The sequence below is a fragment of the Burkholderia sp. BCC1985 genome, from assembly GCF_905339915.1.
Lineage (GTDB): Bacteria > Pseudomonadota > Gammaproteobacteria > Burkholderiales > Burkholderiaceae > Burkholderia.
Window position 1 is genome coordinate 1 of record NZ_CAJPGY010000021.1, and the last position, 56,282, is coordinate 56,282.

Below are 56,282 nucleotides of genomic sequence, written 5' to 3' on the forward strand. Positions count from 1 at the left end.
TTCGACAGGTTCGTCTTCTTGTCGCCGACCGACTGGCCGTTCACGAGGATCTCGCCCTGCTGGAACGGCTCGAGGCCGTTCACGGTCTTGATCAGCGTCGACTTGCCCGAGCCGGACGGGCCACACACGACCACCACCTCACCCTTCTTGACCTCGGTCGTGCAATCGGTGAGGACCTGAAACTGGCCGTACCACTTGGAAACGTTCTTGATGGAAATCATCTTGTGACCTTTTTCTGGAGACCTTTGACGAGGGCAGACGCCACCGAGCAAACCACGAAATAGCATGCGCCCGCGAACAGGACCATCTCGACGGTCGTGCCGTCGCGATCGCCGACGTTGGCGGCCGTGCGGAAGAAGTCCGCGAGACTGATCACGTACACGAGCGACGTATCCTGGAACAGGACGATCGCCTGCGTGAGCAGCAGCGGCACCATCGCGCGGAACGCCTGCGGCAGGATCACGAGGCGCATCGCCTGCGCGTAGTTCATGCCGAGCGCGAACGCGGCGTTGACCTGCCCGCGCGGCACCGCCTGGATGCCGGCGCGGATGATCTCGGAATAATACGCGGCTTCGAACAGCGAGAACGCGACCATCGCCGACGCGAGGCGAATGTCGATCGTCGGCGACAGCCCGAGCACGCCCTGCAGCACCTGCGGCACGATCAGGAAGAACCACAGCAGCACCATCACGAGCGGGATCGAGCGGAACACCGTCACGTACGCCTTCGCGAACCACGCGAGCGGCTTCACGCCCGACAGCCGCAGCAGCGCGAGCAACGTGCCCCAGACGATGCCGACGACGATCGCGATCAGCGTGATCTTGAACGTGACGATCGCCCCCGTCCACAGCGTCGGTATCGCGCCGGGAATACTACTCCAGTCGAACTGATGCATCACTTGCCTCCGATGTAGCCGGGCAGCCGCGTGCGGCCTTCGATCCAGCGCATGAACGCCATCACGACGAGGTTGATGATCACGTACGCGAGCGTGACCGCGATGAACGACTCGTAGGTCTGCGCGGTGTAGTCGACGAGCTGGCGCGCCTGCGCGGACAGGTCGAGCAGGCCGATCGTCGACGCGACCGCCGAGTTCTTGAAGATGTTCAGGAACTCGGACGTGAGCGGCGGCACGATGATCCGGTACGCAACCGGCAGCAGCACGTAGCGGTACGTCTGCCATTGCGTGAAGCCCATTGCGAGGCCGGCCGCGCGCTGGCCCTTCGGCAGCGCGTTGATCCCCGAGCGCACCTGTTCGCACACGCGCGCGCCCGTAAACAGGCCGAGACAGATGATCGACGAGGTGAAGAACTGCGTGGTCGGCGGCAACTGCTTGATCCAGGTGCCGATCGACGCGGGCAGCAGCTCGGGCACGACGAGGTACCAGATGAAGAACTGCACGATCAGCGGGATGTTCCGGAAGATCGACACGTACACGGTGCCGATCGCGGACAGCCATTTGTTCGGCACCGTGCGCAGCACGCCGAACAGCGAGCCGACGATCAGCGCGATGACCCAGGCGACGAGCGACACCTCGATCGTCACCCAGAAGCCGGACATCAGCCATCCGAAATAAGTCGTCGGCTCGCCGGTCGAGACGGGGCTCAGGAAGACGCCCCAGTTCCAGTGGTAAGACATGGGCAAGACTCCAGCAAAAAGAAACGGAAGAAGCGTGGCCTCTTCCGTTTCAGTAGCGTCATTTCTGCGTCAACGGCCGCGTGGTCAGTCGAGCGCCTTGTCGTTCGGGTTCGCGTACAGCTTCTTCATCGAATCGGACAGCGGGAAGTTCAGGTTCAGCCCCTTCGGCGGGATCGGGTTCTCGAACCACTTCGCGTAGATCTTCGCGGCTTCGCCCGACTTCTCGACTTGCGAGATCGCGTCGTCGACGACCTTCTTGAAGTCCGCATCGCCCTTGCGCATCATGCAGCCGTACGCCTCTTCCGACTGCGGCGTGCCGACGATCACCCATTCGCCCGGCTGCTTCGCCTTCGCGCGCTCGCCCGCGAGCAGCGCGTCGTCCATCATGAACGCGACCGCGCGGCCCGACTCGAGCGTGTTGAACGAGTCGCCGTGATCCTTCGCGCTGATGATGTTCATGCCCAGCTGCTTGTCGTTGTTCATCTTGCGCAGCAGGCGCTCGGACGTCGTGCCGGCGGTGGTCACGACCGTCTTGCCCTTCAGGTCGGCGAAGTCTTTCACGCCCGAATCCTTCTTCGTCATCAGGCGCGTGCCGATCACGAAGATCGTGTCGGAGAATGCGGCCTGCTGCTGACGCTCCAGGTTGTTGGTCGTCGAGCCGCACTCGATGTCGACCGTGCCGTTCTGCACGAGCGGGATGCGGTTCTGCGACGTGACCGGGATGTTCTTGACCTGCAGGTTCGGCAGGTTCAGCTTTTTCTTCACCGCGTCCACGACCTTCAACTGGAATTCGCGCGAATAGCCGACGACCTGCTGGTTCTGGTCATAGTAGGAGAACGGAATCGACGATTCGCGGTGGCCCAGCGCGATCACGCCCGTGTCCTTGATCTTCTTCAGCGTGCCGGTCTCCTGTGCGTGCGCGCCGCTCGCGAACGCGCACAGCGCCGCGACCATCAGGACTGCCTTGTGGTATTTCATTTTGGTCATCTCCTTGGCTAAAACCCGCGCCAGTGTATCAAAGTAATATTTTTGAAAGTACTGGTTGTTAACCGCACTACGAATCGCGCTGTGCGAAGCCGTCCTCCCGGCTCCGGGCGCCCGTTTCGGCACCTGAATGCGCGCGCGGGCGATGCCGGATTCGGCATCGCCCGCGAGGGTTCATGCACGCAATCGGGTGGATTGCGTCATGCTTTGATCGTAGTCAACCGATCGGCGATCGGCAACGACCGATCAGGGGTACAGGCCGCGCATTTCGCGCGCCATCAGGATGCGCTTGCACGCGACGATGAACGCCGCCGTACGCACCGTCACCTTGTGCTCTTCCGCGACCGCCCACACGCCGGCGAACGCTTCGCGCATCACGCGCTCGAGACGGTGGTTGATCTCGTCTTCCGTCCAGAAGAAGCTCGAGAAGTCCTGCACCCACTCGAAGTACGACACGGTCACGCCGCCCGCGTTCGCGATCACGTCGGGGATCACGAGCACGCCGTTCGCGCTCAGGATGTCGTCCGCCGCCGTCGTCGTCGGGCCGTTCGCGCCTTCGACGATGATCTTCGTGCGGATCTTCGCCGCGTTCTTCTCGGTGATCTGGTTTTCCAGTGCCGCCGGGATCAGGATGTCGGTCTCGACCGTCCAGAACTCGTCGTTCGGCATCGGCTCGGCGCCTTCGAAGCCCGCGACGCCGCCCGTGCGTGCGACGTGGTCGAGCAGCTTGTTCGAATCGAGGCCGGCCGGCTGGTAGATCGTGCCCGTGTGATCCTGCACCGCGATCACCTTCGAGCCCGCTTCCTGGAACAGCTTCGCCGCGATGCCGCCGACGTTGCCGAAGCCCTGCACCGCGATGCGCGCGCCTTCGATTTCCAGGCCCTTCTTCTTCGCCGCTTCGGAGCCGACGACGAACACGCCGCGGCCCGTTGCTTCCTTGCGGCCGAGCGAACCGCCGAGCGCGATCGGCTTGCCGGTCACGACGCCGGTCGACGTCTGGCCCTGGTTCATCGAGTACGTGTCCATCATCCACGCCATCACCTGTTCGTTGGTGTTGACGTCCGGTGCCGGAATGTCGGTGTTCGGCCCGATGATGATGCCGATTTCGCTGGTGTAGCGGCGCGTCACGCGCTCGAGCTCACCGCGCGACAGCTTGCGCGGGTCGACGCGGATGCCGCCCTTCGCACCGCCGTACGGCACGTTCACGGCCGCGTTCTTCACCGACATCCATGCCGACAGCGCCATCACTTCCGACAGCGTCACGTCCTGGTGGTAGCGCACGCCGCCCTTGCCCGGGCCGCGCGACACGTTGTGCTGCACGCGATAGCCTTCGAAGTGCGCGACGGTGCCGTTGTCGAGCTCGATGGGGCAGTCGACGATCAGGATGCGCTTCGGACGCTTCAGCGTCTCGAGCCAGCGCGACAGCGAGCCGAGGTACGGCGCGACGCGATCGACCTGCTGAAGGTAGTTGCCCCACGGGCCGAGATCGTCGGCGTGAAGGTAGGACGGGATGGACTGCAGTTGCGAAGACATGGACACTCCAACGTTCAACGGATTGCGCACATTGTCGAAAAACCCGTTTTTTTTATCCAATGCCGTTTGCTTATTCGATTATGCGTTTCTTGCATGATCGTGATTTTTCGCAAATCCGTGGTCGATTTGCGCAAGAACGCACTCGATCGGCCGTGCATCGCGGGCCTAAAAAATCGTCGGTGAAAGTCGCGGGATGCCCGCCGGACGGGCGTCCGAGCGGCGTCGAAAGCGGCTCGTCAGTCGCTCGCGCCCGACCGGCCCGGTTAACCGCCGACGGTTAACCGGTGGTTTCGCGCAGTTCGTCGCGCACGACGTCCCACAGCGCGCGCACGAGTTTCTGGTGCGGATCGTCGCCCTGCAGCGCGAGCTTGTCGCAGTACAGGCGGATCTCCATCGTCAGCGTGAACGGATGGGTGCCGCCGCGCGCGGAACGGTCGAGCCGGATCAGGCGGCCGCTCGCCACCGCATCCTCGACCGCGCTGTGCGGCAGGAACGCGACGCCGTGGCCCGCGAGCGCCATCGCCTTCAGCCCCTCCGCCATGTCGGTTTCGTAAACACGATCGAGGAACAGCGACGTCGGTGCATTCGCCACGATGACTTCGGTCATCCGGCCGAGATACGCGTTCGGCGTATACGACAGGTACGGCACGCGCGCCTCGGCCGTGCCCGGCAGCGTATAGCGCGGCCGGCCCGCGCGGCCCGGCGCCGAAAACGCGCTGATCGGCTCGCTGCCGAGCACCAGCATGTCGTAGCGGGCCGGGTCGAGCGCGACCGGGTGGCTCGGGTGGTGGTAGCCCATCACGAGATCGCAGCCGCCCTCGACGAGCGACAGCACGGCATCGTGCACGTTCAGCGCGCGCAGCCGCGTGTGAACCTGCCCCATCTTCGCCTCGATCCGCTGCAGCCAGCGCGGAAAATACGTGAGCGACAGCGTGTGCGGCACCGCGAACTCGATCGTCGGCACCGGCGCGCCGACGTGGCCGCGCAGCAGCGTGCGCGCCTCGTGCGCCTGCGACAGCATCGTCAGCGCCTGCTCGTAGAAGATCTGGCCGGCCTGCGTGAGCCGCGTCGGATAGACCGAACGATCGATCAGTTCAGTCGCGAGCCACGCCTCGAGCGCCTGGATACGCCGCGAGAACGCGGGCTGCGACACGTGCCGCAGTTCGGCGGAGCGGCTAAAGCTGCGCGTTTCCGCGAGCGAGACGAAGTCTTCGAGCCATTTCAGTTCCATGCAGGCGGGCGCGGCGGGCGGCGGTCGGGAAGAAGCCTGCATTCTACCGGCGGGCGGGCCGGCCCGGCGGCGTGGCGGGCAGCCCGGCGAGCCGCCGCACACGTCGGCAGGCAAGCCGACCGACCGGCCGTCGGCGGGCCGCGCGGGCGCGTTGCCGGGGCGGTTTCGACGCGGCGCGCGCGCGATTTGTCCGCGCCGGCGCCGGCCGGACCGGTTCGGCCGGGATCGCCCCGCGGCGATGGTAAAATGCCGGATTCTTCCCCCCTCGCTCGACCCGGCCCCAAGGCCCGCCCGATCATGTCCGACACTCGTCCCGATACGCTTTTCGCCCTCACCGCGCTCTCGCCCATCGACGGCCGCTACGCCAGCAAGACCGAAGCGCTGCGCGACTGGCTCTCCGAAGCCGCCTTCATGCGCCACCGCGTCACCGTCGAGGTGCACTGGCTGATCGCGCTGTCGCGCGCCGGCTTCGCGGAAGTCCCGCGCTTCTCCGACGCGTCCGAACAATTCCTGCTGCAGCTCGCGGAGCGCTTCACCGCGCACGACGCCGCCCGCATCAAGGAAATCGAGCGCGTGACGAACCACGACGTGAAGGCCGTCGAATACTGGCTGAAGGAATCGGTCAAGGGCCAGGCCGAACTCGAGAAGGCCAGCGAATTCATCCACTTCGCGTGCACGTCCGAAGACATCAACAACACGTCGCACGGGATGATGCTCGCCGGCGCGCGCGAGCACGTGATCGTGCCGGCGCTGCGCACGGTCCACCAGCGCCTCGTCGCGCTGTCGCACGCGCTCGCCGAGCAGCCGATGCTGTCGCGCACGCACGGCCAGCCGGCCAGCCCGACGACGCTCGGCAAGGAGCTCGCGAACGTCGCCGCGCGCCTCGCACGCGCGATTACGCGCATCGAGAAGGTCGAGATCCTCGGCAAGATGAACGGCGCGGTCGGCAACTTCAACGCGCACCTGTCCGCGTATCCGGAATTCGACTGGGAAGCGTTCTCGCGCGACGTGATCGAGAACCGCCTGAAGCTCACGTTCAACCCGTACACGATCCAGATCGAACCGCACGACTACATGGCCGAGCTGTTCGACGCGGTTGCGCGCGCGAACACGATCCTGCTCGACCTCGATCGCGACGTGTGGGGCTACATCTCGGTCGGCTACTTCAAGCAGAAGACGAAGGCCGGCGAAATCGGCTCGTCGACGATGCCGCACAAGGTCAACCCGATCGACTTCGAGAACTCGGAAGGCAACCTCGGCCTCGCGAACGCGACGCTGCGCCACCTCGCCGACAAGCTGCCGGTGTCGCGCTGGCAGCGTGACCTGACCGACTCGACGGTGCTGCGCAACATGGGCGTCGCGCTCGGCTACTCGCTGCTCGCGTACGACTCGCTGATCCGCGGCCTCGACAAGCTCGAAGTCAACCCGCAGCGCCTGAACGAAGATCTCGACAACTGCTGGGAAGTGCTCGCGGAGCCGGTGCAGACGGTGATGCGCCGCTACGGCATCGAGAACCCGTACGAACAGCTGAAGGAACTGACGCGCGGCAAGGGCATCACGCGCGAAGCGCTGCAGGAATTCGTCGCCACGCTGGCGATCCCGCAGGATGCGAAGGACCGCCTGCTCGCGATGACGCCGGCGTCGTACATCGGCAAGGCCGTCGAACTCGCGAAGCGGATCGCGTAAGCGCCGCCGTCGCCGGACGGAAAAAAAGCCCGATGCGAAATTGCTCGCATCGGGCTTTTTCTTTGGCGGCTCTCGCGCGCTCGACGAAAAAAGGCGCCCCCGAGGGGCGCCTGTCTCACTGCGGCATCACGATTGCCGCGAACCGCGCTCAGTGCGCGTGGCCGATCTTCGCCATCACCTGATCGACGATCTGTTCGGGCGTCAGTTCGATGCTGACCTCGATCGCCTCGTCCGGGCCCGGCTCCTCGAGCGTATCGAGCTGGCTCTTCAGCAGCGACGGATCGAAGAAATGGCCGGTGCGGCTTTTCAGGCGCTCGTGCAACACCTCGAACGAGCCCTTCAGATACACGAACCGCACGTCGGTGTCGGTGCCGCGCAGCACGTCGCGGTACGACCGCTTCAGCGAAGAGCACGTGAACACGGCCGTCTCGCCGGCACGCTGCTTTTCCTCGATGGCCGCGCGGATCGTGCGCAGCCACGGCCAGCGGTCGTCGTCGGTCAGCGGAATGCCGTTGTGCATCTTTTCCTTGTTCGCCGCGCTGTGAAACGCGTCGCCGTCGGTATAGCTGCACGACAGGCGTTCTGCCAGCATTTCGCCGATTCGCGATTTGCCCGCGCCCGACACGCCCATTGCGATCAGAATCATTGACTACCCCTTGTTACAAAACCACGCTCAGCAGCAGCGTAAAACTCAGACCGAGCACCGAGATGATGGTTTCAAGCAGCGACCAGGTCTTGAACGTCTGACCAACCGTCATCCCGAAGTATTCCTTGATCAGCCAGAAGCCGCCGTCGTTCACGTGCGAGAAGATCAGCGAGCCCGAGCCCGTCGCGAGCACCAGCAGCTCCGGACGAACCGCCGCGCCCGACGCCGCCGCGATCGGCGCGACGATGCCGCAGGCCGTCGTCATCGCGACCGTCGCCGAACCCGTCGCGAGACGCATCAGCGCCGCGACGAACCAGCCGAGCAGCAGCGGCGACAGGTGCGCGTGCTTCGCGGTCTCGACGATCTGCTGCGAGATCCCGCTGTCGCGCAGGACGCCGCCGAAGCCGCCGCCCGCACCGACGATCAGCGTGATGCCGGCGATCGGCGCCAGGCATTCGCCGCAGAACTTCTGGATCTGGTCGCGGTTGAAACCCTGCAGCTTGCCGAACGTGAAGAAGCTCACCAGCACGGCGATCAGCAGCGCGACGTCGGAGTTGCCGGCAAAGCGCAGCAGGCTGTTCGGCAACGACTTCGGCGTGAAGATCAGGTCGGCCCAGCTGCCGACCAGCATCAGGATCACCGGCAGCAGGATCGTGAACAGCGTGATGCCGAAGCTCGGCAGTTCGCGCTGCTTGCCTTCCGTGTGCGATTCGACGAACTGCGCGGCGAGCGGATTGTTCTCCGGCAGCTTGACGAATTTCGAGATCATCAGCGCGAACAGCGGGCCCGCGACGATCGCGGTCGGCACGCCGACGATCAGGCCGAACGCGATCGTCTTGCCGATGTCGGCACCGTATTGCTGGACGGCCAGCAGCGCGGCCGGGTGCGGCGGAATCAGCCCGTGCACGACGGACAGGCCCGCGACCATCGGCAGGCCGACGACGAGCAGCGACTTGCCGGTGCGCTTCGCGACGTTGAACGCGATCGGGATCAGCAGCACGAAGCCGACTTCGAAGAACACCGGCAGGCCGACGATGATCGCGACGAACATCATCGCCCAATGGATGTTCTTCTCGCCGAACCAGTCGATCAGCGTGGTCGCGATCCGCTCCGCGCCGCCCGATTCGGCCATCATCTTGCCGAGCATCGTGCCGAGGCCGACGACCACCGCGATGTGGCCGAGCGTGTTGCCGTTGCCGGTCTCGAACGACTTGACGATCTTGTCCATCGGCATCCCGACCACGAGGCCGAGGCCGAGCGAGACGATGATGAGCACCAGGAACGGATAGATCTTGAACCGCGCGATCATCACGATCAGCGCGACGATCGCGATCACGGTATAAATGAGCAGCATGCTGCCTTGGACAGCCCCCATGTGGCACTCCTCCTAGGATTGTTCGAACCGGGCGAGTTGTTGCGAGTATGCCCGGCTATGCAGGTCTCCGAAACACGGGGGTTCCCACCCCGCGAGGACGCTGAATTTTACTTATCTTTACGGTCCGCGGATAGAACCGGTTCCATCAGCAAAAACCCTCGGTAAAACAAGCACTAAGCGCTCGCTTACCGAGGGTCAAACGTTCGTTTCGTACAAGTCTTAACGGGGCAGCTGGCTCGCGGCTTGCGCGAGGCGCGTGACTTCGGCCCAGTCCTGCGCCGCGAGCGCGGCCTTCGGCGTGAGCCACGAACCGCCGACGCACACGACGTTCGGCAGCTTCAGGAAATTCGGCGCGGTGTCGACCGTGATGCCGCCCGTCGGGCAGAACTTCAGCGCCGGGAACGGACCGTGGAACGCCTGCAGCATCGGCACGCCGCCGGCTTGCTGCGCGGGGAAGAACTTGACGATCTCATAGCCGAACTCGAGCGCCTGGATGATGTCGCTCGGCGTCATCACGCCCGGCAGCAGCGGCAGGCCGGCGTCGAGCGACGCGAGGTGCAGGTCCTTCGTCAGGCCCGGCGACACGCCGAACTTCGCACCCGCGCGCTTCGCCTGCTCGCAGTGCTCGGGCTTCGTGATCGTGCCGACGCCGACGACGATGTCGTCCGCGAGCTGGCTCGCGCGCTGGATCGCCTCCAGGCCGGCCGGCGTGCGCAGCGTGATTTCGAGCACCTTGACGCCGCCCGCGTGCAACGCGCGCGACACGTGTTCGCCCTGCTCGACCGAGTCGAATGCGAGCACCGGAATCACCGGGCCCAGCTTCACGATTTCAGCAATCGTCTTCATCTGGAACACTCCTTGAAATTCATGCAGCGACGCTGACGGCCGTTTCGCCGACCAGCGTCCCGAAAACCGATGCGCCCTGCTCGGCCGGCGCGGCCGCCGCGCGGAACACGCCGAACAGTTCGCGCCCGAAACCGACCTCGTTCTCGGCCTGGTGCAGCGGCTGCGCGACCGGGCGCGCCTGCCACTCGGCGTCGTCGACCTCGATGTCGAGAATGCCGGCTTCCGCGTCGATCACGAGCGTGTCGCCCGTCTTCACCTTGCCGAGCGGGCCGGCCAGCAGCGCTTCCGGCGACACGTGGATCACGGCCGGCACCTTGCCCGACGCGCCCGACATGCGGCCGTCGGTCACCAGCGCGACGTGGAAGCCCTGATCCTGCAGCACGCCGAGCAGCGGCGTCAAACGATGCAGCTCGGGCATCCCGTTCGCGCGCGCGCCCTGGAAGCGCACGACCGCGACGAAATCGCGCTTCAGCTCGCCGCGATCGAAGGCCTCCTGCACGGCTTCCTGCGAATCGAACACGATCGCGGGTGCCGTCACCTTGCGGTGCTCGGGCGCGACCGCCGAGATCTTGATCACGCCGCGGCCGAGCCGGCCCTGCATCAGGCGCAAGCCGCCGTCCGGCTGGAACGGGTCGCGAATGCCGCGCAGCACCTTCGTGTCGTGGCTCTCGGCCGTGCCGTCGACCCACGTCAGCTTGCCGTCGATCAGCTTCGGCTCCTTCGTGTAGTGCGACAGGCCCTTGCCCGCCACGGTCGTCACGTCTTCGTGCAGCAGCCCGCCCTCGAGCAGGTTGCGCACCAGGAACGCCACGCCGCCCGCCGCGTGGAAGTGGTTCACGTCGGCCTTGCCGTTCGGGTAGATCTTCGCGAGCAGCGGCACGACCGCCGACAGCTCGTCGAAATCGTTCCAGTCGATCAGGATGCCGGCCGCGCGCGCGATCGCGACGAGGTGCAGCGTGTGGTTGGTCGAGCCGCCCGTCGCGAGCAGCGCGACGATCCCGTTGACGATCGCCTTCTCGTCGATCACGTGGCCGATCGGGGTGTAGTGGCCGCGCTCGACCGTCAGGTCGAGCACGCGGCGCGCGGCTTCGGCGGTCAGCGCGTCGCGCAGCGGCGTGTGCGGATGGACGAACGCCGAACCCGGCAGGTGCAGGCCCATCAGCTCCATCAGCATCTGGTTGCTGTTCGCGGTGCCGTAGAACGTGCAGGTGCCGTGGCCGTGATACGCGGCCGATTCCGCTTCGAGCAGCGCGTCGCGGCCGACCTGACCGGTTGCGAACTGCTGGCGGATCTTCGCCTTGTCGTCGTTCGACAGGCCGCTCGTCATCGGGCCGGCCGGCACGAAGATGGTCGGCAGATGGCCGAACTGCAGCGCGCCGATCAGCAGGCCCGGCACGATCTTGTCGCAGATGCCGAGGCAGAGCGCCGCGTCGAACATGTTGTGGGTGAGCGCGATCGCGGTGCCCATCGCGATCGCCTCGCGCGAGAACAGCGACAGCTCCATGCCCGGGTTGCCCTGCGTGACGCCGTCGCACATCGCCGGCACGCCGCCCGCGAACTGCGCGACGCCGCCGTTCTCGCGCGCGGCGGCCTTGATGATGTCGGGGAAATCCTTGTACGGCGCGTGCGCGGACAGCATCTCGTTGTAAGAGGACACGATGCCGATGTTCGGCTCGCGGATCGCCTTGATCTGGAACTTGTCGCTGCCTTCGAGACCCGCGAAGCCGTGCGCGAGGTTCGCGCACGACAGCGCGCCGCGCGCCGGGAACTTGCCTTGCGCGCCGTCGATGCGCTGCAGATAGGCGGAACGGGTCGATTGGCTGCGGGCGATCACGCGATCGGTGACTTTCGCCAGGGTGGGGTGCAGCGACGTCATGCTGGGCGCTCCTGTATGCCGGACGGACACCGGCGGTTGGAATCGTGGGGACGGTCGAGTGCATCGAACGAACGAAGTCAGTCTAGTAGAAAAACTACAAGCGCGCAATGCGGATCGGCATACGCGCAACTCATACCGCCGCCACCAGCAAGGCTTTCCTAGTGAAAACCCTAATCAACGGCATCGTCCACTGCAGAAATTGCCGACGATGGAGCTAGCATTTTCATGTAGATTTTCTACAATTCGATTGCGATACACTCGCTCATCCGAACCCGATTTCCATCCGCCGTCCCATGCTGCCTCGCATTGAAGCGATCCGCGCCGACCTGCGCCCGTCCGAGCGCAAGCTCGCCGACTACATCCTCGCCGCGCCGCGCGAGGTGCTCGACCTCGCGATGACCGAGCTGTCGACCCGCGCGGGCGTCAGCCAGCCGACCATCGCGCGCTTCTGCCAGGCGCTCGGCTGCAGCGGCTTTCGCGAATTCAAGATCCGGCTCGCGCAGAGCGTCGCGCCGGGCGTGTCGTCCGTGTATCGCGACGTCGAGCCCGACGAGCCCGCGCCCGGCATCATCGGCAAGGTGTTCGACCGCACGATCGGCGCGCTGATCGAGGTGCGCAACAGCCTGTCGGCCGGCAGCGTCGCCGACGCGATCGCGCTACTGTCGAACGCGTCGCGCATCGAGTTCTACGGCGCCGGCGGCTCCGGCATCGCCGCGCAGGACATCCAGCACAAGTTCTTCCGGCTCGGCGTGCCGAGCGTCGCGTATTCGGACCCGCACACGTTCTCGATGTCGTCGGCGCTGCTCGGGCCGCACGATGTCGTCGTCGCGATCTCGAACACCGGCCGCACGCGCGACATCGTCGAGGCCGCGCGCTCCGCGCTCGCGTGCGGCGCGAAGGTCGTCGCGATCACGCAGAGCCATTCGCCGCTCGCGAAGCTCGCGACGGTGAGCCTCGCGTCGAACGTCGCGGAGGAAACCGACGTGTTCTCGCCGATGACGTCGCGCATGTCGCATCTCGCGATCGGGGATATCCTCGCGGTCGGCGTCGCGCTGTCGCGCGGGCCCGCATTGATGGAGCGCGTCGGCCGCGCGAAGGAAGCGATCACGCGCCGCCGGATCGACGACGGCACGAAGGATTGACCGACGCACGGCGCCCCGCCGGCGCATGAGCGATGCAGAACCAACGCACGGTCCGGCACATCAGCCGCTACCCGGCACGCACGTAAACGAAGAACGGCGCCCCGAGGGGCGCCGTTGCGCATGGGTCGGTGCAGCCAACCGGCCGCTCAGCTCAAAACGGCTTGATCACGACCAGCGCGACCGCCACGAGCATGCCGAGCACCGGCAGTTCGTTGAACACGCGATACCACTTGTCGGTGCGACGGTTCTCGCCGCGCTCGAACACCTTCAGCAGATGCCCGCAATACGCGTGGTAGATGACGAGCAGCAGCACCACCGTCACCTTCGCATGGATCCAGCCCTGCCCCTGGCCGATGCCGATCACGAGCCACAGCCACAGCCCGCATGCGAGCGCCGGCACGGCGATCATCGTCATGAAGCGGAACAGCTTGCGCGCCATCAGCAGCAGGCGCCGCACCGCGGCCGGATCGGTCTCCATGGCCAGGTTCACGTAGATGCGCGGCAGGTAGAACAGTCCCGCGAACCACGCGGCGATCAGAACGATATGGAACGTCTTGACCCAGAGCATTGCCATCGGTTGTGCGCCTCGCTTTACTGGCGGCCTTCGCCGTGCCCGAGCACGACGTACTTCAGCGACGTGAGCCCGTCCAGGCCGACGGGGCCGCGTGCGTGCAGCTTGTCGTTCGAGATGCCGATTTCCGCGCCGAGGCCGAATTCGAAGCCGTCCGCGAAGCGCGTCGACGCATTGACCATCACGCTCGCCGAATCGACTTCGCGCAGGAAGCGCATTGCGCGGTCGTGATCCTCGGTGACGATCGCATCGGTGTGGTGCGAGCCGTAGTGATTGATGTGCTCGATTGCGGCGTCGAGGCCGTCGACGACCTTGATCGCCAGCACCGGCGCGAGATATTCGGTGTGCCAGTCTTCGTCGGTCGCGTCGACGAGCGGACCGACGCCCGCCTCGGCGAGCACCGCGCGCGCGGCTGCATCGACGCGCAACTCGACCTGCTTGTCGCGATACAGCTTGCCGAGCGGCGGCAGCAGCGCGGCCGCGATGCCGCCCGACACGAGCAGCGTTTCCATCGTGTTGCAGGTGCCATAGCGGTGCGTCTTCGCGTTGTCGCACACCGTCAGTGCCTTGGCGAGATCGGCGCGATCGTCGACGTACACGTGGCAGATGCCGTCGAGGTGCTTGATCATCGGCACGCGCGCCTCGTTGATCAGCCGCTCGATCAGGCTCTTGCCGCCGCGCGGCACGATCACGTCGACATATTCGGTCATCGTGATCAGCTTGCCGACCGCCGCGCGATCGGCGGTCGCGACGACCTGCACCGCGTCCTGCGGCAGGCCGGCCGCCTCGAGCCCTTCGCCGATCAGCTTCGCGAGCGCCGCATTCGATTCGAGCGCCTCGGAGCCGCCGCGCAGGATCGTCGCGTTGCCCGACTTCAGGCACAGCGCGGCCGCGTCGATCGTCACGTTCGGACGCGACTCGTAGATGATGCCGATCACGCCGAGCGGCACGCGCATCTGGCCGACCTGGATTCCGCTCGGGCGGTACTTGAGATTGCCGATCTCGCCGATCGGATCGGCCAGCGACGCGACCTGGCGCAGGCCCTCGACCATCGTGTTCAGCGCCTTGTCCGACAGCGTCAGGCGGTCGATGAACGCCGCATCGAGCCCCTTTTCGCGGGCACGGGCGACGTCGCGCGCGTTCGCGTCCTTCAGCGCCTGCGCGTCACGCTCGATCGCGCGGGCCACGGCGTCGAGCGCCGCGTTCTTCGCCGCCGTGCTGGCGCGCGCCATCGCGCGGGAAGCGTGCCGGGCACGGCGGCCCAGGTCCGTCATGTACTGGTCGATATCCATCGTGTGACTCGAGAAGCGAGCCGCTTCGCGCGGCATGAATTCGTGGAGAAGCGTGAGGCGCGGCGGCAGGAAGGCCGCGCCGGCTATCGAAATATTGTAAGCGGGTTGCGATGCGTGCGCTGAAGGCCCGGACGGGGCTTAACGCCGCACGCGACCCGCGGTCGGCGGTCGTTCGCCGCGCGCGCCCGCCACCGTCATCGCGAGCTGGAACAGGCCGTCCCACGGATCGGGCGGCGGCTCGTCCTGCGTGCGGCGGCCCGGCGTGACGGCCGACAGCCCCTTCACCTGCCGGTCGAGCTTCGCGGCAAACGCGAGCGCCTTCTCGAGCACGGCTTCCGACACGCGGTTCAGCGCGGGGCCGATCAGCCGCTCGCGCGGCCCCCATACGCGGTTCTCGCGCAGCAGCGTGGCCAGCGGCTTGCCGGCCGTCGTGCCGCGCTTGATCCGCAGCAGCGTGCGCAGTTCCTCGACGACGGCCCACATCACGAGCACGATCGCCTCGCCCTCGCCCTTCAGCCCGTCGATCATCCGCGCGAGCCGCGCGGCGTCGCCCGCGAGCATCGCCTCGTTCAGCTTGAACACGTCGTAGCGCGCGACGTTCAACACCGCGTCGTGCACCTGCTCGAACGTCAGCACGCCCTGCGGATAGAGCAGCCCGAGCTTCTGGATTTCCTGGTGCGCGGCGAGCAGGTTGCCCTCGACGCGCTCCGCGATGAACTGCAGCGCGCGCCGGCCGTCGTCGCCGGGCGCGACGCGCTGGCCCTGCATCGACAGACGCTGGCCGATCCAGTTCGGCAGCTGCGCGCGGTCGACCGGATCGATCTTCAGCGCGACGCCGCCGTTCTGCAGCGCGGTAAACCACGCGGATTTCTGCGTGGCCGCGTCGAGGCGCGGCAACGTGACGAGCATCAGCGCATCGGGGTTCGGGGCGGCCGCGAGCGTCTTCAGCGCGTCGGCGCCTTCCTTGCCGGGCTTGCCCGACGGAATGCGCAGCTCGATCAGCTGACGCTCGCCGAACAGCGACATCGCCTGGGTCGCGCCGAGCAGCACGCTCCAGTCGAAACCGCGCTCGACCGTGTGCACCGAACGCTCGGTGAAGCCGGCCGCGCGCGCGGCCGCACGAATGCGGTCGCACGCTTCCTGCGCGAGCAGCGGCTCGTCGCCGTAGACGGTGTAGAGCCCGGCCATCCCCTTCGCGAGGTGCGGCTCCAGCGCATCAAGTCGCAATTGCATCGATACGTGCGCCGGCGATCAGAGCGGCGGCGGCGGCAGCGGTGCGCCCGGTGCAACGCCCGGCACCACGTCTTCCGGCGCCGGCGTCAGCGAGTGGACGATCGCGAGACGCCGCATCAGCTGGTCGACCGCGTCGTTCTCCATGTCGCCGTACAGGATCTCGGCTTCCTGCGCCTTCGCGTTCGTGTACTGGTCGCTGTACGTCATCGCGCGGTTCAGCGCGATCGCGCTCGGCGGGATCAGCACGGTGCCGTCCTTGCTCGTCAGCGTGTAGTTCAGCGTATAGAACAGCGCGTATTCCTGCGCCGAGCCGTACTTGTTGAGCGTCAGCGTGTTCTGCCCACGCGACTCCCACATGCGCAGCACGGCATCGGCGTCGTCCGCCGACTTGACGATCTTCGTGTCGCTGCCGGCCTCGACGAGGCGCACCAGGCGCGCCTCGACGGGCGCCGGCGCGCCGGCCACCAGCAGGCGCTTGAACGCGTAGTCCTGCTGGCCGCGCAACTGGAAACCGCATGCCGACAGCGCGAGCGCGCTGCCGACGGCGAGCATCAAAAACGATCTGCGGATCACCTTCGCTCCTTCTGTGTGCGCCCGGCGGCCAACGGCCGTCAGACGACGATGTTCACGAGGCGGCCCGGCACGACGACGATCTTCTTCGCCGGTTTGCCGTCGCTGAACTTCGCGAATGCTTCGTCGGCCACCGCCGCCGCTTCGATCGCCTCGCGGCTCGCGTCCTTCGCGACCCTCAGCGCGCCGCGCACCTTGCCGTTCACCTGCAGCACGAGTTCGATCTCGGCCTGCTCGAGCGCGGCCTCGTCGACCTTCGGCCACGGGGCGTCGAGCAGCGGGCCGAATTCGTCCGCATAGCCGAGCGCCTTCCACAGTTCGAACGTGACGTGCGGCACGACCGGGTACAGCACGCGCAGCAGCACGCCGTACGTCTCGCGCAGCACGGCGGGCGTCGCGCCCTTCGCGCCGTCGATCGCGTTCAGCATCTTCATCGCGGCCGACACGACCGTGTTGTACTGCAGACGCTGGTAGTCGAAATCGGCCTGCTTCAGCACGCTGTAGATCTCGCGGCGCAGCGCCTTGTCGGCATCGCCGAGCGCGGCCGCGTCGAAGCCCGCGCGCGCGGCGAGCGCTTCGCGGTTCGTCGCGCCGAAGCTCCACACGCGGCGCAGGAAGCGGCTCGCGCCTTCGACGCCCGCGCCCGACCATTCGAGCTGCTGCTCGGGCGGTGCGGCGAACATCGTGAACAGACGCGCGGTATCGGCGCCGTACTGGTCGATCAGGACCTGAGGATCGACGCCGTTGTTCTTCGACTTCGACATCTTCTCGATGCCGCCGAGCACGACCGGCTGGCCGTCGGCGTTCAGCGTCGCGCCGACCGGGCGGCCCTTCTCGTCGAACGCGACGGTCACGTCGGCCGGGTTGTACCAGGTCTTCTTGCCCGATGCGTCTTCGCGGTAGAACGTCTCGTTCAGCACCATGCCCTGCGTCAGCAGGTTCTTCGCCGGCTCGCCGAACTTCACGAGGCCGAGGTCGCGCATCACCTTGGTCCAGAAGCGCGAATACAGCAGGTGCAGGATCGCGTGCTCGATGCCGCCGATGTATTGATCCATCGGCATCCAGTAATCGGTGCGCGCGTCGACCATCGTCTCGGCGTCAGGCGCCGTGTAGCGCGAGAAGTACCACGACGAATCGACGAAGGTGTCCATCGTGTCGGTTTCACGCTTCGCGGCCGCGCCGCACTTCGGGCACGAACAGTTCAGGAACGCTTCCGACTTCGCGAGCGGGTTGCCCGAGCCGTCCGGCACGAGATCTTCCGGCAGCACGACCGGCAGGTCCTGCTCCGGCACCGGCACGTCGCCGCACGACGGGCAGTGGATGATCGGGATCGGCGTGCCCCAGTAGCGCTGGCGCGACACGCCCCAGTCGCGCAGGCGCCACGTGACCTGCTTGTCGCCGAAGCCGCCGGCCTTCAGGTCGGCCGCGATCGCGTCGACCGCCGCGCCGTACGCGAGGCCGTCGTACTTGCCGCTGTTGATGCAGGTCGCGACTTCCTTGTCGCCGTACCACTCCTGCCATGCGTCGAGCGAGTACGTCTGGCCTTCGGCCGCGATCACCTGCTTGATCGGCAGGTCGTATTTCTTCGCGAATGCGAAATCGCGCTCGTCGTGCGCCGGCACGCCCATCACCGCGCCTTCGCCATAGCTCATCAGCACGTAGTTGCCGATCCACACCTCGACCGGCTCGCCCGTCAGCGGGTGCTTGACCGAGAAGCCCGTCGCGACGCCCTTCTTTTCCATCGTCGCGACATCGGCCTCGGCGACGCCGCCGCGCTTGCATTCGTCGATGAACGCCTGCAGTTCCGGCTTGCCCTGCGCGAGGCGCGTGGCGAGCGGGTGCTCGGCCGCGATCGCGCAGAACGTGACGCCCATGATCGTGTCGGCACGCGTCGTGAACACGCGCAGCAGCTTCTGCTCGCCGTCGAGTTCGTACGGGAAGCCGAAGTTCACGCCGAAGCTCTTGCCGATCCAGTTCTGCTGCATGATCTTCACGCGCTCGGGCCAGCCGAGGCCGTCGAGGTCGTTCAGCAGCTCATCCGCGTACTGCGTGATCCGCAGGTAGTACATCGGGATCTCGCGCTTCTCGACAAGCGCGCCCGAACGCCAGCCGCGGCCGTCGATCACCTGCTCGTTCGCGAGCACGGTCTGGTCGACCGGGTCCCAGTTCACGGTGCCCGTCTTCTTGTACGCGATGCCCTTCTCGAGCATCTTCAGGAACAGCCACTGGTTCCACTTGTAGTAGTCGGGCTTGCACGTCGCGATCTCGCGCGACCAGTCGATCGCGAGGCCCATCGACTGCATCTGGCCCTTCATGTAGTCGATGTTGTCGTAGGTCCACTTCGCGGGCGGCACGCCGTTCGCCATCGCGGCGTTCTCGGCCGGCATCCCGAACGCATCCCAGCCCATCGGCATCAGCGTGTTGTAGCCGTTCATCCGCAGATAGCGGTACATCACGTCGTTGATCGTGTAGTTGCGCACGTGACCCATGTGCAGCTTGCCGGACGGGTACGGCAGCATCGACACGCAGTAGAACTTCGGCTTCTGCGAATCTTCCTTCGTCTTGTAGGCATCGGCTGCGCGCCAGTCGCCCTGAGCGGCGGCTTCGACGTCGGCGGGTACGTATCTCTCGTGCATGGTGTGGTTCGGACTAGGCTTTAAGCGGCGCGCCACGAGGCGGGCACGCGGAAGTGGACGAAATCGGGCAGCCCGGCGGCGGGGGCAGGCTCACGGTTCTCGTGCCTGCCTCATGATCCGGATATTCGCCGGGTAACCCGGAGGGTCTCCAGGTTACCCGGCGAAACCCTGCCAACCGGGCGAAAACGACGATTATACCGTTCGTGGCGGGCGGTACGGCCGGTCTCGCCGGCCGGCCCGCATTCTTGCCTGCGGGACGACACGGATGGCACGGATGGCGCGAGCGCCCGGTGCGTCAGCCGGTCAGCCGGTCAGCGGGTCGCGCCCGCGGCGGCCGGCGCGGCGGCGCCCGCCGGCGGCACGTCGGTCACGAAGCCGATCCGCGTGAGCCCGGCGGCCTGCGCGGCGCCCATCACCTGCGCGATCACGTCGTAGCGGGTCGCGCGCGAGGCGCGCAGCCGCAGCTCGGGCGGCGCGGCGCCCGCGGCGGCGGCCCGGAAGCGCGCCGGCAGCGCGTCGAGTGCGACGGGCGCGTCGTCCCAGTAGAGCTTGCCGGCGTCGTCGATCGACAGCGTGACCGACTGTGGCGTGTCGCGCGCGACGCCGGCCGCGACCTTCGGCAGGTCGAGCCGGATCGCGTGCGTCATCAGCGGCGCGGTGATGATGAAGATGACGAGCAGCACGAGCATCACGTCGATCAGCGGCGTCATGTTGATCTCCGCCATCGGCGCGGACGTCTTGTGGTGCTCCAGCCCGCCGAATGCCATGGTCGTTCCTCCCGGCCGCGCGTCAGGCGCCCTGCGCGCACACGAATACGTGCAGGTCGCGCGCGAAGCCGTCGAGTTCCTCGGCGAGCTGGCGCACGAGCCGCCCGAGGATGTTGTAGGCGAGCACCGCGGGGATCGCGACGACGAGCCCGAACGCGGTCATGATCAGCGCCTCGCCGACCGGCCCCGCGACGCTCTCGATCTGCGCCTGCCCGCTCGCGGCGATGCTGCCGAGCGCGTGGTAGATGCCCCATACGGTGCCGAGCAGCCCGACGAACGGCGCGGTGCTGCCGATCGACGCGAGCAGCACCTGGCCGAACTCGAGACGCCGCTGCGAGCGCAGCATCGCGTGACGCAGCGCGCGCAGCACGCGTTCGCTGCGCTCGACACGCGCGGCGAGCGCCGCCGGATCGTGTTCGTCGGCCGCATCGCGCGCGGCTTCGGCGAGCGGCACGAACACGCGCTCGCGATCGGTGCCGGCGAGCGCGGCGATGCCCGCGTCGAGCGACGGCGCGCGCCAGAACGCGGCGAGCGCGCGCGGCCCCTGCCGCTTCGCGCGGACCAGCAGCCAGGCTTTCATGAGGAGGAAGCACCAACTGGCGACGGACATCGCCAGCAGCACGTAGGCGACGGCGTGCGTGATCGCATCGCCGCTTTCGAGGTAGTGGACAACGCCGGTGGGAATCGCCATCGGAGTTTCCCCGTGAGGGTCAGCGCAGGCCGAGCACGTCCTGCATGTCGAACAGGCCGGCGCCGCGCGCCGACAGGAAGCGGACCGCACGCAGCGCGCCCTGCGCGTACGACACGCGGCTCGACGACTTGTGCGTGATCTCGATCCGTTCGCCGATCCCGGCGAACAGCACGGTGTGATCGCCGACGATGTCGCCGCCGCGCACGGCCGCGAAGCCGATCGTCGACGGGTCGCGTTCGCCCGTCACGCCCTGGCGGCCGTACACCGCGCAGTCGTCGAGCGAGCGCCCGAGCGCGCCGGCCACGGCCTCGCCCATCATCAGCGCGGTGCCCGACGGCGCGTCGACCTTGTGACGGTGGTGCGCCTCGATGATCTCGATGTCGTAGCCGTGCGAGAAATGCTTCGCCGCGAATTCGAGCAGCTTCAGCGTGACGTTCACGCCGACGCTCATGTTCGCCGCGAACACGATGCCGATCTTGCCTGCCGCGGCCTGCAGCTCGGCCTTCTGCTCGGCGGTGAAGCCGGTCGTGCCGATCACGAGCTTCACGTCGTGGCGCAGCGCGGCCGCGACGTGCGCGATCGTGCCTTCCGGCCGCGTGAAGTCGATCAGGTAGTCGGCCTGCGCGAACACGGCGTCGAGGTCGTCGGTCAGCTTGATCCCGGTTTCCTTGCCGAGAAACGCGCCCGCGTCCTGGCCGAGGAACGGCGAATCGGCGCGGTCGAGCGCGCCGACGAGCTGCGCGTCGGAATCGTTGAGAACGGCTTCGATCAGCATCCGGCCCATACGGCCCGATGCACCGGCAATCGCAATCTTCATGGCTTTCTACACGACAGGTCTAAAGGCGGGCGGCGCATGCCGCCCTGTTTCCGCACGCCGGCCGCTTACTGGGCCGGCGCGGTGAGCGGCTGGTTCTGCAGGTTGTCCGAGCCTTGCGGGCCGACCGGCGGCGACGCCTCGTTCGACGCGTTCGGCTGCGGCGGGCGATGGAACTGGAACTGCGGCTGGATCGCCGGCGCGGCGCCCGGCGGCTGGCCGCCCGGCACCGGCGCGCCGCCCGAGGCCTGCGCGGACGGCGTGAAGCGGCGGGCGGTCGTGCCCTGCCCCGACACCTGGTTGGTCGCGCGGTTCGCCGCGCGCGCCGCCTGGGCGTTCGCATCCTGGTCGACCGCCGCGCCGGAAACCGGCTCGACGGACGGGCTCGCGGCAGCGGTCGCCTGCGCGGCGCTCGCCGCAGCCGCGGCAGCGGCGGCTTCGGACGCCTTCTTCGCCGCGGCCGCGGCCTTCGCCTTCTTGCCGCCGCGATCGCCGTCGATATCGGCCAGCAGGTCGAGTTCGGACGGCAGGTTGTCGGCGCCCGTCCAGCTCGCGAGGCGATCGCCCGAGAACGTCAGCACGAGGTCGCGCTGCTGGACGACGGACGTCGAGCCGCGCTTGAAGTAAAAGAGGTAATCCCAGCGGTCGGCATGGAACATGTCCGACAGCAGCGGCGTGCCGAGCAACGCGCGCACCTGCTCGCGCGTCATTCCGGCCTGCAGCTGCGCGGCCTTCTCCTGCGACACGAAGTTGCCCTGCACGACAGTGATCCGATAGGGCGTGATGCTCTGCGCGATGCGCTGCGTCACGCTGTCGTACGACGAACAACCAGCCAGCGCGGCAACGGCGGCGGCAGCGATGATGGCACTCCGCATGCGACTCCTCTGATAGTGCGAAAGGGATTCCGGGAACATTTCCGTCACCGAGCTGGCCCGCGTCGCGGGTCGCGCGTGTTTCTGGAACGGCGAAAAGCCGGTAACATTGAAGCCCTGCATTGTACTCTAGGGATGCCTAGCCATGACCAATCCGACGGATCTCAAGAATATCGGGCTAAAGGCCACCCTACCGCGCCTCAAGATTCTCGAGATCTTCCAGCAAAGCCCGGTGCGTCACCTGACGGCCGAAGATGTCTACCGCAACCTGCTCAACGAGCAGCTCGACATCGGGCTCGCCACCGTTTACCGCGTGCTGACGCAGTTCGAGCAGGCCGGCCTGCTCACGCGCAGCAACTTCGAATCCGGCAAGGCCGTGTTCGAGCTCAATGAAGGTTCGCACCACGATCACCTCGTCTGCCTCGATTGCGGCCGCGTCGAGGAATTCTTCGATGCCGAGATCGAAGGCCGCCAGCAAGCGATCGCCAAGGAACGCGGCTTCCGGCTCCAGGAACATTCGCTCGCGATGTACGGTTCCTGCACGACCGAGAACTGCCCGCACCGCAAGCACTGATCCGCACCCTGCGCGCACGCGCGACGGCCCGGCCGGCATCCCGCCGCCCGGGCCGTGTTGTTTTCGGGATGGAAAAACGGCCCGCACGTCGCGTGCGGGCCGGGTCGGGAACGTTTTCGGTCGATCCGCGCGGCGGCGAGCCTTGCTGGCGCCGCGCGGAGCTTGCGCCGCTTGAGCCGCTTCAAACCTGATGCCTGACGCCGCCTTCGCCGCGCGTCAGGCCGTGCTCGCGCACGCCGGCTCGAACTCGAGCGCCCACGCGTCGTCGAGCGGAATCTCGTCGCAGTTCGGCTGCGGGCCGCCACGGTCGACGATCACGAAGTCGCTGACCGCGTCGAGCGCGAGCAGCGGATGGTGCCAGACGCCCTTCGCGTAGTTCACGCCCTGCCAGCCTTCGGCGAGGAACGCGCGCATCGCGTCGGGCCGGAACTCGCCGGCCGGCGCGACGACGATCGCATAGCGCGACACGGCCGCCAGCGGGATGAACGCCTGGCTGCCGTGCGGATGGCGCTCCATCAGCGTGATCGCCACCGGCAGCGCGCGCGGCTGCGCACGAAACACGCTGACGAGCGGCCGGCCGCCGTCCGCGCAGACGTCGATCGTCGCGAGATCGTGGAAGCGCTCGGTCGTGCCGCCGTTGATCGGGAAATGCCGCGCGCCTTCGAGCGCGATCACGTCGCCGAACGGCGCGAAGGCCTCGCGGGTCAGGCGCTCGACGCGCAGGATGTGTGGTCCGCTCATGCCGATGCCCTCCTTCAAGCCGGCTCGCCCCACAGACGCAGGCGCGACACGCCGCCATCCGGGAAGATGTTGAAGCGCACGTGCGTGACGGGGCCGAGCGTTGCGAGCTGGTCGAACGTATGCACGTGGTCCATCTGCAGCTTCTGCTCGCCGAGCAGTTCGGCCCAGAACATCGCCTGCGTGACGAGCGAATCGTCGGTGCCGCCGGCGACGTGCGCGGCCTGCAGCGAACAGCGGTCGGGGAAGTTGCCCTTGAAGAACGCCGTATCGACCTCGACGCGCCGGATGATGCCCGGCCGCGCCAGCGCGACGATCGCCCAGTCGTTGCCGGGCTCGCGGCGGCGCCGCGTTTCCCAGCCGTCACCCATGTTCGCGCCGCGCCCCGGCATCAGCATCTGCGAGGCCGGACCGAAGTGCTGGTTGTTCGCGGCCACCAGGTAGCCGCCGTTCTCGATCGCCGCGAGATCGACGAGTTCGCCCGCCGGCACGTGGCGCCAGTCGCGCTGCGGCTGGCCGTACACGCGCAGCCGCGCGAGCCCGCCGTCCGGATACAGGTTCACGCGCAGGTGTGTGACCGGCTGCGCATCGTCGACGCTCACGTAGTGATGCGAATTGCCCTGCAGCGTCGTCGCGGGGACGATCGTGCGCCATTCGGTGTCGTCCGGCGGCGTGTCGCCGTCCACCGCACAGGCCTCGATCGACGCGGCCGGCGGAAAGTTGCCGGTGAAGTGGCTCGTATCGAGATCGACGCCGTAGATCACGCCCGGCCGCGCGAGCCGGACCACGCAGAAGTCGTGGCCGGTGGTGCGCTTGCGGCGCGTTTCCCAGCCGTCCATCCACTTGCCGTGGTCGTCGTACTTGCCGGGAATGAACACGGCCGGCTCGGGATTCAGCATGCGCTCCTTCGGCGCGAAGAATTCGTCGCTGGCGAAGAGCGCCTGCGCGCCCAGGCGCGGGTCGGCGAGGTTCATGTAGCGCCGCGTGAAAGCCGGCGCGTTCGGGTCGAGGATGGGGGCTGCCATGTCGTCTCCATTATTTTGGCAAGGACCGGCGCATCGTCGCGCCGGCCACGGGACATTCGTTCGCGCGAAGCAGCCCGGGAGGCCGCTTCGCGCGCGGGTGCGCTCAGAGCGCGTGGGCCTGGTCGCCGGCGACCGGCGCGGCGCTGCCGGTTTCGTCGGCCACGTAGCGCAGTTCGCGGTTCAGCACGCGCTTCGCACGGGCCCGGTCGATGTCGTTCTCCCACACGGCGACGACCACCGTCGCGACGCAGTTGCCGATCAGGTTGGTCAGCGCGCGGGCAATGCCGACGAACCAGTCGACCGGCAGGATCAGCACGAGGCCGAGCACCGGAATCGCGGGAATCGCCGACAGCGTCGCCGCGAGGATCACGATCGCCGACCCGGGAATCCCGTGCGCGCCCTTCGACGTGACGAGCGACACGAGCAGCACGACGATCAGGTCGTGCGTGGACAGCGGCGTGTTGGTGGCCTGCGCGATGAACAGCACGGCGAGCGTCAGGTAGATCGAGAAGCCGTCGAGGTTGAACGAATAGCCGGTCGGGATCACGAGGCCGACCGTCGAATCCTTGATGCCCATGTATTCGAGCTTGCTCATCACCTGCGGCAGCACCGCGTCCGACGACGCCGTGCCGAGCACGATCGACAGTTCCTCGCGCAGGTAGCGGATCAGCTTGAACACCGAGAAGCCCGCGAGACGCATCACCGCGCCGAGCACGACCGTGACGAACACGAAGCAGCTCAGGTAGAACACCGCGACGAGGTAGCCGAGCTGCTTGAGCGACGCGACGCCGTACTTGCCGGTCGTGAACGCGATCGCGCCGAGCACGCCGAGCGGCGCGAGCTTGATGATGAAGCCGATGATGCGGAAGAACACGTGCGACAGTTCCTCGATCAGCGAATTGACGCGCTGCGCCTTGTCGCCGAGCAGCGACAGCGCCGAGCCGAACAGCACCGCGAACACGAGGATCTGCAGGATGTCGCCCTTCGCGAACGCGTCGATCGCGGTCTCGGGGATGATCTTCATCAGGTAGCCGGCCGTGTCCTTCAGGCTTTCGGCGTTCTTCGCGTACGTCGAGAGCGAGGCCGCGTCGAGCGAGCGCAGGTCGATGTTCATGCCGACGCCGGGGCGCGTGAGCCACGCGAGGACGAGCCCGATGCCGAGCGCAAGCGTCGTCATGATCTCGAAGTAGACGACCGCCTTCAGGCCGACCCGGCCGACCTTCTTCAGGTCGCCCGCATTGGCCATCCCGCTGACCACGACGCAGAACACGATCGGGCCGATGACCATCTTGATGAGCTTCAGGAAGCCGTCGCCGAGCGGCCGTAGCGACTCGGCGAAATGCGGGAAGAACGCGCCGAGCGCGACCCCCAGGATCAATGCGACGACTACCCGGCCAAACAGCGAATTGAGGAATTTCGACACGGCGCTCTCCCGATCCAACGGTTGCAGTTTCGTCTGTTCATACTGGTAAGACCAGTGATGTTATGGTGGATAGTAGGAAGCCGATATAGTCGAGTCAAGGACGGACAAAATAGGGATTTCCCGCCCCTGTGCCCCGCACCGTGCGGGGGCGGATCGTGGCTTTCCCGTAGGCCGGTCGTGCACCGCGCGCGTGCGGATTACAATGCCGGTCAGACCGGCCATCGTTCACATCATGAAAAACGTTCCGCACACCGTGACCGACGCCGCCATCGCGACGATCCGCGACCGGATCGAGGCAGGCGTGTATCCGGTCGGCAGCCTGCTGCCGGCCCAGCGCCAGCTCTCCGAGGAGCTGGAGATCAGCCGCGCGTCGCTGCGCGAGGCGCTGTCGACGCTCGAGGCGCTCGGGATGCTGCGCATCCGCGCCGGCAAGGGCGTGTACGTCGAAAGCGCGCAGGCGTCGGCCGCGCATCCGTGGCAATTCGCCGAGCAGTCGTCGCCGCCCGATACGTACCAGATGCGCTATGCGCTCGAAGGGTTCGCCGCGCGGATGGCCGCGCACGTCGTCAGCGACGACGACATCGCGTGGTTCGAGGACAACCTCGCCGACCTGCACGTCGCGCTGACCGACAGCGCGCTCGACGAAGCGTCGCAGCTCGACTTCGACTTCCACATGCGGATCATCCATCTCGCGGGCAACGCGGCGATCGAGTCGGTGCTGCGCAGCAGCGCCGACATCATGAAGGAAAGCCAGCGCATGCCGTTCTACCGGCGCGAGCTGCTGCTGTCGACGTGGCACGAGCACCGCGCGATCGTCGACGCGCTGATCGCCCGCGATGCGGCCGCGGCCGGCACCGCGATCGAGACGCACATCGCGAACGCCGCGCAGCGCGCGGGCATCTTCTTCCCGACGCCGGGCACCTGACGCAGCCGCCGGCCTACGGTCGCGGCCGGCGCGACAGCGGTTCGCCGGTCGTACCGGTCATCCCCCCGAAGGATCGCGATACGCGAGCGCGCGCTCGATGAACGCGCGCGCCGCGACGCTGCGGTATGCGCCCTTGCGCGTGAGCAGCGCGGCCGTGCGCGACGGCAGCGGCGGATCGAGTTCCAGCGCGCACAAGTCGCCGCGCTCGCGCGCGATCGCGTCGGGCAGCACCGTCGCGAGCCGCCCGCGGCGCACGAGTTCGAGCACCGCGCTGGTCGTATTCGTCTCGATCGCGATCCTCGGCTGCACACCCTGCTCGATGAAATACCGGTCGATGCTCGCGCGCGTCGCGAACGCGCGGCTCAGCAGCACCAGCGGCTCGCCGGCGAGTTCGGCCGGGCTCAGCGCGCGGCGGTGGCGGGCGAAGCGGTGCGCGCGGCCCGTCACCAGGGCGAGCGGTTCGTCCCACAGCGGCAGCGCGTCGATGTCGGGCGCGCGCGGCGGCATGAACGCGAAGCCCGCATCGAGACGGTCGTCGGCAAGCTGCGCCTCGATGCGCTCCTGCGACATCGCGTCGATCGTCAGCGCGACGTTCGGGAAATCCGCATGGAACGCATCGATCAGCGAGCCGCTCAGGTAGGCCGCGAAGGTCGGCATCATCGCGAGCCGCAGCGAGCCGCTGCCGAGATCGGCAACGTCGTGCAGCGCCGCGCGCGCGTGGCGCGCATAGACCTCGCCGAATTCGGTGAGCCGCACCGTGCGGCCCGAGCGGTCGAACAACGGCACGCCCAGCATGTCCTCGAGCTGGCGGACCTGCTGCGACAGCGTCGGCTGCGACACGTGCAGCGCATCGGCCGCGCGCGTGAAGCTGCGCTGCTCGGCGACGGCCAGGAAATAGCGGATGTGGCGGAGTAGCATGGCGGCCCGGGTATTGGTAGAACCAATTGATACCATAAGGATCCAGTCTTGGACGCTATGGTTCGGTTCCCGCATCATACGCACATCCGCTCCCGCGCACGCCGACTGGCCGCCGCACCGGAGCGGCCCGCCGGGCCCGCCCTCCCCGCCCGCCGCACGACGTTACGCCGCCGCCCCGACCGGGCGCCGGCCACGCGCCGCCCGGCGCGCATCGCGCGCATCGTCGATCCGCTGACGCCGGCCCCGATTTCCGCAACCCCGCGTTGCCGACGGCCCGTGCCGCCGGCCGGCACCGCTGTTTCTTTCGCGACCATGGAACCGCATCAAGACAACCATCCTCCCCTGACCCGCGCGATGACGCTGCTGTTCGCCTGCGCGTGCGGCATCGTCATCGGCAACATCTACTACGCGCAGCCGCTGCTCGCCGCGATCGCGCACAGCTTCGGCCGCCCGCCCGCCGAACTCGGCTATCTCGTCACGCTGACGCAGCTCGGCTATGCGGCGAGCCTGCTGCTGATCGTCCCGCTCGGCGACGCGGTCAACCGCCACACGCTGATCGTGCGGCTGCTCGTGCTCAACGTGATCGCGCTGGCCGCCGTCGCGTTCAGCACGAACTTCACGATGTTCGTCGTCGCGAACATCGCGCTCGGCTTCGTCACGTGCTCGACGCAGCTGCTCGTGCCGTTCGCCGCGTCGCTCGCCGACGCGCGCACGCGCGGCCGCGCGGTCGGCACCGTGATGAGCGGGCTGCTGCTCGGCATCCTGCTCGCGCGCGTCGCGGCCGGCGCGATCGCCGACGGGTTCGGCTGGCGCGCCGTGTACGGCATCGCCGCGGTGATGATCCTCGCGCTGAGCGGCGTGCTCGCGGTGAAGCTGCCGAAGGATCGCCGCCACGCGCGGCTCGACTACGCGGCGCTGATGCGCTCGCTGGTCGCGCTGCTGCGTGCGCAGCCGCTGATCGCGCTGCGCTCGGCCTACGGCGCGCTCGTGTTCGCGTGCTTCAGCCTGCTGTGGACCGGCCTCACGTTCCTGTTGAGCCAGCCGCCGTACAGCTATTCCGAAGGGCAGATCGGCCTGTTCGGGATCGTCGGCGCGGTGGGCGCGCTCGCGGCGACGTCGGCCGGCCGGCTCGTCGATCGCGGCCACGGCAACGCGGCGACCGGCCTGTTCGCGGCGGCCGTGCTCGCGTCGTTCGCGCTGATCGCGGCCGGCGCGCATTCGCTCGTCGCGCTGATCGCGGGGATCCTGCTGCTCGACGTCGGCGTGCAGGGCATGCACATCTCGAACCAGAGCGTGATCTATGCACTCGCGGGCCACGCGCGCAGCCGCGTGACGACGATCTACCTGACGAGCTACTTCGTCGGCGGCGCATTCGGATCGTTCGCGGCGAGCGTCGCGTACGGCATCGACGGCTGGCGCGGCGTGTGCATCGCGGGCACGGCGCTCGCGGGCGTGCTGATCGCCCTGTGGCTCGCGTCGCAGCGGATCGGCGCGCGGCAAGTCACGCAATGATCCGGTTTCGCTCCAGCCGATGAAAAAGGCACGCTCCGCCAATCGCGGGCGTGCCTTCTTTGCCTTTTTTGCCTTGCGCGCCGTCGCGCGCCATCAGCAGACGATCATGCCGCCGCGTCCGCGAAACGATCAGCACCTTCATCGCGCGCTGCCGGTCGCCGGCCAGCTCGAACGCGCGATTCGCGTCGCGCATCGGGAACACGCCCGTCACGGCCGGGCGCAGGTCGACACGCTCGGCATTGATCAGCTGCACCGCGAGCGCGAATTCCGCATGGAAGCGGAACGAGCCGCAGATCGACAGCTCCTTCGCGACCACGACGTTCTGCGGCAGGCTGACGTCGCCGCCGAGCCCGAGCTGCACGACGACGCCGCGCGGCCGCATCACGTCGAGACCGTCGCGCAGCGCGCGCGCATTGCCCGAACACTCGATCATCACGTCGAACGTGCCCTTGTCGGCACCGTAGCGCGCGACCCAGCCGGTGTCGGCCGCCGCGTTGATCGTATGGTCGGCGCCGAGCGCGCGGGCGACCTCGAGCGGCGCATCGACCACGTCGGTCGCGACGATCTCCGCCGCGCCGTGCACCCGCGCCGCCGCGACCGCCAGCACGCCGATCGGCCCGCACCCCGACACGAGCACGCGCCGGCCGATCAGCGGGCCCGCGCGCGACACCGCATGCAGCCCGACCGCGAACGGCTCGGCGAGCGCCGCGAGCGACAGCGGCACATGGTCCGCCACCTTCACGCACTGCGCGGCATCGCACACGAGCGCGTTGCGAAACGCGCCCTGCACGTGCGGCATGCGCATCGCGCTGCCGTAGAAGCGCATGTCGAGACACTGGTTCGGCAGCCCTTCGAGGCAATAGCGGCACGCGCCGCACGGGCGGCTCGGATTCACCGCGACGCGATCGCCGACCTTCACCGACGTCACGTCCGGTGCGACCGCCGCCACCGTGCCGGCAACTTCATGGCCGAGCACCATCGGCTGCTGCAGCCGGATCGCGCCGAAGCCGCCGTGCCGGAAGTAATGGAGATCGGAGCCGCAGATGCCGCCCATCGCGACCTCGACGCGCACCTGGCCCGGGCCGATCTCGCCCGCGTCCTGCTCTTCGAGCCGCAGGTCGTTCGGCCCGTGGATCACGAGACACATGCAACGCATACGCATGACAGCCTCCTCAGACGACCGGCGTGAGCAACGGCGCGCCGGCGAAGTGCGCGGCGAGGTTGTCGCGCACGAGCCAGCCCATCGCCTGGCGCGTCTCGACGGTGCCGCTCGCATGATGCGGCTGCAGCAGCACGTTCGGCAACGCGAGGAAACGCGGGTCGATGCGCGGCTCGTTCCAGAACACGTCGAGCGCCGCGCCGGCGATCGCGCCGCGTTCGAGCGCGTCGAGCAGCGCGGGCTCGTCGACGGTCGTGCCGCGCGACACGTTCACCAGATAGCCGCGCGGGCCGAGCGCGTCGAGCACGCCCGCGTCGACGAGGTGGCGGGTCGACGCGCCGCCCGCCAGCGTGACGATCAGCACGTCGCACCAGCCGGCCAGTTCCGCCAGCCGGCCGAAGAAGCGATGCTGGCTGTCGTCGCGCGGCGCGACGTCGAAGTAGCCGAGTTCGACGTCGAAGCCCGACAGCCGGCGCGCGAGCGTCGAACCGATCCGGCCGAAGCCGACGATGCCGACGCGCTTGCCGTACAGGCGCGTGACGAGCGGCATGTCGCCGTCGGACCATGCGCCGGAGCGGACGTACGCGTCGCCGGCGCCGATCCGGCGCAGCAGCGCGAGCGTGAGGCCGATGCCGAGATCGGCGACGTCACCGGTCAGCACGTCGGGCGTGTTGGTCACGCGGATCCCGCGCTCGCGGGCGGCCGCGAGATCGATCGCATCGGTGCCGACGCCATAGCACGCGATGATCTCGAGCTTCGGCAGCGCGGCGATCAACGCCGCGTCGGCGCCGAGGTCGCCGCGCGTCGCGATCGCGCGCACGCCGGCGCCGTGTTCGGCGAGGCATGCCGCGCGATCGGCGGCCTCCCACAACCGATGGACGTCGTAGCCGGTCGACAGCCATGCGTCGTCCCACGGCTGGTAAGGGCCCGTCATCAGCAGCTCGGGCCGCCGGTTCGATTCGTGCGCCATCTGCGCTTGCTCCTGTCGAAAAGCGTTGAAAGTCGAATGCGTGCCGGGCCGCGTCGGCCGCCCGGCCCGTTCATGCATGCCGTGCGAGCGATTCGGCGTCCGGGGCCGATTGCGCCTGCGCGGCGTCGAGCGGATCGTCGAGATCGCGGTTCAACGTCTCCGGCATCCGCGCGGTGGTGAACAGCGTGATCAGCGTCAGCAGCACCAGGTACGCGGCGATCGGTACCCATGCCTGCACGCCCGCCGCATGGTCGCCGCCGTGCCGCGCGATCACGGTCGCGATGAGCGTCGCGCCGACGAGCGGGGCAATCCCGCCCGCGAGCACGGCCGACACTTCGCGCGAGAACGACACGCCCATGTAGCGATGCCGCGCGCCGAACAGTTCGGGCAGCAGCGCGGCCTGCGCGCCGAGCATCCCCCAGTTCGCGAAGCCCTGCGCGATCGAGATCGCGATCACGCTCGCCACCACGTTCCCCTGGCTGAAGATCCACCACACCGGAAACGCGAGCGCGAGCTGCAGCCACGCGAACGTGCGGTACACGCGCACGCGGCCGTAGCGATCGCTCAACCGCCCGGCCAGCGGCACCGTGCACGCGCCGACGGTCGCCGCGCACACCAGCGCGAGCGCGCCGATCGGCCCCTTCATCCCGATCACGCCGGCGAGATAGCTGACCGCGAGCGCCTGGTAGATCGACGAGCCGCCGTTCTCGGCCATCCGCAGGCCGATGCCGATCAGCAGCGTGCGCTTCGAATGCCGGACCGCGCTCTTCAGCGGATTCGCCGACACCTGCGCGCGCTTCTCGAGCCGCACGAAGGTCGGCGACTCGTGCAGCCGCACGCGCATGTAGAGTCCGACCGCGACGATCACCGCGCTGAACAGGAACGGCACGCGCCAGCCCCAGCCGTCCGTCACGCGCTCGAGGTTCGCGAGCAGCAGGAAATAGACGGCCGCCGCGAGCAGCGTGCCGAGCTGGATCCCGAGAAACGGCAGCGACGCATAGAAGCCGCGTTTGCCGGGCGGCGCGTATTCGGTCATCAGCACGGCCGCGCCGGCCTGCTCCGCGCCGGCACCCAGGCCCTGCAGGATGCGCAGCAGCACCAGCAGCGCGGGCGCCCAGTAGCCGGCGCTCGCATAGGTCGGCAGCACGCCGATCAGCGTGCTCGCGACGCCCATCAGCAGCACCGTCGCGGTCAGCACGAACTTACGGCCGACGCGATCGCCGAGCACGCCGAACACCACGCCGCCGAGCGGGCGCACCGCGAAGCCGACGAAGTACGTGCCGAAGCTCGCGATCAACCGCATCTCGGCGGTTTGCGCGGGAAAGAACAGCGGTCCGAAGACCAGCGCCGACGCGAGCGTGTACAGCGCGAAATCGTAGTATTCGAGCGCGCTGCCGAGCGAGCAGGTCCATGCCGCGCGGTTCAGCTGCTGCGTGTCGACGCCGCGACGCTCGGCGGCATCGGCCGGCGCGTCCGTGCCGGGCATTGCATCGCGCCGCGCGGGCGGCGGGGAAGTGCGATCCATCGTTGTCTCCTGCGTTCCGTTCCGGAACCCGGCGCGAGACGCACCGGGATATCGGCCCGCTCGTGGGGCGGGCTCTTCTGGGCATTCGGATGCCGGCGCGCGCGGGCATTAGCCGGCACTAGCCGGCATTGGCCGGCGCTCACCGGCGCAACGACGCTGCGCTCACGGCGCAAGCGTCGCCGCTCAGACGGCGCTGGTCAGCCCGCCGTCGACGAACAGCGTCTGGCCGTTCACGAAATCGGATGCGGCCGACGCGAGGAAGATCGCCGCACCGCACAGCTCGTCGACCTGCCCCCAGCGGCCGGCCGGCGTGCGCTTGCACAGCCAGTCGGAGAACGCCGCGTCGTCGACCAGCGCACGATTCAGTTCGGTCTCGAAATAGCCGGGCGCGAGGCCGTTCGCCTGGATGCCGTGGCGCGCCCAGTCGGCGCACATCCCTTTCGTCAGCATCCGCACCGCGCCCTTCGTCGCCGCATACGGCGCGATCGTCGGCCGCGCGAGCTCGCTCTGCACCGAGCAGATGTTGATGATCTTGCCGCGGCCGCGCGCGATCATGTGGCGCGCCACCGCCTGCGCGACGTTGAACACGCCGTCGAGGTTCACGCGAATCAGCGCGTGCCAGTCGTCCGGGTCGAATACGTCGAGCGGCGCGCGGCGCTGGATGCCCGCGTTGTTCACGAGGATGTCGATCGCGCCGACGCGCGCCTCGAAATCGTCGATCGCCGCGCGCACCTGCGCGTGCTCGGCGACGTCGAACACCGCGTAGTCGGCCGCGAAGCCTTCCTCGCGGAAATGGCGCGCGAGCGTCGCGGCCTTCTCCTCATTGCGATCGTTGATCACGATCGCCGCACCGGCCTCCGCGAGCCCGCGGGCGAGCGTCAGGCCGATCCCGCGTCCGGACCCCGTGATCAGTGCGCGGCGGCCATCCAGGCGGAACCGGTCAAGCGCGTTGTTCATGCATGTCTCCCCGTGCCATCGAGCCGACCGCCGGTCGCGGCCGGTCTCGCGTCGAGGGTATCTTCGGCGCTCGGCCGGGCGTCGCGCCAATGGTCTTTTTTGATCCGGTTATCATGAAATCCGATCACCGTTCTCTTCACCGTTCGCTACCGCCCGCCCACCATGGAACTCAAGCAATTGCGCGCCTTCGTCACGCTCGCGGAAGAACTGCATTTCGGGCGTGCCGCGCAGCGCCTGTTCATCGTGCAGTCCGCGCTGAGCATGCAGATCAAGGCGCTCGAGGAGGATCTGGGCGCACGCCTGTTCGAGCGCGACCGTCACAAGGTCGAGCTCAGCGATACGGGGCGCGTGTTCCTGCCCGAAGCGCGGGCGACGCTGCAGCAGGCCGCGCGCGCGGAGCAGATGGCGCGGCTGTCGAGCCGCGGCGAGATCGGCACGCTGCGCATCGCGTTCGTGTCGTCGGTGCTGCCGGCGCTGCTGCCGGCCGTGCTGCGCACGATGCGCGAGCGTTATCCGCTGATCGCGCTCGAACTGAAGGATTTGCCGACGCCCGACCAGATCGCCGCGCTGCGCGACCGGCGCATCGATTTCGGGATGATCCGGCTGCCGGCCGCGTATGCGGGCATCGACACCCGCGTGGTGCTCGAGGAAGGCTTCGTGGTCGCGCTGCCGCTCGACCACCCGCTCGCCGCGCACGACACGATCTCACCGTCCGCGTTGCGCGGCCAGCCCGCGTTCGTGCTCGCGCGCCGCTACGCGCCCGGCTTTCACGACGACATGCTGCTGGCACTGAGCCGCGCGGGCACGACACTCGAGATCGCGCAGGAGTTCGGGGAATTCACGACGATGCTCGCGCTCGTCGCGGCCGGCATGGGGATCGGGCTGATCCCGGCGGAAGCCGCGAGCGCGCTGCCGCCGAACGTGCTCGCGCGGCCGCTCGACCTGGCCGGCCACCGGACCGGCATCGGCCTCGCGTGGACCGACCTCGACAGCCCGCTGAAGCGCGCGTTCGTCGACGCGCTCGAGCAGGTGACGGCGAACGCCGCGCAATAAAAAACCCGGCCGGGAAAAATTCCGGGCCGGGCTCGTTCGCCACGCAGGCCGCCGTGCGGCGGCCGCGCGACGTGCGGGATTACTTCGCGTTCGCGAATGCGACTGCCGTATCCAGCATGCGGTTCGAGAAACCCCACTCGTTGTCGTACCAGCTCGACACCTTGACGAGGCGGCCCGACACCTTGGTCAGCGTTGCGTCGAACGTCGACGAAGCCGGGTTGTGGTTGAAGTCGATCGACACCAGCGGTGCGTCGTTGTAGCCGAGGATGCCCTTCAGCGCGCCTTCCGATGCTTCCTTCATGATCGCGTTGACTTCCTCGACCGTCGTGTCGCGCTTCGCGATGAACGACAGGTCGACGATCGACACGTTGATCGTCGGGACGCGGATCGCGTAGCCGTCGAGCTTGCCGTTCAGTTCCGGCAGCACGAGGCCGACGGCCGACGCAGCGCCCGTCTTGGTCGGGATCTGGCTGTGGGTGGCCGAACGCGCGCGACGCAGGTCTTCGTGGTAGACGTCCGTCAGCACCTGGTCGTTCGTGTACGCGTGGATCGTCGTCATCAGGCCGGTTTCGAGGCCGATCTTGTCGTTCAGCGGCTTGACGAGCGGCGCGAGGCAGTTCGTCGTGCACGATGCGTTCGAGATGACGGTGTGCTCGGCCTTCAGCACGTCGTGGTTCACGCCGTAGACGATCGTCGCGTCGACGTCCTTGCCGCCCGGCGCCGAGATGATGACCTTCTTCGCGCCGCCCTTCAGGTGCGCGCTCGCCTTTTCCTTCGTCGTGAAGAAGCCCGTGCATTCCATCACGACGTCGACGCCCAGCTCGCCCCACGGCAGTTCTGCCGGGTTGCGGTTCGCCAGCACGCGGATCTTGTCGCCGTTCACGACGAGGAAGTCGCCGTCGACCGACACTTCGCCCGGGAACTTGCCGTGCGCGGTGTCGTACTGGGTCAGGTGCGCGTTGGTCTTCGCATCGCCCAGGTCGTTGATCGCGACGATCTCGAGATCGTGCTTCTTGCCGTTTTCATAGAACGCGCGCAGCGTGTTGCGGCCGATACGGCCGTAGCCGTTGATTGCGACGCGAATCGTCATGGTCTATCTCCTGATGGCTGAAAAAATTCGTTTCGTGCAGCTTCACGGTGCGACGCGCGCGAGGGGTGGCGCGCGTCGCGAATGCTTTTAGGCCAGCACGGCCTTGGCGGTCTCGACGACGTGCTCGACGGTGAAGCCGAAGTACTTGAACAGCACGCCGGCCGGCGCCGATTCGCCGAACGTGTCGATCCCGACGACGCCGCCTTCGAGGCCGACGTACTTGTGCCAGAACGCGGTCACGCCCGCTTCGATCGCGACGCGGCGCACGCCGTGCGGCAGCACGCGTTCGCGGTATTCGGCGTCCTGGCGGTCGAACACGTTGGTCGACGGCATCGACACGACGCGGGCCGCGATGCCCTGCTGCGCGAGCGGCTCGACGGCCTTCATCGCGAGTTCGACTTCCGAGCCCGTCGCGATCAGGATGATCTTGCGCGCGACGATCTCTTCGTCCCAGTCCTTCAGCACGTAACCGCCCTTCTCGATGTTGGCGATCTGCGCGTCGGTGCGCGGGTTGAACGCGAGGTTCTGGCGGCTGAAGATCAGGCTCGACGGACGGTCGGCAGCGACCGCGTGGGTCCAGGCGACGGCCGTCTCGACCGTGTCGGCCGGACGCCAGACGTCATGGTTCGGGATCAGGCGCAGGCTCGACACGTGCTCGATCGACTGGTGCGTCGGGCCGTCTTCGCCGAGGCCGATCGAGTCGTGCGTGAACACGAAGATCGACGGGACCTTCATCAGCGACGCGACGCGCAGCGCGTTGCGGCTGTAGTCAGAGAACGTCAGGAACGTGCCGCCGAACGGCTTGTGGCCGCCGTGCAGCGCGAGGCCGTTGATCGCGGCGCTCATGCCGAATTCGCGCACGCCGTAGTTGATGTGGTTGCCGAGCAGCACGCCCGCGCCTTCCGGATTCGCGCGGACCGCCTTCGATGCCTTCCAGTTGGTCAGGTTCGAGCCGGTCAGGTCGGCCGAGCCGCCGAGCAGCTCCGGCAGTGCGGCAGCGAGCCCTTCGATCGCCTGCTGCGACGCCTTGCGGGTCGCGACCGTCTCGGCGCGCTCGTTCGCACCGGCGATGATCGCCGCAGCCTTCTCGGCCCAGTCGGCCGGCAGCTTGTTGGCCATCCGGCGCTCGAATTCGGCGGCTTCTGCCGGGAACTTCGCGCGATAGGCGGCGAACGTCGCGTCCCATTCGGTCTCGGCGCGCTTGCCGGCTTCCTTCGCGTCCCACGCTGCGTAGACTTCCTGCGGAATCACGAACGGCTCCCAGGTCCAGCCGAGCGCCGCGCGCGTCTTCGCGATTTCTTCCGCGCCGAGCGCCGCGCCGTGCACGTCGTGGCCGCCCGCCTTGGTCGCCGCGCCCTTGCCGATCACCGTCTTGCAGCAGATCAGCGTCGGCTTGTCCGACAGCTTCGCCTTCGCGATCGCCGCGTCGACCGCGTCGACGTCATGGCCGTTCACGTTCGGGATCACGTTCCAGCCGTACGCTTCGAAGCGCTTCGGCGTGTCGTCGTGGAACCAGTTCACGACGTCGCCGTCGATCGAGATGCCGTTGTCGTCGTACAGCGCGATCAGCTTGTTCAGCTTCAGCGTGCCCGCGAGCGAGCAGGCTTCGTGCGAGATGCCTTCCATCAGGCAGCCGTCGCCGAGGAACACGTACGTGTGGTGATCGACGATCTTCGCGCCGTCACGGTTGAACTCGTCGGCCATCAGCGCTTCGCCGAGCGCCATGCCGACCGCGTTCGCGAGACCCTGGCCGAGCGGGCCGGTGGTCGTCTCGACGCCCGGCGTGATGCCGTATTCCGGGTGGCCCGGCGTCTTCGAGTGCAGCTGGCGGAAGTTCTTCAGCTCTTCCATCGGCAGGTCGTAGCCGGTCAGGTGCAGCAGCGAGTACAGCAGCATCGAGCCATGGCCGTTCGACAGCACGAAGCGGTCGCGGTCCGCCCAGTGCGGGTTCGTCGGGTTGTGCTTCAGGTGGCGCGACCAGAGCGCGACGCCGATTTCGGCCATGCCCATCGGCATGCCGGGGTGGCCGGAGTTCGCTTGCTGGACGGCGTCCATCGCGAGCGCACGGATCGCATTGGCCATCAGGGTGGTGGAGGCGGGAGACGAAGTCGTCATGTCGAGTCCGGAGAACGAGTCGAGGAAACGGGGGCACGGCGGCATCCGGAAGCTCGAGCGTCAATCGTTCCCGGCGCGCAGTGCGGCGCCTGACGGACGCGAAGCGGACGGAGCCTACGGACGGGCTGCAAAGCTCGTCATTTTAACAGATGGGCTGACATTTCCCTTGTCGGCGCGTAGTGTTCCGGCACGGTTTTCCGCCAAACCGCCCGCCTCCTATAATTCAGACGTCGGAACTGTCTGCCCGAGCGGCCCGCCCGTGAACACGACCCTTCTCTTCCATCCCACGCCCGACGTCGCGTACGGCTTCCCGAACGCACGCCGGCTCGCGCACGTCGCGTCGCCGCACCAGCACATCGAGGTCTGGGAAACCCCGCAGCTCGGCCGCCTGTTCACGCTGGACGGCCGGCCGATGACGTCGGTCGGCGACGAATACGTGTACCACGAGTGCATGACGCACCCGGCCGCGCTCGCGCATCCGTGCCCGAGGAAGGCGCTCGTGCTCGGCGGGGGCGACGGCGGCGCCGCGCGCCAGCTGCTCAAGCACGCGTGCATCGAGCGGATCGTCGTCGCGGAGCTCGACGACGAGGTGGTCGGCATGGCGCGCCGCTATCTCGACGACGTGCACCAGGGCGCGCTCGACGACCCGCGCGTCGCGATCGTGATCGGCGACGCCGCGCATTTCGTCGCGTCGACCGTCGAGCATTTCGATCTCGTCGTGTTCGACCTCACGCCGCCCGACTCGCCGGCAGCCGGCCTCTATACACGCGAGTTCTACGCGCGGCTCAAGCGGATCCTCACGCCGTGCGGCGCGATCTCGATGCATCTCGGCTCGCCGGTGTTCCACACGGCGCGCATCGCCGCGCTGCTCGACGATCTGCGCGCGAGCTTCGCGGTCGTCGATCCGCTGTCCGCGCACGTGCCGCTGTACGGATCCCAGTGGCTGATGGCGATCGCGAGCGACACGCTCGACGCGGCCGCGCTGTTCGCGCACGACATCGACGAACGGCTCGCCGCACGCCGCGTGCAGGGCTTGCGCTACTACGACGCGCGACTCCATGCGGCCCTCTTTGCCCTGCCGCGCGCGCTGCGCGATACACTGGGCGTTCGTCGCTGAGCTGCCGGGCGGAGCATCGCTTCGCGGGCGGGCCGCGCTTTCTGCCGCGCCCGACCCGCCACGCGCGTGCCCGGCGCGACGCAGGCGGGCCCGCCTGCGTATCCTCTGCACGGCGCGGTGCCGCCCCGGGCGCCCGCGCGCCAATATCCGTTGGACTGCAAAGCATGGGACCGGAGTCACCGCTCAAGCGCCAACCCCGTTCGACAGGAGATTTCATGACCGATCCACGTCCGGCCAACGTGCCTTGGTTGACGCCTTACCTGGCCGTGCGCAATGCGCACGCGACCATCGAGTTCTTCAAGGCCGCTTTCGGCTTCGAATTGCGCGACGTCCTCGACGAGGACGGCGCGATCATGCACGTCGAGATGACCTACCGCGGGCAGCTGATCGTGATGTTCGCGCCCGAAGGCGCCTTCGGCTCGATCGCGCTCACGCCGAAGAGTGCGCACGCAACCGCTCCGCAGTCTTTCTACCTGTATGTCGACGACGTCGACGCAACCTGGCAGCGCGCGCTCGACGCGGGCGCGCAATCGCTGACCTCGCCGCAAGATCAGTTCTGGGGCGACCGCTTCGCCCAGATCGAGGATCTCGACGGCTACCGCTGGGCGCTCGCGCGCCGCCTGGCTGCATGAACGGAGCCGCGATACGCATGAGTGAAGCCACCACCACCGCGGCCGTGCCGCGTTTCTTCGTCGAAGCGGCGCTGCGCGCCGATACGACGCTCGCGTTGCCGGCCGACGTCGCGCGGCACGCGCAAGTGCTGCGGCTGCAGCCCGGCGACGCGCTCGCACTGTTCGACGGCAGCGGCGGCCAGTACCGCGCGCGGCTCGTCGAGATCGACAAGCGCGGCGCGCTCGCGCAGCTCGAAGCGTTCGATCCGGCCGAGGCCGAGCCGCCCTATCGCGTGACGCTGGCGCAAGGCATCGCCGGCGGCGACAAGATGGACTGGGTGATCGAGAAGGCCGTCGAGCTTGGCGTCGCGGCGGTCGTGCCGCTGTCGACGGCGCGCGGCGTCGTGAAACTGTCCGGCGAGCGCGCGGACAAGCGCGTCGCGCACTGGCGCGGCGTCGTGCGCGCATCGTGCGAACAATGCGGGCGCAACCGCGTGCCCGACGTCGCGCCGGTACGCGGCTTCGGCGCGTGGCTCGATACGCTGCCGGCCGCGCCGGCCGACGGCGAGCTGCGGCTGCTGCTGTCGCCGCGCGCGAGCATCCCGTTTGCGTCGCTGCCCGACGCGCCGCCCGCGGCGGCCGTCACGCTGCTGATCGGGCCCGAAGGCGGGCTGTCGCCGGACGAGGAACACGCGGCCCGCGCGCACGGGTTCACCGCGTTGTCGCTCGGCCCGCGCGTGCTGCGCACCGAGACGGCCGGCGCGGCCGTGCTGGCGGCGCTGGCCGCGCGCTGGGGCGGATGGTGATGCGTCGGGGCGCGGCCGGCGTGGCATGCGCCCGAAATGACAGACGCCGGCCCGATGCCTGACGCACGTTCGGACCGACGCCGCGCGTGACTTCCCGGCGCCCATCGGCCGGAACGCAGACGCAAAAAAGCCCGCGCGATGCGGGCTTTTTGCCGAATCGGCCGCGCTCGGGCGGCCAGTGGATCCGCGCTTTACGCGAACGAATAGAACACGCGGAACGCGACCTTGCGCTCGGCCCAGAACTCGGCGGCTTCGCGGAACACGTCGAGCAGCGTCTCGCGCCCTTCCTTGTCGAATTTCTGCGCGATCGGCAACCCTTCGAGAACGATCACGAAACCGGGCTGCGCGCCGGCCTTCGCGACGAGGTCGGTCAGGCAGTCGTACAGCGCGTCGTAGTTCTTGCCGAAATGCTTCGGAAACAGGAACGACGTCGCGATCGTCTCCATCACTTCCTGCTTCGACTGCGCGGCACCGCAATATGCGTACAGGAAATGCTGGCCGAGCCGGCCGGCTTCGTCGGCGAGATCCTGCACGCGGAACGCGCGGATCGACTGCACGAGATTGGGTCGCACGGTCGTGAAAAGGCTCATAGGCTCCTCGTTCGATGAAAGCCCGGGCTCGGCTTCCTGTTGCTCCGCCGCGACGCCAGCCTGTGCCGCCGCGTGAAGTTGGATCACGCGCTGAAACAGGTTGCCGTCGCCGGCCGCGAACAGTTCCGCCGCCGCCGTATCGTGCGCGTAGATGGAGTCGCTCATGCCGTTCATCCCGAAGTCATTCAACAATACGTTTAAAACTGTTGTAGTGGTCGTCCGTGTAATAACAGTTGTCGATCCGGCGCAATGGCCCGCCACAGACGATCCGGCGCGCGCCGCGATTACGCGCGCGCGGCGTCGGCACCGTGTACTCGTGGTAGTAGCCGCGCTTCGCCTTCGGCAGGATCCGCTCGCGGTTGCCGAAGACGACGCCGTCCTTCTCGTACGGATAGGGGCCACCGGCGCCGATCAGGCCAAGCGTGGTCACGGCCTCGCGCGGCAGACGGGCGGTCGGGATCGTATCGACCCCGCCGACGGCCAGGTCGGCCGAAACGGCCTGCCGTGCGTAAGCGGCGGAAACCAGACTGCCCGTCGGTGTACCGACGATACCCATCGCGAACATCGCGAAGACGGACGCGAGCGCGCCGTTGCGGAGCCACTTGCGTGCCATGAACCAGGGTTCCCGCTGTTAAATCAAGTAGTTGACGACCAACCAAAGGCGTTAGCGTAGCGCTATTGTCCGCGCGAATCAATGTTCGTTTGGGAACCGAAAGGCTGGCTCCGCCCCGAATCGCGCATTTTTTACCGAAATAAGACTACATTTATCTTACGTGAGATAAAATATCCGCGGCATCTCTCGGATGGCAAGACCTGCCTCCTTGCCACGCCCGCTAACCTGGGTGGAGAGATGCCGCTGTTGCTTATGGGAAGCGCGTTTGCGCCCTGCCCGCGGCGTGCCCATTGCGGGCACGCCTCTTTTTGCTTTTGTTTACAATTTCGCCCGCCGCGCGGCAGCGGTTCGACCGACGCCGCGCGTTCATTCCGCTCAGCGTGCGGCGTTCACGTCGGCGACCAGCAGCGCCGCCATGTTGACGATGCGGCGAACGGTCGCCGATTCGGTCAGCACGTGCACCGGCTGGGCCGCGCCCAGCAGGATCGGCCCGATCGCGATGTTGTTGCCGGCCGCCGTCTTCAGCAGGTTGTACGCGATGTTCGCGGCATCGATGTTCGGCAGGATCAGCAGGTTCGCGTCGCCTTCCAGCGTCGATTCCGGCAGGATTTCCTTGCGCAGCGCCGCGTCGAGCGCGACGTCGCCGTGCATTTCGCCGTCGACCTTCAATTCCGGCGCACGTTCTTGCAGAATCGCGAGCGTATCGCGCATCTTCTGCGCCGAAGGCGCGTTGCTCGTGCCGAAGTTGGAGTGCGACAGCAGCGCGACCTTCGGTTCGATGCCAAAGCGGCGCACTTCCTCGGCAGCCATGATCGTGATCTCGGCGAGTTGCTCCGGGGTCGGATCCACGTTCACGTGCGTGTCGACCAGGAAGATCTGGCGGCCCGGCAGCACGAGGCCGTTCATCGCCGCGTACACGCTGCAGCCCGGGCGCTTGCCGATCACCTGGTCGATGAAGTGCAGGTGGCGGTGCGTGGTGCTGATCGTGCCGCAGATCATCCCGTCCGCCTCGCCCTTCTTCACCAGCATCGAGCCGATCAGCGTCGTGCGGCGGCGCATCTCGACACGGGCCAACTGCTCGCTGATGCCCTTGCGCGCCATCATCTTGTGGTACGTCTGCCAGAAATCGCGGTAGCGCTCGTCGTGCTCGGTGTTGACGACCGTGAAGTCGGTGCCCGGCGTGAGGCGCAGGCCGTAGCGCTGGATACGGTGCTCGATCACCGACGGACGGCCGATCAGGATCGGCTTCGCGAGTTTCTCGTCGACGATGATCTGGACGGCGCGCAGCACGCGCTCTTCCTCGCCTTCCGCGAACACGACGCGCTTCTTCTCCGCCGGCGCGCTGCGCGCGAGCTGGAAGATCGGCTTCATCGTCGTGCCGCTGTGATACACGAATTGCTGCAGGTGCTGCTTGTAGGCTTCCATGTCCTCGATCGGGCGCGTCGCGACGCCGCCGTCCATCGCGGCCTGCGCGACGGCCGGCGCGATCTTGACGATCAGGCGCGGATCGAACGGCTTCGGAATCAGGTATTCGGGCCCGAACGACAGGTCCTGGATCCCGTAGGCGGTCGCGACGATGTCGCTCTGCTCGTGCTGCGCGAGTTCGGCGATCGCGTTGACGACCGCGATTTCCATTTCACGCGTGATCGTCGTCGCGCCGACGTCGAGCGCGCCGCGGAAGATGAACGGGAAGCACAGGACGTTGTTGACCTGGTTCGGGTAGTCGGTGCGGCCGGTCGCGAGAATCGCGTCGGGGCGCACTTCGAGCGCCAGTTCCGGCAGGATTTCCGGCGTCGGGTTCGCGAGCGCAAGGATCAGCGGGCGCTCGGCCATGCCCTTCACCATCTCCTGCTTCAGCACGCCGGCGGCCGACAGGCCGAGGAAGATGTCCGCGCCGTCGATCACCTCGGCCAGCGTGCGGGCCTCGGTTTCGCGGGCGAAACGCTCCTTGTCCGGATCCATCAGCTCGGTGCGGCCCTTGTAGACCACGCCGGCCAGGTCGGTCACCGTGATGTTCTCGAGCGGCAGGCCGATGTCGACCAGCAGGTCCAGGCACGCCAGCGCGGCCGCGCCCGCGCCCGACGCGACGAGCTTCACCTTCTTGATGTCCTTGCCGACGACCTTCAGGCCGTTCGTGACGGCCGCGGCCACGACGATCGCGGTGCCGTGCTGGTCGTCGTGGAACACCGGGATCTTCATCCGCTTGCGCGCTTCGCGCTCGACGATGAAGCAGTCCGGCGCCTTGATGTCTTCCAGGTTGATGCCGCCGAAGGTCGGCTCCAGCGCGGCGATCACGTCGACCAGCTTGTGCGGGTCCGACTCGTTCAGCTCGATGTCGAACACGTCGATGCCGGCGAACTTCTTGAACAGTACCGCCTTGCCTTCCATCACCGGCTTCGACGCGAGCGGGCCGATGTTGCCGAGCCCCAGCACCGCCGTGCCGTTCGTGACGACGCCGACCAGGTTGCTGCGCGCGGTGAAGCGCGCGGCGTTCAGCGGGTTCTCGACGATCTCCTCGCACGCATACGCGACACCCGGCGAATACGCGAGCGCGAGGTCGCGCTGGTTGATCATCTGCTTGGTCGGTGCGATCGCGATCTTCCCCGGAGTCGGGAATTCGTGATAGTCGAGAGCGGCTTCGCGGAGCTTGGCTTTGGAGGAGGCTTGGGTCGACATGTGTCTCGTGGCGGGCGGATTAGAATGACTGTTCGACGGCATTGTAGCGCCAATCGAAGGCCGTCAGACCGGCGATTCGGGTGCGACAGCCGCGACATAAATGTACTGAACGGTGCAGGAACGGCACCGCTCGCTGCGTACAATGCCATTCCTTTCACCGCTTCCGGGTTCCTCCGCCGTGCCAGCCGCCCTGTCCGAGTTTTCGCTGATCGATCGCTTCTTCGCGCGCCGCGCGGCCCGGGGGGCGCGTGCGTCGACGCTCGGCATCGGTGACGATTGCGCGCTGATCGCGCCGCGATCCGGAAAATTGCTGGCCATTTCGACGGACATGCTGGTCGAGGGCCGCCATTTCTTCCCCGATGTCGCGCCCGACGCACTCGGCCACAAGACGCTCGCGGTCAACCTGTCGGATCTCGCGGCGATGGGCGCCGAGCCGCGCGCGTTCACGCTCGCGTGCGCGCTGCCGCGCGCCGACGCGGCGTGGCTCGAGGCGTTCAGCAACGGCCTGTTCGCGCTCGCCGAGCGGTTCGGCTGCGAGCTGATCGGCGGCGACACGACGAGCGGGCCGCTGAACCTGTGCGTGACCGTGTTCGGCGAAGTCGCGCCGGATGCGGCGCTGCGGCGCGACGCCGCGCGCGACGGCGACGACGTCTGGGTGTCCGGCACGCTCGGCGACGCGCGCGCGGGGCTCGGGCTCGCGCGCGGCGAATGGAGCGCCGGCGCGGCCGAAGCCGCCGCGTTCCGGCAAGCACTCGAGCGCCCGGAGCCGCGCATTGCGCTCGGGCTCGCGCTCGCGGGCGTCGCGCATGCGGCGCTCGACATCTCGGACGGCCTCGCCGGCGACCTGCGGCACATCCTGACCCGCTCGAACGTGCGCGCCGAGATCGACGCCGACGCGGTGCCGCGCTCGGCCGCGCTCGCGACGCTGCCGCCCGACGTGCAGCGACGCTGCACGCTGGCCGGCGGCGACGACTACGAGCTGTGCTTCACCGCGCCGGCCGCAGCCCGCGCGGCGATCGAGGCAGCGGGCGCGAGCGCCGGGGTTCCGGTCACGCGAGTCGGTACAATACATGCGTTGTCCTCGCCGTCGGAGCAGCCCGCGATCGCGTGGCGCGACGCCGCCGGCGCGCCCCTGACTCTCACGTTGCACGGTTTCGACCACTTCCATGCAGACTGACCCGACGACCGCGCAATCCGCGGCCGCGCCCGGCGCCGCCCGGAACGCGCCGCGGCGCGCCACCGCGCGCTTCATGCTGTCGCACCCGGCGCACATCGTGTCGCTCGGCTTCGGCAGCGGGCTCGCGCCGTTCATGCCCGGCACGTTCGGCACGCTGTTCGGCTGGCTCGCGTTCGTCGTGCTCAACCGCTACCTGACGGTGCCCGAATGGTGGGCGCTGATCGCGGTCGGTTTCGCGGCGGGCACGTGGGTCACCGGTTTCACCGCACGCAGGATGGGCACGAGCGATCCGGGCGCCGTCGTCTGGGACGAGATCGTCGCGATCTGGCTCGTGATGCTGTTCGTCACGCCCGCGACCTTCATCGGCCAGTTGTGGGCGTTCGTCGTGTTCCGCTGCTTCGACATGCTCAAGCCGCCGCCGATCCGCTATTTCGACCGTCGCGTGAAAGGCGGGCTCGGCATCATGGTCGACGACCTGATCGCCGCGTTCATGACGCTGCTCGTGATCGCGTTCTGGCGCTCCGTCGTCGGCTGACCGATTTCCCGACTCCCGTTTCCCGACGCGCATGCCAACCGATTCCGTCGTCCATCAGCTTGCGATCCGCGCAGGCAACAAGCTGCGTGACGAGCACCTGTCGCTCGCCACGGCCGAATCCTGCACGGGCGGCATGATCGCCGCCGCGATCACCGACATCTCCGGCAGCAGCCAGTGGTTCGAGCGCGGCTTCGTCACCTACTCGAACCAGGCCAAGATCGACATGATCGGCGTGCCGCCCGACCTGATCGAGAAACACGGCGCCGTCAGCGAGCCGGTCGCGCGCGCGATGGCCGAGGGCGCGCTGCGCAACAGCCGCGCGCAGGTCGCGCTGTCGGTCACCGGCATCGCCGGCCCGGCGGGCGGCAGCGAGAAGAAGCCGGTCGGCACCGTGTCGTTCGCATGGAGCAACCGGCTGCATACCGACGTCGAAACGCTCGTGTTCAAGGGCGATCGCGAACAGATCCGCACGCAGGCGGCCGCGCATGCGCTGCGCGGGCTGCTCAAGCTGCTCGACGAACGCGAAGGCTGATTCCCCCGCGCGACGGCAGCGGCGGCCGCCGCCCCTCGCCGCTTACTGGATCGCGTCGGGCTTCACGACGATCCAGTTCTTGTCCGCCGTGACCGGCTGGCCGAGCGCCTTCTGCTGCGCGGCCGATTCGTCCGACCATGCGCGGATCTGCGCCATCTGCTTGTCCTTCTTGTTCACCCACACGCGCACGCCGCCGCGCGCGACGTCGGTCGCGTTCAGCAGCATGTAGCCGTCGGATTTCGGCGTGTCGCCCGCGACGAGCACCGGCTTCTTCCACTGGTCGATCCAGCCGGCGATCGAGCCGAGCTTGCCTTCGTACCACGTCATCGGGTTCATCAGGAACGGCGTGATCACGAGATTGCGGTTCGCTGCCTCGTCGTACTTGCCGGCCTTGATCTGCAGCCGCGACGTGGTCAGCGCGCCCGTCGCCGGGTCGCGCAGCAGCGTCGTCACGCCGATCACGTTCTGCGGCTTCACGTTGTAGCCGTATTTCGGATCGGACAGCACGAGCCGCGCGAGCTCCTCGTGCGCGGCGGTCATCACGTACACCTCGATCCCGTTCTCGCGCAGCGCGTTGTACAGCTCCTGCATGCCGCGGAAGAAGCGCGGCGGGTTCGCGGTGCCGTCGACGACCTTGTCGCCCTGCCAGTAGCGGATCGGCACCGGCTTGCCGTCGGCAAGCATCGCGTCGACGTGGCGCTTCAGGTCGGCCAGCGACAGCCCCGCGAACGCCTGCGCGATCCACGGGTAGCAGACCAGGTCGTCGATCTCGCAGAGCCGGTAGTAGTAGCTCGTCAGCGATTCCTTGTAGTCGGCGGAATCCTTGAACGGGATCAGCTTCAGCGACGGATCGAGCGAGTCGCGCGTCAGCACGCCGCGGTTCTCGAGATACGGCAGCAGCGACTCCTCGAGGTCATAGCGATAGGTCGTGTTGTCGGCGTCGAACACCGCGTAGTCGCCGCGGTTCGCGTGCGCGGCGATCATCGCGTTCAGCGCCTTCGCGCTGTCCGCCGGCCAGTGCGACAGGTCCGCCGCGTGAGCGAACGACATGCACAACGACGCGGCAAGCGCGCTGAGAAGACGTCGGGACAGCTTGGGCATGGCGCCGCTCCTTTTATGACATTCTGGTGACGGATCGATGACAAGCGGCAGCATCGCGCGATTGTGGCGCGGGCATGCGGTGCGCAAGCGACGGGAAGTTGTTCGCGTGCGCCAGGACGGCAAACACGCGAGGCAGGCGCGCGGCCCGCGGATGCGGGTTCGGCATTGAAAGGCCGCCCGGGCGGGCGGCCTGTGGCTCAGCGATATTTCAGCGATGCGCGTTGATCGTATCGCGCGTCTTCTGCGCGGCGAGCGCCGCGGCTTCGGCGAAATCCTCGCCCTTGCTCGCGTACAGGATCGCGCGCGACGAGTTGATCATCATCCCGGTGCCGTCGGCGGTGCGGCCCGCGTTGACGGTCGCCTGCACGTCGCCGCCCTGCGCGCCGATGCCGGGGATCAGGAGCGGCATGTCGCCGACGATCCCGCGCACGATCTCGATCTCCTTCGGGAACGTCGCGCCGACCACGAGGCCGAGCTGGCCGTTCTTCGCATTCCACTTGTTCGCCGCGAGGTCGGCCACGACCTGGTACAGCGGCCGGCCACCCGTTTCGAGGAACTGCAGGTCCGACCCGCCCGGGTTCGACGTGCGGCACAGCACGATCACGCCCTTGCCTTCATGCTCGAAGTACGGCTCGACCGAGTCGTAGCCCATGTACGGGTTCACGGTGACCGCGTCCGCGCGATAGCGCTCGAACGCTTCGCGCGCGTACTGCTCGGCGGTGCTGCCGATGTCGCCGCGCTTCGCGTCGAGGATCACGGGCAGGCCCGGGTGCTGGAGGTGGATGTGCGCGATCAGCCGCTCGAGCTGGTCTTCCGCGCGATGCGCGGCGAAGTACGCGATCTGCGGCTTGAACGCGCTCGCATACTGCGCGGTCGCGTCGACGATCTGCCGGCAGAATTCGAAGATCGCGTCGGGCTGGCCGTCGAACTGCACGGGAAAACGCGACGGCTCGGGATCGAGGCCGACGCACAGCAGCGAATTCGTGCGCTGCCACGCGGCGCGCAGCGATTCGATGAAAGTAAGCGGGGAAGACATGGCGGATACTCGCGGCAAACCGTTGATAGACCGCGTATTTTACCCGCGTCGCCGGCGGCCTTCGCGCACGGCGGCGTCGACCCGTGCATCGGCCCGCTCGACGGTGAACGCGAAACGCCGCGTGAGCCGCTCGCCCGGCGCGAGCAGCGTCATCCCGTGCGCGGCCGCGCCGCCCGGCAGGTTCACCGCATTGATCGGATGATCGACCGGCTCGAAGCAGAAGAACGGCTCGCCGGGCGGCGTATAGAGCACGTACGCATCGGCGTCGGCCGCGATCGTCAGCAACAGCCCGCGGCGCGGCCAGCTCACCGTCGCGTGGCCGCCCCAGCCGGTGAACGCGTGATTGACGAGCGTCGCCGGCAACGGATACGCGACGCCGAACTGCCAGGCCGGCGGCACGCACACGTGCCGCACCGGCAGGAAATCCGCGCCCGACAGCCACAGGCCGCCCGCGGCCGCGGCCAGCTCGGTCGCGTCGTCGCGCACCAGGAACGGGTGCAAGCCGAGCCCGAACGGCAGCCGTGCGCGCCCCGCGTTCTCGATCGTCAGCGCGATCGACAGCGTCGTGTCGTCGAGCGCGAACGACTGGATCGCACGAAACGCGTACGGCGCGCCGCTCGCGCGATCGAGCGACAGCTGCAGCGTGGTGTCGGTCGCATCGTCCACCTGCCACGGCGCGAGCCAGCCGTCGCCGTGGATCGGCAGCGGCTCGTCGCGGCGGTTGCGCGGCACCGCGACGCTGCGCCCGTCGCATTCGAAGCGGCCGTTGCCGATCCGGTTCGAATACGGCAGCAGCGGATAGCACGCGAGTGCGTTCGGGTCCGTCGCCGTCTCCGGGTGTTCGCAGCGTCGGAACACCGGCACCAGCGCACCGTGGTCGCCGCGCCAGTCGAAGCGCGCGATGCCGCCGCCGAGGTGGGGCAGCACGTCGAGCCGCAGCGCCGCGTTCGACAGCGTGACGGCCGCCGCATGCGCGGCGCCGACGCCCTGCGCGAACGTGGCGGTCTGCGGGCCGGCGCTGACCGGCTGCGCGGCGGCAGCCAGGCGCGCACGGCGCGACTGGCTCGTGGACGACGACGCTGCGCGCGAAGACGTGGCGGTCATGGTGAACTCCTTTGCTTCGTCGATGAAGCGATACGGATCGTCGCGCGGTGCCGCGCGAACACGGACATCGGCAATCAGGCCCAGCCGCCGTCGACCACCACGTCCTGCGCGGTGATCATCCGGCTGTCGTCGGCCGCGAGAAACAGCGCCATCCGGGCGAGATCGTCCGGCAGCAGCTCGGCGTCGATGCACTGGCCGGCCTTGATCGCCGCCCGGCCCGCGTCGTCGAGCCACAGCCTGCGCTGCTTGTCGGTCATCACCCAGCCGGGCACCAGCGAATTCACGCGGATCCCGAACGGGCCGAGATCGCGCGCGAGCCCGCGGGTGAGGCCCTGCACGGCGGCCTTCGCCATCACGTAGACGGGATAGCCGCCGTTCTTCAGCATCCAGCTGATCGAGCCGAGATTGATGATCGCACCGCTGCCGCGCTGCTTCATGTCGTCGATCACCGCCTGCGCGGCGAAGAACTGGTGGCGCAGGTTCACCGCGATGCCCGCGTCGAACGACGCGGGCGTCACGTCGCCGATCGCGTGGCGCGTGTCGTTCGCCGCGTTGTTCACGAGCACCGCGATCGCGCCGATCCGTGCGCGGATCGCGTCGATCGTGCGGCGCAACGCGTCGACGTCGGTCAGGTCGCACGGCAGGAACAGCGGCGCGTGGCGCAGGTCCGGCGCCTGCGCGAGGCTTTCCGCGAGCGCCTGGCCCGCCTGTGCGTCGAGATCGACGAACGCCACGCGCGCACCCTGCCGCGCGAAGTGCTCGACGAACGCCGCGCCGATGCCGGTCGCGCCGCCCGTGATCAGCACCGCGCGATCCTCGAGGCTCGGGTAGCGCGCATAACGCGCGTCGCTCGCGGCGCGCGGATCCGGCGCGGAAGTTTCGATGGTCATGCGAATCGTCTCCGTGGAATCGGTCAGTCGCGTACGCCGCGGTTCTTCAGCTGGTCGAGCAGCACGGCCGCGAGCAGGATCGCGCCGCGCACCAGGTACTGGTAGAACGCGTCGATGTTCAGCAGGTTCATCACGTTCTCGACGGTGCCCATGATCAGCACGCCGATCACGACGCCCGAGATCGTCGCGCGGCCGCCCATCAGCGACACGCCGCCGAGCACGCACGCGGAGATCACGTTCAGCTCGAAGCCCTGCGCGGCGTTCGGCTGGCCCGACGTGATGCGCGATGCGAGGATCACGCCGGCGAGCGCCGTCACCGCGCCCTGGATCAGGAAGATGTACACGCGCGTGCGTTCGACGTTGATCCCCGCGAGACGCGACGCCTCGGGGTTGCCGCCGATCGCGAGCGTGTTGCGGCCGTACACGGTCTGGTTCAGCAGCACGCCGAACACGATGAAGCACAGCAGCGTGACCCAGATCGGCAGCGATACACCGAAGAGCGTGAGCCCGCCGAGCGCGATGAAGGTATCCGACGACACGCCGACCGCCTGCCCCTTCGACACGATGAAGCCGAGCCCGCGCACGATTTCCATCGTCGCGAGCGTCGTGATCAGCGCGTTGATGCGCAGGTACGCGATCACCGCGCCGTTCACGAAGCCGATCGCGGCGCCGGCCGCGACCGCCGCGACGATCGCGACGAACGTGTTGTCGGTCGCGTTCAGCACCATCGCGCACAGCACGCCCGAGAACGCGACGGTCGAGCCGATCGACAGGTCGAAGTCGCGCGACGCCAGACAGAACATCATCGTGCACGCGACCATCCCGATCTGCGAGATCGACAGCGCGAGGCCGAGCATGTTGTCGATCGAGAAGAAGTGATCGACCGTCAGCGACATCGTCAAGAACATCACCGCGAAGATCGCGATGAGGCTGTATTCGGTGAGGTGCTGCCACCACTTCTGGCGGTCGCTCTGCTGCGGTACCAGCGCGTCGGCCGACGGCTTCACGGCTGCGCTGGCGAGGTTTTCCCTGACTTGCATGGTTGTGTCTCCTGCTCCTGCATCGCGCGGCCCGCGCCGCGCGTGATCGATTCGAATGTCCTGCGTCGCCCGCGGCGACCTCACACTGCGTCAGCCGCCTCGACGACGCTCGTCTGCGGCAGCGCGAGGCTCAGCACCGCATGCTCGTTCGCCCGTTCGCGCGGCAGCTCGCCCGCGATGCGGCCTTCGCGCATCACGACGATGCGGTCGGACACGCCGAGCACTTCCGGCAGCTCCGACGACACCATCACGATCGCGCAGCCGCGCTCCGCGAGCCGGTAGATCACGTCGTAGATCTCGTGCTTCGCGCCGACGTCGATGCCGCGCGTCGGCTCGTCGAGGATCACGACCTTCAGGTCGGGCTCCGCGAGCCAGCGCGACAGGATCGCCTTCTGCTGGTTGCCGCCCGACAGGAAGCGGATCTTCTGCCGCCGGTTCGGCGTCTTGATCTTCAGCCGCTGGATGAAGCGGTCGGCCGTTTCGCTTTCGGTCTTGCGGTCGATGAACAGGCCCGCGCGCAGCGAATGACGGCGGCAGCTGATGTTGATGTTCTCCGCGACCGACGCCATCGCGATGATCCCTTCCTCCTTGCGGTCTTCCGGACACAGCACGATGCCGTGACGGATCGCGTCGCCGGTGCGCTTCACGTCGATACGCCGGCCGTCGAGCGTCAGCGTGCCCGCGCGCCGGCGGTCGGCGCCGTACACGAGCCGCATCAGTTCGCTGCGTCCCGCGCCGACGAGGCCGAAGAACCCGACGATCTCGCCCGCGCGCACCGAGAAGCTCGCGGGTTCGCGCAGCGCCGGACCATCGACGCCTTCGGCCGACAACCGCACGTCGCCGAGCGCGCGCGGCGCGTAATGGTAGATATCCGAAATTTCGCGCCCGACCATCTCGGCGACCAGCCGCTCGCGCGGCACGTCGGCGAGCGATTCGTGCGACGCGATCTTGCGCCCGTCGCGAAAGATCGTGCACGCATCGCACAGCCGGTAGATCTCGTCCATCCGGTGCGAGATGTAGATCAGCGCGCGGCCCTGCGCGCGCAGGTCGTCGACGAGCTTGAACAGCACCTCGGTCTCGCGATGCGACAGCGAGCTCGTCGGCTCGTCGAGCGCGATCACGCGCGCATTGCGCATCAGCGCCTTGCAGATCTCGACCATCTGCCGCTGCGCGATCGACAGCCGGCCGAGCTTCGCATCCGGATCGAGATCGACGCCCATCGCCGCGAGCCGCTCGCGCACGTGGCGCTTCGCCTCGCCCTTCCTCACCCAGCCGAGCGCATTCGGCAGGCGGCCGAGCAGCAGGTTCTCCGCGACCGTCAGGTCGGGCACGTACTGCAGCTCCTGGTGAATCACCGCGATGCCGGCCGCGATCGACGCGGCCGCACTCGAGAAATGCACGGGCTGGCCGTCGACCAGCACGCTGCCCGCATCGGGCTGGTATTCGCCGCCGAGAATCTTCAGCAGCGTCGACTTGCCCGCGCCGTTCTCGCCCATCAGGCCATGCACCTCGCCCGCGTGCACGTCGAACGAGATGCCGTCGAGTGCGCGCACGCCGGGAAATACCTTGCCGATATTGTCAAAACGCAGTGCCGCTGACACGTCGTCTCCCTACTTGCAGATCCATCGATCGCCGGCCGCCGCATCACCGCGGCGACCGGCGTGCCGCTTACTTCGAGGCAAGCCCCATCTCCTCGCGTACCTTCGACACGTTGTCGCGCGTCGCGAGCATGCCGGTGGTCAGCGTGAGCGGCGCCGGCGCCTTGCCCTGCGTGATCCACGTGTACATCAGCTCGGAGGTTTCCTCGCCGTGGCGCTTCGGGCTGATGATCACGGTGCCGTAGAAGCCCGTCGGCTGCGGCTTCTTGAACTCGTTCAACGCCGAATCGGAACCGCCGATGCCGATGCCGATCATGTTGTCCGCCTTGAAGCCGCGCCCTTCGGCCGCGCGCACCGCGCCGAGCACGGCCTCGTCGTTCAGGCCGTAGGCGACCCAGTGCTTGAACTGCGGGTTCTTGGTGAGCGCGATGTTCGCCGCGTTGAACGCGTTCTCGGTATCGGTCTTCGCCTGCGGCGCCGCGATCACGTTCGCCTTCGGAAAGCCCGCGGCCACCAGCGCATCGGTCGCGCCGCTCGTGCGGTCGTGCGCGGTCGGCAGCTGCTCGTAGGTGATGTCGATCGCGCCGACCTCCTTCATGTTCCAGCCGCGCTTCTTGATCTCGGCCGCGATGCCGTCGCCGACCTGCTTGCCGATGTTGTACGCGGAGATCCCCATGTGCGGCACCGCCTCGATCGGCTTGCCCGCGCCGTCGACGAGGCGGTCGTCGACCGTCATCATCTTCAGGTTGTGCGACTTCGCCTTCGCGACGATGCCCGGCCCGAGCTTCACGTCAGGCGTGCAGATGATGAAGCCCTGCGCCTTCTGCGCGGACAGGTTGTCGATCGCGCTCATCACCTTCTCGCCCGACGGCGCACCGATCTTCACGAGCGTGAAGCCCTTGTCCTTCGCCGCGATCTCGGCGAACTTCCATTCGTCCTGGAACCACGGCTCTTCCGGCTGCTTCACGAGGAAGCCGATCTTGACCGGGTCGGCCGCGTGCGCCACCGGGCTTCCCATCACCACCGCGGCCGCGGCGGCCAGCGTTACGAACGTTCTGCGTTTCATCTCCAGTGTCTCCTTGTCTTCATCGAACGGAATGCAGCCGCTTGTTGGTTTCGACGCAGCGTGCGCGCGGCCGTCGCACGTGCGGTCTGTCGAATCGTTGCGTCAATCGTGGTACAGCGCCGCGCGCCCGCCGTCGACGGTGATGCACGCGGCATTGATGAACGGCGCCTCGTCGGACGCGAGGAACACGGCCGTCATCGCGACTTCCTCCGGTTTGCCGATCCGTTTCATCGGCTGCAGCGCGAGCGTCTCGGCGCGCGCCGCGGCCGGGTCGGCCTGCGCATCCCACCAGTCGCGCGTGAGCTGCGTCTCGATGTAGCCGGGCGCGATCGCGTTCACGCGCACGTTGCGCGCCGCGTATTCGATGCCGAGCGCACGCGTGAGGCCCAGCACGCCGTGCTTCGCGACCGGGTACGGAAAGCAGCCCGGGATGATCCGGAACGCATGCGTCGACGCGATGTTGACGATGCTGCCGCGGCCGCGCTCGACCATGCCCGGCAGCGCCGCGCGGCAGCCGTGCCACACGCCGTCGAGGTCGACCGCGAAGCAGCGGCGCCAGTCGTCGTCCGTCATCGTCAGCGGATCGGCGAACACGTTGATGCCCGCGTTGTTCACCAGCACGTCGAGCGGGCCGAAAGCCGCTTCGGTCTGCGCGAGCGCGTCGCGTACCGAGTCCTGCCGCGCGACGTCCGCATGCAGCGCCAGCACGCGCGCGCCGTCGATGTCGTCGGTGATCGCCGCGGCCGTGCGCTGCGCCTGCGCGAAGTCGAGGTCGACGAGCGCGACGGCCGCGCCCTCGCGCGCGAACGCCTGCGCGATCGCGGCGCCGATCCCGCGGCCCGCGCCCGTCACCATCGCGACCTTGCCCGCGAGGCGTTCCATCATGCGGCTCCGCCGCGCGCCGCGCGCAGGCCGGCCTGGAACGCGCATGCGTTCGCCGCGGTCGTGTCCGCCGACTGACCGGGCCGGTACAGCGCCGAACCCAGGCCGAAGCCGTTGGCGCCTGCCGCGAGGAACGGCTGCATGTTGTCCGGCGTAATCCCGCCGACCGGAAGCAGCGGCACCGCGCGGTCGATCACCGCGCGCCACGCCTTCACGACGGGCACGCCGAGCTGCTCGGCCGGGAACATCTTCAGCACGTCGGCGCCGTTCGCGAGCGCGGCGAACGCCTCGGTCGGCGTCGCGACGCCCGGTGCGCTCGCGAGCCCGCGCTCGCGCGCGCGGCGGATCACCGCCGCGTCGCTGTGCGGCATCACGATCAGCGTGCCGCCCGCGTCCTGCACGCGGTCGACGAATTCGGCGCGCAGCACGGTGCCCGCGCCGACGATCATGTCGTCGGGCAGCGCGCGGCGCAGCGCCGCGATGCTGCCGAACGGATCGGGCGAGTTGAGCGGCACCTCGACGAT

52 protein-coding genes and 1 pseudogene (1 of these 53 running past the window's edge) are annotated in these 56,282 nt (G+C 68.1%); 12 read left to right on the plus strand and 41 right to left on the minus strand.

Translation table 11 applies throughout. From position 1 onward, the window contains the following. The 6 genes from U4Z31_RS21690 to U4Z31_RS21715 all read right to left on the minus strand — a co-directional run. The coding region (locus U4Z31_RS21690) for an ATP-binding cassette domain-containing protein (protein WP_148093237.1) at positions 1-221 on the minus strand (221 nt) is incomplete at its 3' end. Continuing rightward, positions 218-895, minus strand: coding sequence for a glutamate/aspartate ABC transporter permease GltK (gene gltK / locus U4Z31_RS21695; protein ID WP_044848293.1), 678 nt, complete (start codon positions 893-895; stop codon positions 218-220). The genes gltK and U4Z31_RS21690, both read right to left, overlap by 4 nt. Then, a complete protein-coding gene (locus U4Z31_RS21700; RefSeq protein WP_044848294.1) occupies positions 895-1,635 on the minus strand; it encodes an amino acid ABC transporter permease in 741 nt (246 codons plus the stop codon). Before U4Z31_RS21700 ends, gltK begins: the two co-directional genes overlap by 1 nt. Before the next feature lie 84 nt (positions 1,636-1,719). Then, entirely contained in the window at positions 1,720-2,613 is an 894-nt protein-coding gene (locus U4Z31_RS21705; protein ID WP_044848298.1) for a glutamate/aspartate ABC transporter substrate-binding protein, read from the minus strand. Positions 2,614-2,865: 252 nt separating this feature from the next. Beyond that, complete coding sequence (locus U4Z31_RS21710) at positions 2,866-4,152, minus strand: Glu/Leu/Phe/Val family dehydrogenase (RefSeq protein ID WP_044848295.1); 1,287 nt, start codon at positions 4,150-4,152, stop codon at positions 2,866-2,868. 277 nt (positions 4,153-4,429) lie between these two features. Continuing rightward, entirely contained in the window at positions 4,430-5,383 is a 954-nt protein-coding gene (locus U4Z31_RS21715; RefSeq protein ID WP_044848296.1) for a LysR substrate-binding domain-containing protein, read from the minus strand. 297 nt (positions 5,384-5,680) lie between these two features. On the opposite strand from U4Z31_RS21715, the gene purB reads away from it, so the two are divergent. Next, the gene (gene purB / locus U4Z31_RS21720) at positions 5,681-7,069 is read left to right on the plus strand and encodes an adenylosuccinate lyase (RefSeq protein WP_044844148.1); all 1,389 of its coding nucleotides are present in this window, start codon (positions 5,681-5,683) and stop codon (positions 7,067-7,069) included. A gap of 148 nt (positions 7,070-7,217) precedes the next feature. Here the strand turns inward: purB and U4Z31_RS21725 are convergent, their stop codons facing one another. From U4Z31_RS21725 to edd, 4 genes are all read right to left on the minus strand, one after another. Next, positions 7,218-7,715: a gluconokinase gene (locus U4Z31_RS21725; protein ID WP_044844149.1), complete on the minus strand. Its 498-nt coding sequence runs from the start codon at positions 7,713-7,715 to the stop codon at positions 7,218-7,220. 13 nt (positions 7,716-7,728) lie between these two features. Continuing rightward, complete coding sequence (locus U4Z31_RS21730) at positions 7,729-9,090, minus strand: GntP family permease (RefSeq protein ID WP_044844150.1); 1,362 nt, start codon at positions 9,088-9,090, stop codon at positions 7,729-7,731. A gap of 219 nt (positions 9,091-9,309) precedes the next feature. Next, positions 9,310-9,936, minus strand: a complete 627-nt coding sequence (eda, locus tag U4Z31_RS21735; RefSeq protein WP_044844151.1) for a bifunctional 4-hydroxy-2-oxoglutarate aldolase/2-dehydro-3-deoxy-phosphogluconate aldolase — start codon at positions 9,934-9,936, stop codon at positions 9,310-9,312. Between the two features lie 19 nt (positions 9,937-9,955). After that, a complete protein-coding gene (gene edd, locus U4Z31_RS21740) occupies positions 9,956-11,812 on the minus strand; it encodes a phosphogluconate dehydratase (protein WP_044844152.1) in 1,857 nt (618 codons plus the stop codon). Between the two features lie 293 nt (positions 11,813-12,105). Here edd and U4Z31_RS21745 point away from each other — a divergent pair, with 293 nt between their 5' ends. After that, positions 12,106-12,954, plus strand: a complete 849-nt coding sequence (locus U4Z31_RS21745) for a MurR/RpiR family transcriptional regulator (RefSeq protein ID WP_044844153.1) — start codon at positions 12,106-12,108, stop codon at positions 12,952-12,954. Positions 12,955-13,105: 151 nt separating this feature from the next. Here U4Z31_RS21745 and U4Z31_RS21750 read toward each other — a convergent pair whose 3' ends face one another. The 9 genes from U4Z31_RS21750 to U4Z31_RS21790 all read right to left on the minus strand — a co-directional run bounded on the left by U4Z31_RS21750 (position 13,106) and on the right by U4Z31_RS21790 (position 22,403). Further along, positions 13,106-13,528 (minus strand): CopD family protein, encoded by a 423-nt coding sequence (locus U4Z31_RS21750; protein ID WP_124488267.1) that lies wholly within the window; start codon positions 13,526-13,528, stop codon positions 13,106-13,108. Between the two features lie 17 nt (positions 13,529-13,545). Further along, the gene (locus tag U4Z31_RS21755; protein ID WP_321811364.1) at positions 13,546-14,817 is read right to left on the minus strand and encodes a glutamate-5-semialdehyde dehydrogenase; all 1,272 of its coding nucleotides are present in this window, start codon (positions 14,815-14,817) and stop codon (positions 13,546-13,548) included. 138 nt (positions 14,818-14,955) lie between these two features. Beyond that, positions 14,956-16,050 carry a DNA polymerase III subunit delta gene (gene holA / locus U4Z31_RS21760; RefSeq protein ID WP_044844156.1) on the minus strand — a complete coding sequence of 365 codons (1,095 nt, stop codon included), beginning with the start codon at positions 16,048-16,050 and terminating at the stop codon, positions 14,956-14,958. An 18-nt stretch (positions 16,051-16,068) separates the two neighbouring features. Next, positions 16,069-16,623, minus strand: a complete 555-nt coding sequence (gene lptE / locus U4Z31_RS21765) for an LPS assembly lipoprotein LptE (RefSeq protein WP_044844157.1) — start codon at positions 16,621-16,623, stop codon at positions 16,069-16,071. 38 nt (positions 16,624-16,661) lie between these two features. Continuing rightward, a complete protein-coding gene (gene leuS, locus U4Z31_RS21770) occupies positions 16,662-19,256 on the minus strand; it encodes a leucine--tRNA ligase (protein WP_321811365.1) in 2,595 nt (864 codons plus the stop codon). 311 nt (positions 19,257-19,567) lie between these two features. After that, positions 19,568-20,023: an ExbD/TolR family protein gene (locus U4Z31_RS21775; RefSeq protein WP_044844159.1), complete on the minus strand. Its 456-nt coding sequence runs from the start codon at positions 20,021-20,023 to the stop codon at positions 19,568-19,570. Between the two features lie 22 nt (positions 20,024-20,045). Next, complete coding sequence (locus U4Z31_RS21780) at positions 20,046-20,714, minus strand: MotA/TolQ/ExbB proton channel family protein (protein ID WP_321811366.1); 669 nt, start codon at positions 20,712-20,714, stop codon at positions 20,046-20,048. 19 nt (positions 20,715-20,733) lie between these two features. Then, a complete protein-coding gene (gene dapB, locus U4Z31_RS21785) occupies positions 20,734-21,531 on the minus strand; it encodes a 4-hydroxy-tetrahydrodipicolinate reductase (RefSeq protein ID WP_044844161.1) in 798 nt (265 codons plus the stop codon). Between the two features lie 65 nt (positions 21,532-21,596). Then, a complete protein-coding gene (locus U4Z31_RS21790; RefSeq protein WP_044844162.1) occupies positions 21,597-22,403 on the minus strand; it encodes an outer membrane protein assembly factor BamE in 807 nt (268 codons plus the stop codon). A 142-nt stretch (positions 22,404-22,545) separates the two neighbouring features. Here U4Z31_RS21790 and fur point away from each other — a divergent pair, with 142 nt between their 5' ends. After that, positions 22,546-22,974 carry a ferric iron uptake transcriptional regulator gene (gene fur / locus U4Z31_RS21795; protein ID WP_011350926.1) on the plus strand — a complete coding sequence of 143 codons (429 nt, stop codon included), beginning with the start codon at positions 22,546-22,548 and terminating at the stop codon, positions 22,972-22,974. A 216-nt stretch (positions 22,975-23,190) separates the two neighbouring features. Here fur and U4Z31_RS21800 read toward each other — a convergent pair whose 3' ends face one another. From U4Z31_RS21800 to U4Z31_RS21810, 3 genes are all read right to left on the minus strand, one after another. Beyond that, complete coding sequence (locus U4Z31_RS21800) at positions 23,191-23,715, minus strand: ureidoglycolate lyase (RefSeq protein ID WP_044844245.1); 525 nt, start codon at positions 23,713-23,715, stop codon at positions 23,191-23,193. Positions 23,716-23,729: 14 nt separating this feature from the next. Continuing rightward, complete coding sequence (alc, locus tag U4Z31_RS21805; RefSeq protein ID WP_124488263.1) at positions 23,730-24,737, minus strand: allantoicase; 1,008 nt, start codon at positions 24,735-24,737, stop codon at positions 23,730-23,732. A 103-nt stretch (positions 24,738-24,840) separates the two neighbouring features. After that, positions 24,841-26,160, minus strand: a complete 1,320-nt coding sequence (locus tag U4Z31_RS21810; RefSeq protein WP_044844246.1) for a C4-dicarboxylate transporter DctA — start codon at positions 26,158-26,160, stop codon at positions 24,841-24,843. Between the two features lie 202 nt (positions 26,161-26,362). Between U4Z31_RS21810 and U4Z31_RS21815 the strand changes: the two genes are divergently transcribed. Then, positions 26,363-27,085, plus strand: a complete 723-nt coding sequence (locus U4Z31_RS21815) for a FadR/GntR family transcriptional regulator (protein WP_185640885.1) — start codon at positions 26,363-26,365, stop codon at positions 27,083-27,085. A 57-nt stretch (positions 27,086-27,142) separates the two neighbouring features. On the opposite strand, the gene cynR is transcribed toward U4Z31_RS21815, so the two are convergent. Further along, a complete protein-coding gene (cynR, locus tag U4Z31_RS21820) occupies positions 27,143-28,003 on the minus strand; it encodes a transcriptional regulator CynR (protein WP_321811367.1) in 861 nt (286 codons plus the stop codon). 312 nt (positions 28,004-28,315) lie between these two features. Between cynR and U4Z31_RS21825 the strand changes: the two genes are divergently transcribed. Further along, the gene (locus tag U4Z31_RS21825) at positions 28,316-29,515 is read left to right on the plus strand and encodes an MFS transporter (RefSeq protein ID WP_321811368.1); all 1,200 of its coding nucleotides are present in this window, start codon (positions 28,316-28,318) and stop codon (positions 29,513-29,515) included. A gap of 104 nt (positions 29,516-29,619) precedes the next feature. Here the strand turns inward: U4Z31_RS21825 and U4Z31_RS21830 are convergent. The 4 genes and pseudogenes from U4Z31_RS21830 to U4Z31_RS21845 all read right to left on the minus strand — a co-directional run bounded on the left by U4Z31_RS21830 (position 29,620) and on the right by U4Z31_RS21845 (position 34,126). Continuing rightward, positions 29,620-30,677, minus strand: a pseudogene (locus U4Z31_RS21830) (L-idonate 5-dehydrogenase). Between the two features lie 10 nt (positions 30,678-30,687). Further along, positions 30,688-31,644 carry a 2-hydroxyacid dehydrogenase gene (locus U4Z31_RS21835; protein WP_321811369.1) on the minus strand — a complete coding sequence of 319 codons (957 nt, stop codon included), beginning with the start codon at positions 31,642-31,644 and terminating at the stop codon, positions 30,688-30,690. A gap of 70 nt (positions 31,645-31,714) precedes the next feature. Beyond that, the gene (locus U4Z31_RS21840) at positions 31,715-33,169 is read right to left on the minus strand and encodes an MFS transporter (protein ID WP_321811370.1); all 1,455 of its coding nucleotides are present in this window, start codon (positions 33,167-33,169) and stop codon (positions 31,715-31,717) included. Between the two features lie 183 nt (positions 33,170-33,352). After that, positions 33,353-34,126: an SDR family NAD(P)-dependent oxidoreductase gene (locus U4Z31_RS21845; RefSeq protein WP_321811371.1), complete on the minus strand. Its 774-nt coding sequence runs from the start codon at positions 34,124-34,126 to the stop codon at positions 33,353-33,355. Between the two features lie 162 nt (positions 34,127-34,288). On the opposite strand from U4Z31_RS21845, the gene U4Z31_RS21850 reads away from it, so the two are divergent. Continuing rightward, positions 34,289-35,179: a LysR family transcriptional regulator gene (locus U4Z31_RS21850; protein WP_321796780.1), complete on the plus strand. Its 891-nt coding sequence runs from the start codon at positions 34,289-34,291 to the stop codon at positions 35,177-35,179. A gap of 79 nt (positions 35,180-35,258) precedes the next feature. On the opposite strand, the gene gap is transcribed toward U4Z31_RS21850, so the two are convergent. Both gap and tkt read right to left on the minus strand, forming a co-directional pair. Then, positions 35,259-36,269, minus strand: coding sequence for a type I glyceraldehyde-3-phosphate dehydrogenase (gap, locus tag U4Z31_RS21855; RefSeq protein WP_044844172.1), 1,011 nt, complete (start codon positions 36,267-36,269; stop codon positions 35,259-35,261). 87 nt (positions 36,270-36,356) lie between these two features. Beyond that, positions 36,357-38,429 (minus strand): transketolase, encoded by a 2,073-nt coding sequence (gene tkt / locus U4Z31_RS21860; RefSeq protein WP_044844173.1) that lies wholly within the window; start codon positions 38,427-38,429, stop codon positions 36,357-36,359. A 214-nt stretch (positions 38,430-38,643) separates the two neighbouring features. Here tkt and speE point away from each other — a divergent pair, with 214 nt between their 5' ends. The 3 genes from speE (at position 38,644) to U4Z31_RS21875 (ending at position 40,918) form a co-directional block, all read left to right on the plus strand. Further along, on the plus strand, positions 38,644-39,501 hold the full coding sequence (gene speE, locus U4Z31_RS21865; protein ID WP_044844174.1) for a polyamine aminopropyltransferase: 858 nt from the start codon (positions 38,644-38,646) through the stop codon (positions 39,499-39,501). A gap of 215 nt (positions 39,502-39,716) precedes the next feature. Continuing rightward, positions 39,717-40,133, plus strand: a complete 417-nt coding sequence (locus U4Z31_RS21870; RefSeq protein WP_044844175.1) for a VOC family protein — start codon at positions 39,717-39,719, stop codon at positions 40,131-40,133. Between the two features lie 17 nt (positions 40,134-40,150). Then, positions 40,151-40,918: a 16S rRNA (uracil(1498)-N(3))-methyltransferase gene (locus tag U4Z31_RS21875; RefSeq protein ID WP_044844176.1), complete on the plus strand. Its 768-nt coding sequence runs from the start codon at positions 40,151-40,153 to the stop codon at positions 40,916-40,918. Positions 40,919-41,109: 191 nt separating this feature from the next. On the opposite strand, the gene U4Z31_RS21880 is transcribed toward U4Z31_RS21875, so the two are convergent. From U4Z31_RS21880 to U4Z31_RS21890, 3 genes are all read right to left on the minus strand, one after another. After that, entirely contained in the window at positions 41,110-41,673 is a 564-nt protein-coding gene (locus U4Z31_RS21880) for a barstar family protein (RefSeq protein WP_044844247.1), read from the minus strand. Positions 41,674-41,689: 16 nt separating this feature from the next. After that, positions 41,690-42,121: a ribonuclease gene (locus tag U4Z31_RS21885; RefSeq protein ID WP_006760307.1), complete on the minus strand. Its 432-nt coding sequence runs from the start codon at positions 42,119-42,121 to the stop codon at positions 41,690-41,692. 375 nt (positions 42,122-42,496) lie between these two features. After that, the gene (locus tag U4Z31_RS21890) at positions 42,497-44,839 is read right to left on the minus strand and encodes an NADP-dependent malic enzyme (protein ID WP_311769724.1); all 2,343 of its coding nucleotides are present in this window, start codon (positions 44,837-44,839) and stop codon (positions 42,497-42,499) included. Positions 44,840-44,939: 100 nt separating this feature from the next. Here U4Z31_RS21890 and thiL point away from each other — a divergent pair, with 100 nt between their 5' ends. The 3 genes from thiL to U4Z31_RS21905 are packed head-to-tail and all read left to right on the plus strand — an operon-like array spanning position 44,940 to position 47,041. Beyond that, positions 44,940-45,974 (plus strand): thiamine-phosphate kinase, encoded by a 1,035-nt coding sequence (gene thiL, locus U4Z31_RS21895; protein ID WP_321796771.1) that lies wholly within the window; start codon positions 44,940-44,942, stop codon positions 45,972-45,974. After that, a complete protein-coding gene (locus U4Z31_RS21900) occupies positions 45,964-46,509 on the plus strand; it encodes a phosphatidylglycerophosphatase A (RefSeq protein ID WP_044844179.1) in 546 nt (181 codons plus the stop codon). The genes thiL and U4Z31_RS21900 overlap by 11 nt, the downstream gene beginning before the upstream one ends. A 31-nt stretch (positions 46,510-46,540) precedes the next feature. Further along, positions 46,541-47,041 (plus strand): CinA family protein, encoded by a 501-nt coding sequence (locus U4Z31_RS21905; RefSeq protein WP_321805142.1) that lies wholly within the window; start codon positions 46,541-46,543, stop codon positions 47,039-47,041. Between the two features lie 42 nt (positions 47,042-47,083). On the opposite strand, the gene U4Z31_RS21910 is transcribed toward U4Z31_RS21905, so the two are convergent. From U4Z31_RS21910 to U4Z31_RS21950, 9 genes are all read right to left on the minus strand, one after another. Beyond that, on the minus strand, positions 47,084-48,142 hold the full coding sequence (locus tag U4Z31_RS21910) for a hypothetical protein (RefSeq protein ID WP_044844181.1): 1,059 nt from the start codon (positions 48,140-48,142) through the stop codon (positions 47,084-47,086). A 208-nt stretch (positions 48,143-48,350) separates the two neighbouring features. After that, positions 48,351-49,178, minus strand: a complete 828-nt coding sequence (gene pyrF / locus U4Z31_RS21915) for an orotidine-5'-phosphate decarboxylase (RefSeq protein ID WP_044844182.1) — start codon at positions 49,176-49,178, stop codon at positions 48,351-48,353. A 39-nt stretch (positions 49,179-49,217) separates the two neighbouring features. Next, complete coding sequence (locus U4Z31_RS21920) at positions 49,218-50,282, minus strand: aldose 1-epimerase (RefSeq protein ID WP_321811372.1); 1,065 nt, start codon at positions 50,280-50,282, stop codon at positions 49,218-49,220. A gap of 74 nt (positions 50,283-50,356) precedes the next feature. Next, a complete protein-coding gene (locus tag U4Z31_RS21925; RefSeq protein ID WP_321811373.1) occupies positions 50,357-51,172 on the minus strand; it encodes an SDR family oxidoreductase in 816 nt (271 codons plus the stop codon). Positions 51,173-51,195: 23 nt separating this feature from the next. Then, on the minus strand, positions 51,196-52,212 hold the full coding sequence (gene araH / locus U4Z31_RS21930) for an L-arabinose ABC transporter permease AraH (protein WP_044844185.1): 1,017 nt from the start codon (positions 52,210-52,212) through the stop codon (positions 51,196-51,198). 80 nt (positions 52,213-52,292) lie between these two features. Beyond that, the gene (gene araG, locus U4Z31_RS21935; RefSeq protein WP_044844186.1) at positions 52,293-53,813 is read right to left on the minus strand and encodes an L-arabinose ABC transporter ATP-binding protein AraG; all 1,521 of its coding nucleotides are present in this window, start codon (positions 53,811-53,813) and stop codon (positions 52,293-52,295) included. A 67-nt stretch (positions 53,814-53,880) separates the two neighbouring features. Then, positions 53,881-54,876 (minus strand): arabinose ABC transporter substrate-binding protein, encoded by a 996-nt coding sequence (locus U4Z31_RS21940; RefSeq protein WP_257768646.1) that lies wholly within the window; start codon positions 54,874-54,876, stop codon positions 53,881-53,883. A 102-nt stretch (positions 54,877-54,978) separates the two neighbouring features. Next, positions 54,979-55,758: an SDR family oxidoreductase gene (locus U4Z31_RS21945; RefSeq protein ID WP_124520043.1), complete on the minus strand. Its 780-nt coding sequence runs from the start codon at positions 55,756-55,758 to the stop codon at positions 54,979-54,981. Further along, positions 55,758-56,282: the 3' portion of a 2-dehydro-3-deoxy-6-phosphogalactonate aldolase gene (locus U4Z31_RS21950; RefSeq protein WP_321811374.1), read on the minus strand. Its footprint extends 153 nt past the window's final position; 525 of the gene's 678 nt are visible here — the last part of the coding sequence; the start codon falls outside the window, past its right edge — the gene reads right to left on this strand; the stop codon is at positions 55,758-55,760. Before U4Z31_RS21950 ends, U4Z31_RS21945 begins: the two co-directional genes overlap by 1 nt.

Bases quoted from the DNA above. Each gene is read 5' to 3' on its own strand.
- gltK (WP_044848293.1), bottom strand. From the start codon at position 895: ATGCATCAGTTCGACTGGAGTAGTATTCCCGGCGCGATACCGACGCTG.
- U4Z31_RS21700 (WP_044848294.1), bottom strand. From the start codon at position 1,635: ATGTCTTACCACTGGAACTGGGGCGTCTTCCTGAGCCCCGTCTCGACC.
- U4Z31_RS21705 (WP_044848298.1), bottom strand. From the start codon at position 2,613: ATGAAATACCACAAGGCAGTCCTGATGGTCGCGGCGCTGTGCGCGTTC.
- U4Z31_RS21710 (WP_044848295.1), bottom strand. From the start codon at position 4,152: ATGTCTTCGCAACTGCAGTCCATCCCGTCCTACCTTCACGCCGACGAT.
- U4Z31_RS21715 (WP_044848296.1), bottom strand. From the start codon at position 5,383: ATGGAACTGAAATGGCTCGAAGACTTCGTCTCGCTCGCGGAAACGCGC.
- purB (WP_044844148.1), top strand. From the start codon at position 5,681: ATGTCCGACACTCGTCCCGATACGCTTTTCGCCCTCACCGCGCTCTCG.
- U4Z31_RS21725 (WP_044844149.1), bottom strand. From the start codon at position 7,715: ATGATTCTGATCGCAATGGGCGTGTCGGGCGCGGGCAAATCGCGAATC.
- U4Z31_RS21730 (WP_044844150.1), bottom strand. From the start codon at position 9,090: ATGGGGGCTGTCCAAGGCAGCATGCTGCTCATTTATACCGTGATCGCG.
- eda (WP_044844151.1), bottom strand. From the start codon at position 9,936: ATGAAGACGATTGCTGAAATCGTGAAGCTGGGCCCGGTGATTCCGGTG.
- edd (WP_044844152.1), bottom strand. From the start codon at position 11,812: ATGACGTCGCTGCACCCCACCCTGGCGAAAGTCACCGATCGCGTGATC.
- U4Z31_RS21745 (WP_044844153.1), top strand. From the start codon at position 12,106: ATGCTGCCTCGCATTGAAGCGATCCGCGCCGACCTGCGCCCGTCCGAG.
- U4Z31_RS21750 (WP_124488267.1), bottom strand. From the start codon at position 13,528: ATGGCAATGCTCTGGGTCAAGACGTTCCATATCGTTCTGATCGCCGCG.
- U4Z31_RS21755 (WP_321811364.1), bottom strand. From the start codon at position 14,817: ATGGATATCGACCAGTACATGACGGACCTGGGCCGCCGTGCCCGGCAC.
- holA (WP_044844156.1), bottom strand. From the start codon at position 16,050: ATGCAATTGCGACTTGATGCGCTGGAGCCGCACCTCGCGAAGGGGATG.
- leuS (WP_321811365.1), bottom strand. From the start codon at position 19,256: ATGCACGAGAGATACGTACCCGCCGACGTCGAAGCCGCCGCTCAGGGC.
- U4Z31_RS21775 (WP_044844159.1), bottom strand. From the start codon at position 20,023: ATGGCATTCGGCGGGCTGGAGCACCACAAGACGTCCGCGCCGATGGCG.
- U4Z31_RS21780 (WP_321811366.1), bottom strand. From the start codon at position 20,714: ATGGCGATTCCCACCGGCGTTGTCCACTACCTCGAAAGCGGCGATGCG.
- dapB (WP_044844161.1), bottom strand. From the start codon at position 21,531: ATGAAGATTGCGATTGCCGGTGCATCGGGCCGTATGGGCCGGATGCTG.
- U4Z31_RS21790 (WP_044844162.1), bottom strand. From the start codon at position 22,403: ATGCGGAGTGCCATCATCGCTGCCGCCGCCGTTGCCGCGCTGGCTGGT.
- fur (WP_011350926.1), top strand. From the start codon at position 22,546: ATGACCAATCCGACGGATCTCAAGAATATCGGGCTAAAGGCCACCCTA.
- U4Z31_RS21800 (WP_044844245.1), bottom strand. From the start codon at position 23,715: ATGAGCGGACCACACATCCTGCGCGTCGAGCGCCTGACCCGCGAGGCC.
- alc (WP_124488263.1), bottom strand. From the start codon at position 24,737: ATGGCAGCCCCCATCCTCGACCCGAACGCGCCGGCTTTCACGCGGCGC.
- U4Z31_RS21815 (WP_185640885.1), top strand. From the start codon at position 26,363: ATGCCGGTCAGACCGGCCATCGTTCACATCATGAAAAACGTTCCGCAC.
- cynR (WP_321811367.1), bottom strand. From the start codon at position 28,003: ATGCTACTCCGCCACATCCGCTATTTCCTGGCCGTCGCCGAGCAGCGC.
- U4Z31_RS21825 (WP_321811368.1), top strand. From the start codon at position 28,316: ATGGAACCGCATCAAGACAACCATCCTCCCCTGACCCGCGCGATGACG.
- U4Z31_RS21835 (WP_321811369.1), bottom strand. From the start codon at position 31,644: ATGGCGCACGAATCGAACCGGCGGCCCGAGCTGCTGATGACGGGCCCT.
- U4Z31_RS21840 (WP_321811370.1), bottom strand. From the start codon at position 33,169: ATGGATCGCACTTCCCCGCCGCCCGCGCGGCGCGATGCAATGCCCGGC.
- U4Z31_RS21845 (WP_321811371.1), bottom strand. From the start codon at position 34,126: ATGAACAACGCGCTTGACCGGTTCCGCCTGGATGGCCGCCGCGCACTG.
- U4Z31_RS21850 (WP_321796780.1), top strand. From the start codon at position 34,289: ATGGAACTCAAGCAATTGCGCGCCTTCGTCACGCTCGCGGAAGAACTG.
- gap (WP_044844172.1), bottom strand. From the start codon at position 36,269: ATGACGATTCGCGTCGCAATCAACGGCTACGGCCGTATCGGCCGCAAC.
- tkt (WP_044844173.1), bottom strand. From the start codon at position 38,429: ATGCCGCCGTGCCCCCGTTTCCTCGACTCGTTCTCCGGACTCGACATG.
- U4Z31_RS21870 (WP_044844175.1), top strand. From the start codon at position 39,717: ATGACCGATCCACGTCCGGCCAACGTGCCTTGGTTGACGCCTTACCTG.
- U4Z31_RS21875 (WP_044844176.1), top strand. From the start codon at position 40,151: ATGAGTGAAGCCACCACCACCGCGGCCGTGCCGCGTTTCTTCGTCGAA.
- U4Z31_RS21880 (WP_044844247.1), bottom strand. From the start codon at position 41,673: ATGAGCGACTCCATCTACGCGCACGATACGGCGGCGGCGGAACTGTTC.
- U4Z31_RS21885 (WP_006760307.1), bottom strand. From the start codon at position 42,121: ATGGCACGCAAGTGGCTCCGCAACGGCGCGCTCGCGTCCGTCTTCGCG.
- U4Z31_RS21890 (WP_311769724.1), bottom strand. From the start codon at position 44,839: ATGCCGTCGAACAGTCATTCTAATCCGCCCGCCACGAGACACATGTCG.
- thiL (WP_321796771.1), top strand. From the start codon at position 44,940: ATGCCATTCCTTTCACCGCTTCCGGGTTCCTCCGCCGTGCCAGCCGCC.
- U4Z31_RS21900 (WP_044844179.1), top strand. From the start codon at position 45,964: ATGCAGACTGACCCGACGACCGCGCAATCCGCGGCCGCGCCCGGCGCC.
- U4Z31_RS21905 (WP_321805142.1), top strand. From the start codon at position 46,541: ATGCCAACCGATTCCGTCGTCCATCAGCTTGCGATCCGCGCAGGCAAC.
- U4Z31_RS21910 (WP_044844181.1), bottom strand. From the start codon at position 48,142: ATGCCCAAGCTGTCCCGACGTCTTCTCAGCGCGCTTGCCGCGTCGTTG.
- pyrF (WP_044844182.1), bottom strand. From the start codon at position 49,178: ATGTCTTCCCCGCTTACTTTCATCGAATCGCTGCGCGCCGCGTGGCAG.
- U4Z31_RS21920 (WP_321811372.1), bottom strand. From the start codon at position 50,282: ATGACCGCCACGTCTTCGCGCGCAGCGTCGTCGTCCACGAGCCAGTCG.
- U4Z31_RS21925 (WP_321811373.1), bottom strand. From the start codon at position 51,172: ATGACCATCGAAACTTCCGCGCCGGATCCGCGCGCCGCGAGCGACGCG.
- araH (WP_044844185.1), bottom strand. From the start codon at position 52,212: ATGCAAGTCAGGGAAAACCTCGCCAGCGCAGCCGTGAAGCCGTCGGCC.
- U4Z31_RS21940 (WP_257768646.1), bottom strand. From the start codon at position 54,876: ATGAAACGCAGAACGTTCGTAACGCTGGCCGCCGCGGCCGCGGTGGTG.
- U4Z31_RS21945 (WP_124520043.1), bottom strand. From the start codon at position 55,758: ATGGAACGCCTCGCGGGCAAGGTCGCGATGGTGACGGGCGCGGGCCGC.